Genomic DNA, 44,925 nt, shown 5'->3' with positions numbered 1-44,925 from the left:
GCACAGGGGCGACGCGTGAAGCGAGCTAACAATTCGCGGATGCCAGCGCAAAGGCGAAAAACACCAAGCCGCGACGCGCCTGAAGCACGCAAACAAATCGCGAATGCAAGCGCAAACACCAAAACACCAAAACACCAAAACACCACACCGCGACGCGCGAAGCGCGATAACAAAACGCGGACGCCAGCGCAAAGGCGCAAAACCCCCCGACCTGGCAACGCCCGCGCCGCGAGGGCACATTCCCGAGGGTTTCCCCCCATACCCCGCGCCGCAGGCAAATTTGTATGATGACCCTATGACATGGCAAATCCACTGATATGTTCGAAAAAATCCCGAGCCGGGCACTCAGCGACACCGTCGCCCAACAACTGCTCGCGCAAATCGACAAAGGCACCTTCGCCCGCGGCGGCAAGCTGCCGACAGAAGCCGTGCTATCGCAAGAATTCGGCGTAAGCCGCACAGTCATCAGGGAAGCCATCTCGCGCCTGAAGAACGAAGGCGTGGTCGAGCCCCGCCAGGGCAGCGGCGTGTACGTGTCAGCCCACGGCGCGATCCGCCCGCTGCGAATCGACTACGCAGAAGCAATGGAAGGCGGCTCAGTACTGCACATCCTCGCAGTGCGCCGCGCGATCGAAGCCGAAGTCGCAGCGGAGGCTGCCATGCGCCGCACGGACGCCGACATGCTGGCAATCGACGCCGTCCTCAAAAAGATCGACGAAGCCGTCGCCGAAGGCCGCGACGGTGTCGCTGAAGACGTCGCGTTTCATCGCACCATCGCCACCGTGACGGGCAACCCGTATTTCCTGAAGACCCTAACGTTCCTCAACCAGTATCTCGAAGCAGGCACCGTCATCACGCGCCGCAACGAAGCGCTGCGCGAAGACTTCTCGCGTCAGGTGCGCGACGAACACGCGGCAATCGTGGCCGCGATTCGCGCAGGCGATCCAATGGCCGCCCGCAACGCCGCGCAAACGCATATGTACAACGCCGCCCGCCGCCTTGCCGAGGCCGGCATCTGCTGATCCACACACACGTGCGCTCGCGACACGCGCGAGCCGTTGTCCGAAGCATTGTTCGTAGAGGAAGGGTATGTCCAGAAATGTCGGAGTGATCGGTCTTGGCGCGATGGGAATGGGCGTCGCGCGCTCGCTGCTGCGCGGCGGCTTCAATGTGCATGCGTGCGACGTGCGCCGCGAAGTGCTCGACCAGTTCGTCGCCGATGGCGGCAAGGCCTGCGCAAGTCCCGCTGAACTGGGCGCGCAATGCGACGTCGTCGTTACGCTCGTCGTCAATGCGGCGCAAACCGAAACCGTGCTGTTCGGCGAACAAGGCGCCGTTCGCGCGATGAAGCCGGGCGGCGTCGTGATCGCCTGCGCCACCGTTGCGCCGGACTTCGCCATCGACCTCGGCCGCCGCGTCGAAGCGGCCGGCTTGCACCTGCTCGACGCGCCCGTATCGGGCGGCGCGGCGCGCGCGGCATCGGGCGAAATGACGATGATGACCTCCGGCCCCGCCGCCGCCTACGCCGCCTGCGACGACGTGCTCGCCGCGATGGCGGGCAAGGTTTATCGCCTCGGCGACCAGCATGGCGCGGGATCGAAGGTGAAGATCATCAACCAGCTGCTCGCAGGCGTGCACATCGCCGCCGCCGCCGAAGCCATGGCGCTCGGCCTGCGCGAAGGCGTCGACCCCGACGCGCTCTACGACGTCATCACACACAGCGCGGGCAACTCGTGGATGTTCGAGAACCGCGTGCCGCACATTCTCAATGGCGACTACACGCCGCTGTCCGCCGTCGATATCTTCGTCAAGGACCTCGGTCTCGTGCTCGATACCGCGCGCCGCTCGAAGTTTCCGCTGCCGTTGTCGGCGGCGGCGCATCAGATGTTCATGATGGCGTCGACGGCGGGGCATGGCGGCGAAGACGATTCCGCCGTCATCAAGATTTTCCCCGGCATCGACGTGCCGCCGAAGCGCTAAGCGGAGCCGAAAGAGATGACCACCTCTACCCGCAAGCCTCTGCTCGGCTGTATCGCCGACGACTTCACCGGCGCGACCGACCTCGCGAACATGCTGGTGCGCGGCGGCATGCGCACCGTCCAGACCATCGGCGTACCCGCTGCCGATACCCGCATCGAAGCCGATGCGCTGGTCGTCGCGCTGAAGTCACGCACCATCGACGCCGCCGATGCCGTCGCGCAGTCGCTCGCCGCGCTCGAATGGCTGCGCGCGCAAGGCTGCCGCCAGTTCTTCTTCAAGTACTGCTCGACCTTCGATTCGACGGATCAAGGCAATATCGGCCCCGTCGCCGATGCGCTGCTCGATGCGCTGTCGGCCGCCGGCGGCGGCACGCCGTTCACGATCGCGTGCCCGGCGTTTCCGGAGAACGGCCGCACGATCTATCGCGGACATCTGTTCGTGGGCGACGTGCTGCTCAACGAATCGGGCATGGAGCATCATCCGCTTACGCCGATGACGGACGCGAACCTGGTGCGCGTGCTGCAACGGCAGACGCGCTCGACAGTCGGCCTCGTGCGCCATGACGTGGTGGCGCAAGGCCCGCAAGCCGTGCGCGCGTCGATCGATGCGCTGCGCCGCGACGGCGTGCGCATGGCGATCGCCGATGCTGTTTCGGACGCCGATCTCTACACGCTCGGCGAAGCCTGCGCGGAACTGCCGCTGATCACGGGCGGCTCGGGCGTCGCGCTCGGCTTGCCGGGCAATTTCCGCCGCGCCGGCCTGCTCGACGACGCCGCCGATGCGGGTGAACTGCCGCGCGTCGAAGGCGCGTCGGCCGTGCTGGCGGGCAGCGCATCGAAAGCGACCAACGCGCAGGTTGCCGCATGGCGCGAAACGCGCCCCGCGTTCCGCATCGATCCATTGGCGGCCGCGCGCGGCGAGCCCGTCGTCGATCAGGCGCTCGCCTTCGCGCGCGAGCATATGAATGCGGCGCAGCCTCAGCCCGTGCTGATCTACGCAACGGCATCGCCGGACGACGTGAAGGCCACGCAACGCGAACTCGGCGTCGCGCAGGCCGGCGAACTGGTCGAACGCACGCTGGCTGCGATCGCGCGCGGCTTGCGCGATCTCGGCGTGCGCAAGTTCGTCGTCGCGGGCGGCGAGACATCGGGCGCCGTGGTGCAGGCGCTCGACGTCGAAATGCTGCGCATCGGCAAGCAGATCGATCCCGGCGTGCCGGCGACCGCGACCATCGGTGCGCAACCGCTCGCGCTCGCGCTCAAGTCGGGCAACTTCGGCGCCGTCGATTTCTTCGCGAAGGCGCTGCGTCAACTCGACGGAGGCGCGCAATGACGCTCGCCATCCACGTGAACAGCGAGGCGAAAGTCCGCGAAGAAGTCTGCGTGACGGGCGCGAGCCTGTACGAGCGCGGCTACACCGTCGGCAGCGCGGGCAACATCAGCGCGCGCCTCGACGACGGCTGGCTGATCACGCCGACAGACGCGTGTCTCGGCCGTCTCGACCCCGCGCAGATCGCGAAGGTCGATCTCGAAGGCAACGCGGTTTCAGGCGGCAAGCCGTCGAAAACGCTCGCCCTGCATCGCGGCGTCTACGAGCGCAACCGCGAGGCGCGCGGCATCGTGCACACGCATTCGACGCATCTCGTCGCGCTGACGCTCGCGGGCGTCTGGAACGATGCCGACGTGCTGCCGCCCATCACGCCGTACTACGTGATGAAGGTCGGCCACATTCCGCTGATCCGCTACCGGCGTCCCGGCGATCCGCAAGTCGCGCAACAGATCGCGGCGCTCGCCGAAAGCGTGCGCGGCGTGCTGCTCGAACGGCTCGGGCCGGTGGTGTGGGAGCGGTCCGTCTCTCAGGCTTCGTACGTGCTCGAAGAACTCGAAGAGACAGCGCGCCTGTGGCTGATGACGAACCCGCGTCCCGCCCCACTCGACGAAGCCGCGCTCGAAGAGTTGCGCACGGTGTTCGGCGCGCGCTGGTGAATCGCTCGCACGCGTAAAGGCTCAACGGTCCGCGAACGCCGCAGACCATCCGCATGACCAACCAGGCATAAAGCCGGAGGACCGACCGCCATGAAGCGGTCGGCCAACAACCGGCGCCATCCGAAGGAGACAGTGCATGACTAGCTATCAGGCGGCATCCGCTCGCCCCGCCTCAACCGCCGACGCAGCCGGCCAACCCGGCGCGGCCGAAATCGAACGCACCTACGGCAAGGTGTTCTGGCGCATCGTGCCGTTCCTGATGCTGTGTTACGTGGTCGCGTATCTGGACCGCGTCAACGTCGGCTTCGCGAAGCTGCAGATGTCGCAGGACCTCGCGTTCAGCGAAACCGTATTCGGGCTGGGCGCGGGTGTGTTCTTCGTCGGTTACTTCCTGTTCGAATTGCCGAGCAATATCCTGATGCACAAGCTCGGCGCGCGGATCTGGATCGCACGGATCATGATCACCTGGGGCGTGATGTCCGCGCTCTTCGTCTTCGTGAAGACGCCCGCGCAGTTCTACGCGCTGCGCTTTCTGCTCGGCCTTGCCGAAGCCGGTTTCTATCCCGGCGTGATCCTGTACCTGACCTACTGGTTCCCGTCGCATCGTCGCGCGAAGATCATCGCAGTGTTCATGTCGGCGATTCCCGTGTCGGGCATTTTCGGCAATCCGCTGTCGGGCTGGATCATGCAGAGCTTCGATTCGCATCACGGATTCGCGGGCTGGCAATGGATGTTCGTGATCGAAGCGGTGCCCGCCATCGCTATCGGCATCGCGACGATTCTGTATCTCGACAACGGCATCGCCAGCGCGAAATGGCTCACGCCGCGCGAGAAGAAACTGCTCGCCGATGAAATCGCCGCGCAGCCGCAAGAAAAAGCGAAGTCGCATTCGGTGCGTGCTGTGTTTCGCGATCCGCGCACGTGGTGGATGTCGCTGATCTATTTCGCTTTCGTCACGGGTCAATATGGGTTGACGTTCTGGATGCCGACGCTCGTTAAATCGACGGGTGTGACGGGTGCGTTCCAGATCGGCCTGTTGAGCGCGATTCCGTTTCTGGTCGCGATCGTCGTGATGAACGTGATGGGCCACAGCGCGGACAAGCGCCGCGAGCGCCGCTGGCATCTGATCGGCCCTGCGCTCGCGGGTGCTGTCGGCTTCACGGTCGCGGCTTCGTTTGCTGACAACACGGTCGTATCGATCGCGTCCCTGTCGATCGCGGCAGCGGGCGTGCTGACTTGCGCGCCGCTGTTCTGGTCGCTGCCGACGGCGTTCATGTCGGGCGCGACGGCGGCGGCGGGTATTGCGATCATCAATTCGATCGGCAATCTGGCGGGCTTCGCGAGTCCGTACATGATCGGCTATCTTAAGGACCTCACGCACAGCACGCAGTCCGGCATGTACGTGCTCGCCGCGATGCTCGTGATTGGCGCGCTCGCCACCTGGCTGACGCCCGCGCGGCTCGTGAACCGCTAAACGCGCTTTAAAAGGAGTTGCTTCGATGCCTCGCTTCGCCGCCAATCTGACGATGATGTACAACGAACACGCGTTTCTCGATCGCTTCGCCGCTGCGGCGCGCGACGGTTTCGAGGCCGTGGAGTTCCTGTTCCCCTATGACTTTCCCGCTGCCGATCTGAAGGCGCGCCTCGACGAGCATGGCCTCACGCAGGCGTTGTTCAATGCGCCGCCCGGCGACTGGGCGGCGGGCGAGCGCGGCATCGCGTCGTTGCCGGGCCGCGAGGACGAGTTTCGCCGCAGCGTCGACACGGCGCTCGAATACGTGCGCGTGCTCGGCAACGACAAGCTGCATGTGATGGCGGGTTTGATCAAGCCGGAGCAATCGCGCGCCGCGCATCGCGAGGTGTATCTGAAGAACCTCGCGTATGCAGCGAAGGCCGCGCAGGCGGACGGCATCATCGTCGTCATCGAGCCGATCAACACGCGCGATATCCCCGGCTTCTTTCTGAACCGGCAGGACGATGCGCAGGCGATCTGCGCGGAAGTCGGCGCGGCCAACCTGAAAGTGCAGTTCGATCTTTACCACTGCCAGATCGTCGAAGGCGATCTCGCCGTGAAGCTCAAGCGCGATATGAAGGGCATTGGTCATATCCAGATTGCGGGCGTACCCGAGCGGCACGAGCCGGATATCGGCGAAGTGAACTATCCGTATCTGTTCTCGCTGATCGACGAACTGGGTTACGACGGCTGGATCGGCTGCGAATACCGGCCGCGTGCGGGCACGTCCGATGGACTTGGATGGATCAGGCCATACGTGAAGGCACGCGGCTGAGGTTGTACCTGAGCGCGTTCGACAGACACACTGAGGATTAACAGGAACATGAAAGTACTGATCACGGGCGGCGCGGGATTTCTCGGCCAGCGTCTCGCGCGCGAGCTGCTCGCGCGCGGCGAACTGAAGGGCACGGACGGGCAGCGTCAGCCGATTACCGAACTGGTGTTGCTCGACGTCGTCGCGGCGCAAGGTCCGAACGACGAACGCGTGCGCGTCGAAGTCGGCGACATTGCCGAGCGCAGCGTGCTCGAACGTCTGATCGACGACAAGACGGCGGCGATCTTCCATCTCGCGGCGATCGTCAGCGGCCAGGCGGAAGCCGATTTCGAGCTTGGCATGCGTATCAATCTGGACGCGTCGCGGCTGTTGCTCGACGTGTGCCGCGCGCGCGGGCATCGGCCGCGCGTTCTGTTCACGAGTTCGGTGGCCGTCTACGGCGGCGACTTGCCCGATGTCGTGCTCGACGAAACCGCGCTCAATCCACAGTCGTCGTATGGCGCGCAGAAAGCGGGCGCCGAGTTGCTGCTCAACGACTACGCGCGGCGCGGCTTCGTCGATGGCCGCGTGCTGCGGCTGCCGACCATCAGCGTGCGGCCGGGCAAGCCGAATGCGGCGGCGTCGTCGTTCGCGAGCGGCATCATTCGCGAGCCGCTCACTGGCGAGCCGGCCGTGTGCCCCGTGAGCGGCTCGACACGCTTGTGGCTGCTGTCGCCGCGCAAGGCGATCGAGTGTCTGATCGCGGGTAGCGAGATCGACAGCGCGGCGTTGGGCAAGAGCCGCACCGTGAACCTGCCGGGCGTGTCGGTGACGGTCGACGAAATGGTCGCCGCGCTGCGCGAAGTGGCGGGCGAGGCGGTCGCGGCGCGCATCGAATGGAAGGCGGACGAGCGTGTCGAGAAGATCGTCGGCAGCTGGCCTGCGCGATGGGACGTGTCGCGCGCGACGCAGCTTGGGCTGCACGGCGACGCGTCGTTCAAGGACATCGTCCGCGCGTTCATCGACGACGAACTCGGCGGGAAGATTCCGCAGCACTGAGTGCATCGAGTTGAGCGGGAGCGTGCGTTCGCTCCCGTTACCTGCGCGCATCGGCTTCTATAATCGGACGATCCACTCACACCGAGGGAATCTGATGCGGCGCAGCGCGATTCTCCTGATGTTTTTTCTGACCGCGTGCAGCGCGACTGTCAAGCCGACGCTCACGAACGGCCGCGACGGTGCGGTGATTGCGTGTGACGGCCTGCTCTATAGCTGGAAGATCTGCGACAAGGCGGCAAGGAAAACATGTCCGGGCGGCTACGATGTGGTGGATCGCCAGGAAAGCAGAAACCACACCGATTACGGCAGCTATCCGACGCGCAAGCTCGTCGTGAGCTGCAAACAGTATTAGCGCGGGTCACGCATTGCGCTATTCGACACCGTGGCAGACACGCGAGACTCCCCGCGCGGCGCTGCCAATTTCTTCTTCTCTACGAGCGGCTTCTTCGATCTGAACCGGTCGCGATAGTCGGCCGGGTTGATCTGCAGACGGCGATGGAAGGTCCGGCGAAATCCGTCGGTGTCGTCGAAGCCGCAGCGTTGCGCGATGTCGCGCAGCGACAGGTCGGTGGCTTCGAGAAAGCGCCTCGCTGCATCGATACGCGCATTGGCGAGAAACGTCATCGGCGTGATGCCGCATTCCTTGGCGAACAGTCGCGACAGGTTGCGCGCGCTCATGTGCACGCGTTCGGCGAGCGACGCCACCGTATGGTCGACATGCAGGTTGTCGAGCATGAACTGCTGCAGCGCGACCATCTGCGAACCCGGCGACGCCTGCGTCTCCAGCAGCGGGCTGAATTGCGACTGCCCGCCCGCGCGCCGCAGATAGACGATCAGATACTTCGCGACATCGAGCGCCATCTGGCGGCCGAAGTCGTCTTCGATCATGGCGAGCGACAAATCGATGCCCGCCGTCACGCCCGCCGTCGTGTAGATATTGCCGTCCTGCACGAAGATGTGATCCGGTTCGATCTTCGCCTTAGGAAACGTCGCGGCAAGGCGAGGCACGTCCATCCAGTGTGTCGTCACCACCTTGTTGTCGAGCAGGCCCGCCGCGCCGAGCGCAAACAGCCCGTTGCAGATCGCCGACACGCGGCGGCAATGCCTGTGCTGTGTCCTGAGCCAGCCGCTCAACGCCGGGTCGTCGAACGTGTCGAAGATGCCGAGGCCGCCGGGCACGATGATCGTGTCGAACTCGGGGCATACGTCGAAGATCGTGCGGTCGGGCATGGTGTTCAAGCCACTCGACGATTGCACCGCGCCGCGCGTCGTGCCGACCGTCAGCATTTCGTATTCGCACTCGCCCTTGCTCAGTATCTTCACTTCGGCGAACGCATCCCTCGGCCCGGCGATATCGAGCAGCTGGAAACCGGGAAAGACAAGCATGCCGACCTTGATGCGTTTCATCGCGAGTGTCCGAATACGCTGGAAGACGGGCGCCCGCTTACGCGAGCGCCGCGAACGGTTAGTCTATACGGCAATGTCCGATGCGTCCGGGCGGTCAAAAAGCTTGCGTTGCTGCGCCCGCTTCGCGCGCATTGCGGCGCGCGGGCGACTCCGCGAGCCCGAGGCGTTCGGCGAGCACGCCGAACAGCGCGCCTAGCGTCGCCCAGATCACGGCCTGCATGCCGATCGCGGCGATGCGGAATTTCCACAAGAGCGTGGCAGGGAAAGCGGCCGGGACTTCGTCGATGGCGGGCAAGGCCGCGAGCACGGCGGTCAGCATCACGACGAACGCGAGCAGCCCCGCCAGCGCGCCGTTCCATGCGCCCAAGCGCCGCGCGGCGACGCTGCGCACGTTCAGCGACAACACCATGATCGCGACCGAGATTGCGATGGCCAGGAAAAACAGTCCCGTGCGATAGCCGATCGTCTCCGGATCGCCGACGGACGGCGGGTTGGCGGGATACTTGAGATTCGGCACGACCACGAGCGCGACGAACGCGCCCAGCGCAAGCCACGCGGCGAGCGGCCGTGCGCCGAGCTTGCCGACGCGTCCCCACGCCCACGCAAAGGTCAGCGCGAAGAGCCCGCCAAACGCCGCGCCATACGCGACGACGCCCGTCAGCAAACCGAGACCGGCTTGCGTGTCGCGGCTCACCAGTTCGGGTTCGTGCGCGTCGCCTTCCATGGCGTGCGTATGTTCCTCGAAGGCGATCGCGCGATCGACCTGCGGCTCGCCCGCCACGCGCGCGAATCCAAACGCGATCAACCCCGCGACGACACCCGCGAGCATGCCGCGCATCAACAGCTTGCCGACCATGATGGTCTCCTTGTCAGTGGCAGGGAAAGCCGAGCAGATGGCGCCCGTCGTGCACGAACTCATGCACGTACATACCGGGCACCAGCGACGTCGCGCCTTCCTCCGCGCCGACAAAGTACAGCACCAGCAACATCAGCAGGCCGCCGAACACGATCCACGGCAATAGCTCGCGCAATGGAATGGGCGTGAGCGCGTCTACGGGTTGGAGCACAGCATCGTTCATGAATGACCTCTTGAGTGTGATTGAATGTTCAGAATGTTCCGCTCACGATTGAGCCGCCGCGCGCCGCGCCGTGACGACTCGCGCGAGTTCGTCGCGTGACAGCACGCCGCTCGCTTCGACCACGTTCAACAACGCTTCGAGAAAGCGTTCGTAGTAGTCCCAGCGCGGCTGGTTCTCGCAGTCGATCGTTTCCCACTTCGCGATCGACGCAATCAGGCTCTGTCGAAAGTCTTCCCATTCGAAGCAGCCCGCCTTCGATAGCGACAGCGCGAGCCCGAACACGTCGCGTTCCCAGCGGTTGGTGAAGAACAGCTTGCCGTCCAGACGCGGGGGCGAGTCCGGCGTGCCGAGCATCGATGCCGCGGCGTATTCCTCGAAGCGCGTGAACATGGCGATGTCCTCAGGCCGCAGGCGCGGCGACGAGCGCGACGCCCATCATCGATTCCGGCGTGACGAGCGCGGCGAGTTCCTCCTCGTTCAGATGCTCCGTGTTCGCGGGACGCTCAGGCACGACGAACCAGCGGATTTGCGCGCTGCTGTCCCACACCTTCACTTCCTTATCCGCGGGCACGGTCACGCCAAATTCCTGCAACACCGCGCGCGGTTCGCGCACGCCGCGCGCGCGAAACACCGGGTCCTTGTACCAGTACGGCGGCAGGCCGAGCACGGGCCACGGGTAACACGAGCACAGCGTGCAGATGATCAGGTTGTGCACGTCGGCGTCGTTGGCGACGGCGGCCATGTGCTCGCCTTCCGCACCCGCCATGCCAAGCGGCAGCGAAAGCTCGGCAATCGCTTTGGGCGTGTCTTCGATGAGCCTTTGCTTGTACGCCGGATCGACCCACGCGTGCGCGACGATCTTCGCACCGTTGAACGGGCCTGCCATCGTCTCGAAGTGTGCGAGCACGGCATCGACGGAATCGCTGCCGATCACGCCTTTCTCGATCAACAACGCTTCGAGTGCGCGGACCTTGGCCGCACTCGATGCTTCGCGGTCTTCCGGATATTCGAACTGTTGGGTCATGCTGGTCTCGCTGTCGGTTTAGTTGGCCGGCTGCACGTAGGCTTCGTACAGGTCGGCGTAGAGGGTCGTGTTCGCTTCGCTCTTGCCTTCGCCCCAGATGTCGGCGGTATCGAAGGCGATCCGGTAGACGGGCATCGGCTCGCCGATGCCGTCCACGCCCGTCGAGACGAAGTACGAGAACGCGCCCGGATAGACGAGATCGACGGTGCCCGTCTTGTTGCGCAGATAGCCGGGCAGACGCGTGTGATCGACGGCGTCGGGGTCGGCGATACGCACCGTGTCGCCTTTTGCAAAGCGTGCTTCCCGTTCGAGCGTGTGATAGCCCGAATCGCCGTTTTGCAGATATGCATCGACCTGCGCGGCGAGGGCTGTGTCCGGTTTGTGCGGCAAGGTGGCATCCGGGCTCGCGCGATAGTGCGCCGTCTTCTGCGCGAGTTCTTCCGCCGTGATGTAGCCCTGATCGACGAAGAACTGCGAAATGCCGCCTAGCCACTTCTCGTAGTAGCGGTACTTGAAGTAATCGAATGGCTGCATGTCTTCGGCGCCCGTGCGCAGCGACGCCCATGTCCAGTCGTTCTTGAACGTGGTCGGCAGCTGATCGATCGGGTAGGGATGCAGCGCGTTCGCCAGATGCGCGCTCTCGGCCATCATCACGGTATGAATGCCGAAGATGCGCTTTTCCCACGGCTCGACGAATACGCGCGTCTCGGTGCTGACAGGGCCGAGGTTTTCAATGCCGCCAAGGTGATGCTGTAATTTCACGGTTCGCTCCGCAGAGTGGTGAAGAGAGACTTAGCCAAGCCGGTGCTCGCGCCTGAATGCGAGCGCTTCGCCCACGACTTCCGACACGAAGCCGAACGCCGCGCCCGTCACGAGCGCGGCAGCGGCGACGAGCGCGGGGTTGCCGATGCCCGCCGTCGTGATCGCCTTGCCGGTGGCGACGGTGGTGCCGACTGTCGATGCAAAGCCCCACACGATCGCGGGCAACACGTCGAGCAGCTTGAGCTTCGACGCCTGCACCATCGCCGCGCTGCCGATGCCGACCAGCACGGCGGCCGCGAATGCGCCGCCGCTCGTCGCCGCGATGCACAGCAGCGTCAGCGAGGCGATCACGAGTCCCGTGAGGTTCGACGCGACGCTCTTGACGAAGCCGCCTCGGCCGCCGCCCAGCACGAAGAACGATGCCCAGGCGATGAACGTCACCCAGACGGGGACGGGAAGCAGGGTTCCCGTGAGCCATGTGTCGGCGACAGCAAGAACGCCGATGCTCAATGTGTACGCCTCAGGCTTTTTCATTTGCGTGCTCCTTCAAGGAAGTTGAGTGAAAAGGGTTAGTGCATGCAACTCAATAGACCGTCGCGCATGCGCACGGCGTCGATGTTTCTGCCGATCATCACGAAGCGGTTCTCGCGGTGTTCGTCGCGCGACCATGGCTTGCCGAACTTCGCGTCGAGCAGCATGTGAACGCTGTGAAAATGCAGCCGCCTCGCCTCGTCGTGCAGGTTGAGCACGCCTTTCATGCGCAGCAGTTGCTGGCCGTCGGTCTGCACGAGCTGATTGATCCAGCGGTTGAAGCGCGTTGCGTCGAGCGCGCCTGGCACGACGAATGCGCACGACGCAATGGTGTCGTCGTGTTCGTGGTCATGGGCTTCCTCGTCGAGCAGATCGGGTTCGACGGCGAGCAGGTTGTCGAGCGAAAAGCTGCGCACGCCCAGCAGCGAATCGACGGTGACGGCCGAGTGATTCGCGAAGTCGAGCTGCGCGGTGGGATTGAGCTGGCGGATGCGTTCGACGAGCGCATCGACTGCTTGCGGCGAGGCGAGGTCGGTCTTGTTGACGATGATCCGGTCGGCGAATACCACCTGTTCTCTTGCGATGTCGTCGTCGAGTTGCGCATCGGCATGCAATGCGTCGATAACGGCGACCACCGATTCCAGTTCGACGCGCTCGCGCACGTCGGGATCGGCGAGAAAGGTCTGCAAGACAGGCGCGGGATCGGCAAGGCCCGAGGTCTCGACGATCAGCCGTTCCAGCTGGTCGCCGAAGCGCGCGAGCAGATCGCGCACGCTCGCGACGAGGTCTGCGCGCACCGTGCAGCACACGCAGCCGTTGTTGATTTCGATGACTGCCTGTTCGTCGGCGACGATCAACTGGCCGTCGATACCCACTTCGCCGAACTCGTTCACGACGATGCCGATCTGCATGGGCCGTGTCGCGTCGAGGATGTGATTGACGAGTGTCGTCTTGCCGGCGCCGAGAAAGCCGGTCACTACCGTCGTAGGGATTTTCTTGAGTCGCATCGCGGTCGTCCTTGGCGCTTGCCTTGCGGCGGTGCGCAGGTTGGGAACGCACGATTCTTAGCGACTTCCAGGCCGAATTGTCGCGGCTGTCTTCGGGGCGACCATAGTTGGCAGGAATATGCGGCCAGGGTTACCGGATTTGCCGGAACGGTGCGGGACGGACAGAAGACGGGTGGGAGAGAAAAGGCGCGGCGCTATCGACAATGGGGCGCGCGTGATCGCAAACGGTGCGGGAGATGCATCGAAGCGTGCGGTGCGAGGTGCGAGGCTTGAAAAAGGGAAATGCAATGGTGTGTGCGACGCCACACATACGCGCATCGCCGAAATCTTATCCTCGGATATAAGCGTCTACCGATGGATCGCGAGTTGTTGCTGTTCTATCTCAGGGCCAGTTGCAGTTCCGGCTCGCGCAGGCGGGAGACTGCGATGGGTGTCCATGCATGTGCCGCTACGGAGTTAACATGATTCCTCCGATATTGCAGAGCGTTCAGCAGGCGTGCAACGATTTCTACAACAACACGGGGATACAGACGAGTCCAAAGGCCATAGAGTTTATGGCTGGCGTAATTAGCCTCGTCACTGAAGATCCGCATCCCACCTGGAACATACCGGGAGGAAACGTCGAGAAGCTGACGCAAGCCTACCAGGCAGCCGTACCGATCTTTCTGTATCAGATTCTCAAGCAGATGGAATACGAAAGAAATATTACGGCGTTCGACGTGGTGCATTGGCTAGCCTTCAATCTCGATCAGTTCATTTGCGTGATCAAGAAATAGCGGACCCGGCAAAGCTTTTATATGTCTTCTCCTCCGCCATCGCCCGATCCTCCGCCGAGTCCGTGGACGGTTCTCAGTGAATTCTCGAAAGGCATTGTGACGCTTTCGAGTGCCATTTTCGCACTGACAGCGGCCTTCTCGGGCAATCTGCTCGGCAAGCCCAGTAGTTCGAACTACATTGTCCTGTTGCTGTTGTCGTGGGCGGCGCTTGCTTTTTCTATCTGGAGTGCTTCGACTTGTCAGGGTCTTCTGATTAATTTTCTAAGAGATCCCACTGACGATAAAAGCAGAAAGCGCGCAATCTGGAGAGCAAACGGGTCGCACTTCACGATGCTGCTCGGTCTCCTGTTGTTTGCCGCTTTCGCAATGTTATGTTTGAACGTCAAACCAGTCGAACCGCTCGATGCACGCGCAGCCGCCGACAAGACCGTGGGCGCCGCGACCGATATGTACAAACGTCCGGCGTCCGATTTCGCAGTTCGTACAGTGGAGTGGGTGGAACGCGCAAAAACCTATAACGTGACATTGGACCAGGCATCGGCGTCACGCCGTGTTGTCTTCGAGATCGATGCAACGAATGGGCACGTGATTCAAAGCTCGGTTCAGGACCTCACAAAACCCGTCGCGGTTCATCGTGATCCATTCGATATCCAGCTTCAACTCGCGAGACAGGGCTACAAGCCTGGACCGATCGACGGCGTGATCGGAAAGCGAACCATCGCGGCGATAGCCCGTTTTCAGGCCGATCACGGGCTTGCAGCAAGCGGGATGGTAGATGAAGCGACATCGGCCGCCTTGTTTCCGACGCACGTTTCTTCGCAAGCAGGGGCTCCCTGACCGACCTTTCGGCGATGAATCCCGTTCAGTACCGTCGCGGTTTCTCACTCGTCAACATAGGTAGAATGCCCGTGTCCCACAAGGCTACCCCTTCGCTATGGAAATCAAGTGGATCGAGGACTTCATTGCCCTCGCTCAGTACCAGAGCTTTTCACGTGCCGCAGAATTCCGGAACGTCACTCAATCTGGATTCAGCAGGCGCATTCAGTCTCTCGAACAATGGGTTGGCGCGGAACTGATCGACCGCAGCAGCTTTCCTCCCGTCCTGACGCCTGCGGGGCAACTGTTCCGCGAAGTCGCCGACGACGTCCTGAACAAGCTCTTCGATACCCGCGCGATCATCCGTACCGAGCAACGCATCGCCGGCAAGAGCCTGCAGATTGCAGCCGGGCACACGATCGCGTTGAGCTTCCTGCCTGCGTGGCTCAAGCATCTTTCGACTCACCTTGGCGAAGTGCGCGCACGTGTGGTGCCCACCAATGTGCACGACTCGATCCTGATGCTCGTGAACGGCAATTGCGAGTTGATGTTCGCGTACCACCATCCCGAACTACCGCTGCATCTCGATCCTGTGAAGTATGAGCACGTCACGGTCGGTATCGATACGCTCATGCCTGCCAGCCGGCCGAACCCGCGTCTGGCTCCGTTGTTCCGCCTGCCGGGAACGACGAAGCAGCCCTTGCCGCACATTTCGTACACGGAAACGAGCTACTTCGGACGTTGTCTTGCCTTGCTGCTCAGCCGGGCTTCCGATACGCCCGTCTTGCGGCTTCACTATGAGTCGGACATGGCCGAAGTGCTCAAGAAGCTCGTCATGGAGGGCGAAGGACTCGCGTGGTTGCCGAAGAGCGCCATCGCCGCCGAACTCGACGAGGGCGAACTGGTTCCCGCTGGGCCGTCTGCGTGGAATCTGGAGATCGAGCTTCGCGTCTACCGCGACGCATCCAACCGCAATGAGTTTCTGGATACGCTCTGGCAACATCTTCGTGCGGTTTCACCCGTGACGCGCTAGGGTTTTCCCGCCTTATGCGGATTTCGCATGCCCGCATGCAGCACTTGCATTCACGTGTTTTTGACCATCTCTACCATCCGTTCTGATTCTGACGCGACGTAAGGCCGACGTCGCTCCAGACCTCTTCCAGTGCACTGCAGTCGCCTTGCGATTGCAGTGCGCCACTCAAGGACGGATGGACATGAAAAATCGCCTTACTCTGAATATTGCCGCGGGGATGGTGCTCGGGGTCGTTGCTGGCTACGTGTGTCACACGAGCTTGTCCGACCCGGCGACGGTCAAGGCCGTGGCCGGTTATTTCTCGATCGTCACGGACATCTTTCTGCGGCTCATCAAGATGATCATCGCGCCGCTGGTCTTCGCGACCCTCGTGTCCGGGCTGGCGGGGATGGACAGCGGGCAGGATGTCGGCCGTATCGGCCTGCGCTCGGTGGGCTGGTTCATCTGTGCATCGTTGCTGTCGCTGGGTCTGGGTCTCGTGCTGGCCAATCTGCTGCAGCCGGGCGCCGGCCTCCATCTGGTCGAGAATGCCGGTGAGGTGAGTACCGGGCTCAATACGTCGGCGTTGAACGTCAAGGACGTCATCACGCACGCGTTTCCGACCAGCCTGATGGATGCGATGGCGCGCAACGACATCCTGCAGATTCTGGTGTTCTCGGTCCTGCTCGGACTCGCACTCAGTGCGTTGAAGAAAGACGAACGCGTGATGGTCGTCATCAAGGCCATCGACGGGATGGTGCCCGTCATGCTGCGCCTGACCAACTATGTGATGCGCGCCGCGCCATTGGGCGTGTTCGGTGCCATTGCTTCGGCGGTGACGCTGCGGGGCGTGGATGTGCTCTACACGTACGGCAAGCTGATTGGCTCGTTCTATCTGGGCCTGGCGCTGTTGTGGGCGATTCTGACGGGCGTTGGCTATGTGTTCCTCGGCCGTCGCGTCGGCACCTTGCTCAAGGCTGTGCGCGAGCCGGCGATGATCGCCTTCTCGACGGCCAGCAGCGAGGCAGCCTATCCGCGTCTTACGGAGCAGTTGGAGAAGTTCGGCGTCGACAAGAAGGTCGTCGGTTTCACGCTGCCGCTGGGCTATGCATTCAATCTGGATGGCTCGATGATGTATCAGGCGTTTGCCGCGATCTTCATCGCGCAGGCCTTCGGCGTCGATATGCCTGTTTCGCAGCAGATCTTCATGTTGCTGGTGCTGATGCTGAGCAGCAAGGGCATGGCCAGTGTGCCGCGCGGTTCGGTGGTCGTCGTCGCCGCGGTGGCGCCGATGTTCCATCTGCCTGCTGCAGGCGTGGCGATGGTGCTCGCCATCGACCAGATCCTCGATATGGGACGCACCATGACGAACGTCATCGGCAATAGCGTAGCGACCGCCGTCATTGCAAAGTGGGAGGGCCGCCGGCAAAGCGAGCCTGTGGATGCGCCGCTGTTCGATCAGGCGGAGGTCGGAGCGAAATGACGTCCGGCAATGTCGACAACAGACGCAAGTACGGTATCGTCGGCGGCCTTGGGCCGCTGGGGAGCGCGGACGTGTTCTTCAAGCTCGTCAAGGCAATGCCGCCGTCGACGGACGCCGAGCACGCCGATCTGATTTTCCAGCAGCATCCGTTCAGGAGCTCGGGCGTGGGAAGCGCCGCCACGACCGAGCGCAAGCTGTACATCTTCAACATGATCCGCGATTTTGAAAAGCGGGGCGTGACGACAGTCGTGCTTCCCTGCTTTCTCAGTCACACCTTCATCGACGAACTGAAATCGAACACGACCCTGCAGATCGTCGATATGGTGGAAGCGGTGCGTCATCACATCCGCAAGCGTTTTCGCGGAGCGCGTCGCATAGGCATCCTCGCCTCGGACTACACGCGGGAGAAGCGTCTGTTCGAGCGTTACTTCACGCCGCCGGAGTTCGAGGTTGTCCATCCGCGCATGGATGACGGCATCGACCTCGTCACCGAAGCGGTGTACGGCCAGGAAGGCATCAAGACCGGCCATCTGCGCGGCCGGCCGGTCGAACTGCTGCACAACGCTTGCGCGGATCTTATCGAGCAAGGGGTCGATGTCATCGTTCCGGGCATGACCGAAATCGCGCTCGTCGCGGATGAAATCCGTCTGCTGAATGTGCCGCTGATCGATCCCAACCTCGTGTACGCGCAGCACGTCGTGTCGGGCCAATACGACCCGCCCTCGGGTGTGTTCAAGGTTGGGGTCGTGGGCGGCGTCGGCCCCGCTGCGACGATTGATTTCCTCGACAAGATCGTGCGCAACACACCGGCCCAACGGGACCAGGATCACATCAGGCTGCTGGTCGAACAGAACCCGCAGATTCCCGATCGTACCGAGAATCTGATTGGCGACGGCGCGGACCCGACGGTGTCGCTGTATGCAACGTGCAAGCGGCTGGAGGAGGGCGATGCCGACATCATCGCCATTCCGTGCAACACCGCCCACGCGTTTGTGGAACGCATCCAGCCGTACCTCGGCATTCCCATCGTGAACATGCTGACGGAAACGGTCCGCTATCTGCGCGAGTCGTATCCGGCGCAACGCGAGATCGGCGTGCTTGCGACCTCGGGCACGATTGCGAGCGGTGTTTATGAAAAAGCGCTTGAATCGCAGGGGCTTCGCCAGATTGCGCCGGGACCCGAACTCCAGGCGCGCGTGATGGAAGCGATCTACGGCAAGGACGGCGTGAAAGCAGGGTTCACGACGGGGCAATGTCAGGAAGACATCGCTGAAGCTGTCGAAGGCCTGATTGCAGAAGGTGTCGAAGTCATCGTGCTTGGCTGCACCGAACTCCCGCTGCTGCTGCCACACAGCGAGTTCACGGGCAGAAGCGGCGCGCGCGCGAGGCTGATCGATCCAACCGACGTGCTGGCCCGGCAGTGCATCGCGCATGCAACGGCGGCCAGCGAGTCACCCGCTCGCACGAGCACAACGTAACGCCAATTCTGTCGACGCGACGAACCCGTTGCCTGAACGCATCGGGTGCCGTCGAGCCATCACTGACACGCTAACGGAGCGACACGATGTCCCCATCCAATGAACGGATCGAGCACGATCTTCTTGGCGATCTGCCCGTGCCGAACGACGCCTACTACGGTGTGCACACGCTTCGCGCACTTGCCAATTTCCCGATCACGGGCATCCCGATCTCGACGTATCCGAATCTCGTCAACGCGCTGGCGTGCGTGAAAGAGGCGGCGGCTATGGCCAACTACGACCTCGGCCTGCTTGCGGAACACAAGATGAAGGCGATCGTTCACGCGTGCCGTGAGATCCGCAACGGCATCGCGCATGACCAGTTCGTTGTCGACGTCATTCAGGGCGGTGCGGGCACGTCGACCAACATGAACGCGAACGAAGTGATCGCCAATCTGGCGCTCGAACAGCTTGGCCACGCGCGCGGCGACTACGCGCTGCTGCATCCCAACGAAGACGTCAATCTCGGTCAAAGCACGAATGACGTGTACCCGACCGCGTTGAAGATCGCGACGTACATGGGGATCGTTCAGCTGGTGCATGCGATGGGGATATTGCGTCACTCGTTCGAACGCAAGGCAGAGGAATTCCGCGACGACCTCAAGATGGGGCGAACGCAATTGCAGGACGCGGTTCCCATGACACTCGGTCAGGAGTTCAGCACGTTCGCGGTCATGCTCGGAGAAGACGAAGAGCGGCTCATGGAAGCGTTGAAGCTGATCTGCGAGATCAATCTTGGCGCAACGGCCATCGGCACCGGCATCAACACGTCGCCCGAATACGCTGCGCTTGCGTGCCGGCATCTTGCCAGCATCACGGGCATACCCGTCATCACGTCACCCAATCTCGTCGAGGCGACGCAAGACGTGGGCTCGTTCGTCCAGTTGTCGGGCGTGCTCAAGCGCGTGGCGATCAAGCTCTCCAAGACGTGTAACGACCTTCGGCTTCTTTCGAGCGGTCCGCGCGCGGGCTTTGGCGAGATCAATCTGCCGCCCGTCCAGGCGGGTTCCAGCATCATGCCTGGCAAGGTCAACCCGGTCATTCCGGAAGTCGTCAACCAGATCGCCTTTGAAGTCATCGGCAACGACGTGACTGTGAGCTTTGCGGCAGAAGCCGGTCAGCTGCAATTGAATGCGTTCGAGCCGCTGATTGCGCATAGCCTCTTCAAGAGCGTTGCACACCTGCGTGCGGGATGCCTCACGCTTGCTTCGAAGTGTGTGGACGGGATCACGGCGAATCGTGACCGGCTTCATGCGCTCGTCGAGAACTCGATCGGCATCGTGACGGCGCTCAATCCGTATATCGGTTATACCAACGCGACGCAGGTGGCGCGCGAGGCGCTCGCGTCGGGCAGAAGCGTCGCCGAGATCGTCGTGGAGAAGGGGCTGCTGAGCCGGGCGCAACTCGACGAAATCCTGCAACCGTCGATGCTGACCCAACCCAGACAGGCCGTTGTGTTTTCGCCATCGCTGAACGAGGGGAACGGTGCTTGATGGCGCCTCGTCGCCCGCGATGGAAGTCTGCGCGGTTAGATCGTCGACTCTGGATGAGCGAAACGCTACACTCTGAGTATTCGACGACTACCGTAAGCTGCAGGGACGGGCCGAACTTCACGGGCCCGACGCACTACGGGCGCAGTCTTTGCCCTCCGGCACGTGATATTCCGCTGCCGGACAGTCTTGAACGTAGTAGATAGCATTCCGGGCAACGCCTGGCGCATCCTGTTTCGACCTTTCCATCCGCAATACACGCGTAGTGCATGGAGGCTTCGAGATGAACAGAAAAAATGCCGCGGCCATCTGGATTCTGATCGCGATGCTGTTGGGCATCGGGATCGGCTACATGATCTACACGAGTTTTCCGGACAAGAAGGCTGCCACCGAGATCGCGGGCTACATCTCGCTGGTGTCGGACGTGTTCCTGCGTCTGATCAAGATGGTGATCGGCCCGCTCGTCTTCTCGACGCTTGTCGTCGGCATTGCGCACATGGGCGACGCGGCCTCGGTCGGTCGCGTGTTCGCGAAAGCGCTAGGCTGGTTCGTCACCGCTTCGCTGGTCTCGCTGCTGCTCGGCCTGTTGATGTCCAATCTGCTCAGGCCCGGTGAGAATCTTGGGCTGCCGCTGCCCGACATTGGCGCGTCGGCGAACCTGGCCACCGCCAAGTTCACGCTGAAGGACTTCGTCGGTCACATGGTTCCCAGGTCCTTCGCCGAGTCGATGGCCAACAACGAAATCCTGCAGATCGTCGTGTTCTCGATGTTCTTCGGCATTGCGCTCGCCGCGCTGGGTGAGAAAGGCAAGGTGCTGGTGGCCGCGATCGACCAGCTCTCGCACGTCATGCTCAAGATCACCGGTTACGTGATGAAGCTCGCGCCGCTGGCGGTCCTGGCGGCGATGGCCTCTACCGTGGCCGTCAACGGGCTGACTATCCTGTTGAAGTTCGCGGTCTTCATGGGCGACTTCTACCTCAGCCTTTTCCTGTTGTGGGCGGTGCTCACGGCGGCTGGCTTCGTGTTCCTCGGGCCGCGCGTGTTCAAGCTGCTGGCGCTGATCAAGGAAGCATTCATGCTTTCCTTCGCGACCGCGAGTTCCGAGGCCGCGTATCCGAAGATCCTCGACGCGCTCGACCGTTTCGGCGTGAATCGCAAGATTTCCAGCTTTGTGATGCCGATGGGTTATTCGTTCAACCTCGACGGCTCGATGATGTATTGCACGTTCGCGACGCTGTTCATCGCCCAGGCGTACAACATGCACCTCTCGCTGGGTACGCAGCTGACCATGCTGCTGATCCTGATGCTGACGTCCAAAGGGATGGCCGGCGTGCCGCGCGCTTCGCTGGTGGTGATTGCCGCCACGCTCAACCAGTTCGGCATCCCGGAAGCCGGGTTGCTGCTGATTCTGGGCGTGGATACGTTCCTCGACATGGGCCGTTCGGCGACGAACGCGGTGGGCAACTCGATTGCGAGCGCGGTGGTCGGCAAGTGGGAAGGGGCGCTGCTGTCAGAAGCCGACGCCGCGGCCAACGCGGCGCGCATCGACGCCGAACTCGGCGCGACGCTGGCCCATCCGGCGGAAAGCTGACGGGGACTGTGCCATGAAGACGCAGCGATTCTGGTCGATGCTGGCCATCGCGGGGCTGCTGGTGGCGGGGGCCGCAGTGCGGGCACAGGACGACCCGCAGTCATCCCGCCCGGTTCCCGATACCGCCGCGCCCGTCGCGCTGACGGGCACGCTGGCCAAGGTGCGGGAGTCGGGTGCGATCGCGCTGGGCTACCGCGAGTCGTCGGTGCCGTTTTCGTATCTGAACGCGCGCAACGAGCCGATCGGCTATTCGATCGAGCTGTGCAAGTCGCTCGTGTCGGCCATCGGGGACGCGGTCAACCGCACCCTGACCATCCAGTGGGTGCCTGTTACAGCCGAGAACCGCATTGACGCTGTGGCCGGCGGCCGTGTCGATCTGGAATGCGGCTCTACGACCAGCAACGTGGAGCGCCAGAAACGGGTGGCTTTCTCGCCGATCATTTTCGTGGCCGGCACCAAGGTGATGGTCAAGAAAGGCTCGCCGATCGGCTCGTTCCGCGACCTCGCTGGCAGGAAGGTAGCGGTGACGGCCGGCACCACCAACGAGAAGGCGTTACGCGATCTTGACCAGAAGTTCAGGCTCGGGATGCAATTGCAGGTGGTGCCGGACCACGCGCAGGGCTTCGCGCAGGTGGCCGAAGGAAAGGCCGATGCCTTCGCCACCGACGACGTTCTGCTGTATGGCCTGATCGCGGAGCATGCCGGCGCGGGCGGCGAGTACCGCGTGGTCGGCGACTATCTGTCTTATGACCCGTACGGCATCATGTTTCGCAAGGACGACCCGCAGCTCGCGCAAGTGGTGAGGGATACCTTCCAGGAGCTCGCGGCGGATGGGGAAATCGATCGCCAGTACAAGCGCTGGTTCTTGCGCCGCCTGCCGTCGGGCACCAGCCTCGACCTGCCGATGAGCAGGCAACTCCACACCATCATCGAGTCGATGGCGGGCGGCGAGGCGCAGTGAGCGGTGCGCTTGCGGCCACCTGGTGGTGCCACCCGCGATACCCGTAGTAACCACGTCTGTCGTAGTAACCAGGGCCATAGTAAGCGCGGCCGTAATAGCCCCGATATCCGCTGTGCCAATAAGGATAACGATAGTATCCGGCCCAGGGGCGCGGTCCATAGATCACCGGCGGCGTAGACGACGGGCGGCGGCGCAACGAGGCATGAACGAATAGCGCTGAGTCCGTTTTCTATGGGTTCACTACGCGGTAGCTCATACGTGAGGCCGAAAGGCCCTGATCTTTAGAGTGGGCGGGTCGGAAGTCGTTCAGGGACGACGGAAGAGGGCATCGCAACGGAAGCCGGGTCGTCTAACCGTTGAACAGTTCGCTTCGCGCCGCGTCCATGATCATCGCAACAGCAGGATGGCTGATACGGCGCTCGATCGAGATGGCATAGAACTCTTCGACGATGGTGTTGATCTGCCCGACCATCGTCAGTTTGTGCTCTGCCTGTAACTGGCTCTCCAGCGCGGTTGGCGCGAACAGCAGGCCGCGGCCCTCGCGGCCGAACGCCATGGTCATCGCGCCGTCGTCGAATTCGCCGACGATGCGCGGCGAAATGGCATGCGACGCCAGCCAGTGATCCAGCTTGCGGCGTACTGCGGATTCCGTGCCGGGCAGCAACACCGGCAACTGACCGAGCGACAACGGGAAACGTTTCCTGGCGGTCTGGACCAACGCAGGCGCGCCGAAGCAACTCAGCGTCGAACGGCCGAGCCGGTGGTTGAATGCCTTGATGTTGACATCGGCGGGAATGGGCGCATCCGCGATGATCAGGTCGAGGCGGTGCACGGCGAGTTGCGCGAGCAGCGCATGCAGCTTGCCTTCGTGACAGATCATGCGCAGCGAAACGGGCGCGCTGAGCGCGGGTTCCAGCAGCCGGTACGCGATTGCTTTCGGAACTGAATCCGCGATCCCGACACGAAACCGCGTTTGCGCACCGGATTCGTTCTCGCGCCGCACCGCGCTCTCCAGTTCCGAGCCCAGCGAAAATATTTCGTCCGCGTAGTCGAGCACCAGCCGGCCTGCATCCGTCAGTTCGATGTTGCGCCCGCTCTTCCTGAACAGTTTTTTATCCAGCGCTTCTTCGAGCAGTTTGATCTGGCCGCTGAGCGTTTGCGGCGAGATGTGCAACTGCTCGCCCGCGCGGACGATCCCGCCCGCGTGCGCCGCGACCCAAAAATAATGCAGATGCTTGAAGTTCACGTGCCCTCCGTCAATGACTCAAAGCTACGGTTTTTACGAAGTATTGGCAACAAAAATACGAATTTTATGTTCTATCGGATTCGGTTAGATTGAAGCCTCGCACCTGGACGCCGGCGAGCGGCTAACGACACTGACAGAGGTGACTTATGGCATCGGTTGCGCAATTTCTTCGTTCAAAAGATTCCCGGACAGTGTGGTCCACCCACGCGTCCGCATCCGTCTACGACGCGATCGCGATCATGGCGCACCGCCGGGTGGGCGCACTGATCGTCGCAAACGAAGGACGCCTGGCCGGTATCGTGACCGAGCGCGATTACGCTCGGAAAATCGTCTTGATGGACCGCTCGTCAAGGAATACGCCGGTGCGCGACATCATGTCGACCGAGGTGCGCCATGTCGGCCCGCAGCACACGACCGACGAATGCATGGCGATCATGACCGCGCACCGGATACGTTATCTGCCTGTGATCACGGCCGGGCAGGTGATCGGCATGGTGTCGATCGGCGACCTGATCAAGAACCTGATTGCCGAGCAGGAACACACGATCCGGCAACTGGAGCACTACATCCACGGCAACGGTTTTCACGTGGGCCATCACGGCTTGCAGGCTCAAGGGCCGCGAGTTTGACGAGTCAATAAATATTACTGTTCGTAATGTTTTTCGCGCGACTATGAAGAGCGCGATCCGGGCAGCCCCCGGACTTACCAAAAAGGGGTTTTTTTATGTTCATGCAATTCGTCAATCACCTTCGACGCGCTGCCGGTACGGTAACGCGCGGGACGGCAGCGCTGGGTCTGGCGGGACTGCTGGCGCTCGGCGCCGTGGCGTCGAACGATGCAGAAGCGAAGCGGGTGGGCGGCGGTCAAAGCATCGGGCGCCAGTCGCAGTCGGCGTCGCCGTCCGGGCCGGCGCAACAGCGCCAGCAAGCCCAGCCCGCGCAACAGGCGACCCAGGCGCCTGCTGCCGCGGCGCGTAACCGCTGGATGGGCCCGCTCGCCGGCCTCGCCGCCGGCCTTGGCATTGCGGCGCTGCTGTCGTCGTTCGGGATGGCTGAAGGACTGGCGCAAATGCTGTCGAATGCGCTGCTCATCGGGCTGGTGGTTTTGGCCGGCGTGATGCTGTTCCGCTTCATTGCCAACCGGCGTCGTCCGGATCTGGCTTATGGACATGGCGCCGCGAACCGGCAGCAAACGAACGGCGCGCCATTTCTCAACCAGATGGGGCAAGCGCGGCCTGAAGCGACGCCCATGGGCTGGCCGCGCGCAGCGATGGGTTCGGCGGGCGCTGCAGGCGCTATGCAGGCACCGGGACTTGCGCTCGGGCCCGACCAGGCGGCCTTTCTGGTATCGGCAAAGACTCTGTTCATGCGTCTTCAAGGCGCATGGGACAGGAACGAGCAGGGGGACCTGTTCGAGTTGACGACGCCGGAAATGTTCAGGCAACTGAAGATGGATCTGGAAGCCCGGGGGCGCGAGCCGAGCGTGACGGAAGTCACGCAACTCGATGCCGAGGTGCTGGGCACGCAAAGCAACGCGGAGGAAACACTGGTCAGCGTTCGCTTTTACGGTCAGATGCGGGAGGACGACGCGCAGACGGCCCAGCCGTTCCAGGAGATCTGGAACATCGTCAGGAACGCACAGGGCGACCAGGCGTGGCGAGTGGCGGGCATCGAGCAGATGAACCACTAACCATGCGTAGTTGAACGGGCAGTCGGCTTGCTGCATGTCGGCGAGCCGACGTCGTTTTATTGTCAGCGGGGCAGCGACCGTTGGAGAGGGTAAGCAAAGCGCGCTGCGCGAACAGACTCAACGCATGAATTCGCCACCTTGATGCTCACCAAGGACGCGCCGGATCAGATCGAACTTGGCCGCGCTGAGATCGACACGCTGCTGCAGCGCCAGCTCATATCACTGGAAAACCTCGCTTCAGGACGCCCACGTCCTCATGTCACGCGCGATGGCGATTCCATGCTCAAGGCGGTTTCCCGGATCCGCCAGACAATCAAGCTTCCCGTGCTGCAAACCGTTACACATGACTGTGCGACGGGGCAGCGCTGACGACGTCCATCGTGCCGAGCTCTTGCATGATGCCGCAATCCTGGACGGCATTTTCGGCAGGACAACGCCCACGCAGGGCCAACAACTGACTTTTCAGAACGCCAAGTTCTTCGATACGGCGGACGACGTGTTCGATATGTTCGTCGATAAGGTCATTCACAGCCGTACAGTCCGCTTCTGGCGAGTCCCCAGCCTCTAGAAGTTTGCGGATCTCCTCGTGACTCATATCGAGCGCCCGACAGTTGCGGATGAATCGTAGCCGCTGAACGTGCGAGTCGTCATAGCTGCGGTAATTAGCATCTGTCCGCGCGGGGAGCGGAAGAAGACGCTCCTTCTCGTAAAACCGCACCGTATCGGTCGTGCAGCCCGCTAGCCGGGCGAGTTCGCTGATTTTCATCGAGATTCCTTTCAAACGCTTGACCTTGGAGTGGCTCCAAGGTGTTTACTGCACCATAAATCAAGCAAGGAATCCACCATGTCCGCTTCCAGTCTGTCTCGCTCCAAATCGCACGATGCGCCGGGACTTGCGCACGATCACCCGCGAGATCACGGCCACGCGCATGACGATCATGACCACGACCATGCCGACGACCGCAATCACGCCCATGGCGACGGTTGCTGCACGCCGGCCGCGGCGAGGTTCGAGATGATGGAGGCATCGACGGTGGTCGCGGACGGGGTTCGCACGCCAATCCGCATCCTGCAGATGGATTGTCCGACGGAGGAAGCACTGATCCGCAAGAAGCTGGCAGGCATGAAGTCGGTCACGAGCATGGAATTCAACCTGATGCAGCGGGTGTTGACGGTGGTCCATGCTCCAGATGCGCTCGATGCTGTGCTCGCCGCAGTCCGCTCATTGGGTTTCACGCCCGAGGTGACCGAGTCCGGCGCGAAGGCGCAGCCCGTCCCGGAAGTCCCCCAGAAGCCGTGGTGGCCGCTCGCGTTGTCCGCCATTGCGGCGATTGCGTCCGAAGCGGCCAGCTGGCTCGGACAGCCGCAATGGGTGACGGCCGCACTCGCCATCCTGGCGGTTGTCGCGTGTGGATTGACGACGTACCGCAAGGGCTGGGTCGCCATCCGTAACGGTAACCTGAACATCAACGCGCTGATGAGCATCGCGGTGACGGGCGCATTGATTCTGCGCCAGTGGCCAGAAGCCGCGATGGTGATGGTCCTGTTCACGATCGCCGAACTGATCGAGGCGAAATCTCTCGACCGTGCGCGCAACGCGATCCAGGGCCTGATGCGACTCGCCCCGGATAAGGCGACGGTACAACAGGCCGACGGGTCGTGGGTCGAAGTGGATGCGCAAGCCGTAGCTGTCGGCGCGACGGTGCGCGTGCGACCGGGTGAACGAATCGGACTCGACGGGGAAATCGTGTCCGGTCGCTCAACCATCAACCAGGCGCCGATCACGGGAGAAAGCCTGCCCGTCGAAAAAGCGGAAGGCGATCCGGTATTCGCCGGAACGATCAACGACTCGGGTTCGTTTGAGTATCGCGTCACGGCAACTGCAAGTAACACGACCCTTGCGCGGATCATTCATGCGGTGGAGGAGGCACAGGGTGCCAAGGCGCCCACGCAACGCTTCGTTGACCAGTTTGCGCGAGTCTACACACCTGTTGTTTTCGCGATCGCGCTCGCCATTGCCGTGGTGCCACCGCTCGTGATGGGCGGCGGCTGGCAGGAGTGGATCTATAAGGCGCTCGTGCTGCTCGTCATTGCCTGCCCGTGTGCGCTTGTCATTTCGACACCCGTTTCGATCGTCAGTGGTCTTGCCGCCGCTGCACGGCATGGGATTCTGATCAAGGGCGGCACCTACCTCGAACAGGGCCGGAAGCTCACGTGGCTGGCTCTCGACAAGACGGGCACCATCACGCACGGAAAGCCCGTCCAGACCGATTTCGAACTACGTGCCGAAGTCGATTCCCAACGTTGCCGCACGCTGGCCGTCAGCCTTGCAGGGCGCTCGGACCATCCGGTATCGCAGGCAATTGCCCGGACGCCCGACGCTCGAAGCCTGGTGCAACTGGCGGTCGAGGACTTCGCGGCGATTCCGGGGCGCGGCGTGCGCGGGGTCATCGACGGTGTGCAGTATTCGCTCGGCAACCACCGGCTGATCGAGGAACTGGGCCGCTGTTCGCCCGACCTGGAAGCCCGTCTCGACGTGCTGGAGCGGCAGGGCAAGACCGTCGTGATGCTGGTCGATGCCAATCGGGTCCTTGCGCTCTTTGCCGTCGCGGATACGGTCAAGGACAGCAGCAGGGCGGCGATCGCGGCGCTGCACGGATTGGGCGTTCGCACTGCGATGTTGACGGGTGACAATCCGCACACGGCGGACGCGATCGCGAAGCAGGTCGGTATCGATCGTGCCGAAGGCGACCAGTTGCCAGAAGACAAGCTGCGGGTGATCGAAGCGCTATCGGCGGATGGTGCGGTCGTGGGAATGGTCGGCGATGGCATTAACGACGCACCTGCGCTGGCACGTGCGGACATCGGTTTTGCGATGGGTGCCATGGGTACCGATACGGCAATCGAAACCGCAGACGTGGCGCTGATGGACGACGACCTGCGGAAGATTCCGGTGTTCATCCGTCTGTCGCGCGCGACCCGCACGATTCTCGTTCAGAACATCACGGTTGCCCTGGGGATCAAGGCAATCTTTCTCGGCTTGACTCTGGCTGGTCTGGGCACGATGTGGATGGCGGTCTTTGCCGACGTGGGCGCGAGTCTTCTCGTCGTAGGCAATGGGCTGCGGCTGCTGCGCAAATGAAGATCGTCGTGATCGCGTAACTATCCTGAAGAGGCAAACGATATGGGATTCTGGGAAAGGATGCTTGGCGGACATCATGGCAGTCAGGGCCAGGGCCACGGGAGTGGGCATGGCAGCGGACACGGTCACGGCAGCAGCCATGGTCATGGGTACGGCGGCCCTGTCGATCAAGGTTGGGGGCGCGGTCCTGCTCCGATGACATCGGCAAACGGTGTGGCATGCCCGCAATGCAAGGCGGTCAACGCGCAAGGCTCGCGCTTCTGCGGCTAGTGCGCGACGTCGTTGGTGCCCGTGTCATGCACGAAATGCAGCAGCGCCATTCCTGCAGGCGCGAAATTCTGCAGTCAATGCGGGAATTCCGTTGGGTAACGCGAACGTGCGGACATGCTCTTATCCGATATGGATTTTCGAGCATGTCCCCGGTCCGCACCTTTTGTGAACGACCAGTAAAGGATGGCGTGAGAAACCTGTTCCAGGCATCGAGGCCGCCTGGCTTGCAGTTGACGCTTTACTTGTCGGAAGCCGCCCTCACGCACCTGAACCCCGCATACACATGCTGATACCGCGGCTGAAACCAGTTGCGGAACGTCGGCCGGATCATGCATTGCGCGGTGCGTGCCGAACCGCCCTTCAGCACGTAGTGCTGTCCGTCGTAGAAATTGGCCGAGTAGCCGAGATAGAACGGAAACGCCTCGAAGCCCGGCAGCGCGTCGAATAACGACGACGTCCATTCCCACCCATTGCCGAACTGGCCTTCGACGCCAAACGCGCTGACGTTGTCGGGCGATGCATCGACGGCTTGCGGGTCCCAGCTGCGGAAATCGCAGTTGCCCGAAGCCGTGTTCGATGCGCCCAGCGCGGCGCGCTGCCATTGTGCTTCCGTGGGCAGTGCCTTGCCGGCCCATCGCGCGTAGGCGCTCGCTTCGGCATGGCTCACGTAGACGGGCCAGTCGGGCGGCAGCGCGATATCTTCGAACATCGTGCGCAAGGTCCACTGGCCATCAGCATGCTGCGACCACGTGACGGGATGCGCGACGCCCTCGGCTTCCTTCCACGCCCAGTCCTTATCGTTCCAGTAAGCGCGATGGCGATAGCCGCCTGCGTCGATGAACTCGCGGAATTGCGCGTTGGTCACCATGTAACGGTCGATCTCGAACGCGTCGACCTGCACGCGCTGCTCGCCGAACTCGTTATCCCAGCCGAAGCGGCCATCTTCCTTCTTCATGCCGAGCACGGCTTCGCCCGCTGGCACGCGCACCATCGGCGGCGCCTGGACGTTGCGCTCATATTGCGCGGTCGAGGTGGCGCCCGGCGGCGCGGCTTTCATCTCCAGCGGCAACTGATGCAGCATGTACGCGAGCGTTTCCGCGTGCATCAGACGGTGTTCGATGGCGACATGCATCAGTTGCTCGGGCGAGCCCGTCGCCATGCCGCCGCGGCCGAACTCGCAGGTCGCCAGACGGCTGTCGATCTGCGCGCGCGCCTTGTTCGCGTAGTCGCGCACGACGTCGATCGAAGGCCAATCGGAAGGTTGATCGGTTGGAAAGCCGCCGTCGACGGGATCGATGCCGAACGCGAACAACCTGTCGAGTTCCGGCGCGAACGCGGGCAGCGGGCACAGGCGTTCGTCGAAGAGATTACGGTCGAAGGCTTCGAGATGGCCGATGTAGAACACGATCCGGTGGCGTTCGCGGATCGGCCGGTCATAGAGGTATTCGGGTTCGACAACCGAGAACAGGGCGTCGGTCACGCGGCGCGCGTCGATGAGACGTTCGGCCAGCGGGTGGTGCGGTGCGGGATCGCGGTTCATTCGCCGGGTCTCCTCGTGGGGACAGCAAGCATCTTTGCACGAGACGAGTGCGGGGTACCGAAGACCCGACTCTCGCCGAGAAGGATAATCTTGGACTGTACCGCAGGCGCAGGAGACGTGCCAGGCGGATGCGCGCCGGCGTCGTGCGAGACGAAGCCGCGCGGCGGGCCTGGCGGATCAGGCGTTAGACGAGGCGCCGACCTGGCGCAAGCCTTCCGGATCGACGATGTGGATCAGGCGGCCTTGTGCGTCGATCAGTCCGCGCTTTTGAAATCTTGACAGGGTGCGGCTCACCGTTTCGAGCGTCATGCCGAGGTAGCTGCCCATATCCTCGCGCGTCATCCGCAGATTGAATTCCGCCGATGAATAACCGCGATGGGCGTTGCGCTCGGAGATATCGAGCAGGAAGGCAGCGACACGCTCGTCGGCGCTCAGCGAACCGAGCACCATCATCTGCGCGGCCTCGCGCACGATCTGCTCGCCCATCAGTTTGTGCAGCCGCTCCTGCATCGAGCCGATCTCGCGGCACAGATGCTTGAGCGCCGCGTAAGGAATGATGCACACGGAGCTGTCTTCGAGCGCGACGGCGCTGCATGCGTGCTGGTCGCTACTGATGCCGTCGAGGCCGAGCGCTTCACCTGCGATCCTCAAGCCCGTAACCTGTTCGCGGCCGTCGCGATGCGCCATCACCGTCTTCAGCGATCCCGAGCGCACGGCGTAGAGGCTGTCGAACGAATCGCCCGCGCGATAGAGCGCCTCGCCGCGACGCACCGGGCGCGCCGAGCAGATCAGCGCTTCGAGCTGCGGCATTTCATTGGCGGACACGCCTTGCGGCATGCACAGATGCCGCATCGCGCACGATGAACAGCGAGCCGTGCTGCGCACGGCGCGCTGCGCGGGGGAGGCGGGGCCGCGGCGGACAGTGCGGGCAGGGGCGACAGCGGCGGTAACTGCGATGGGATTGAGCATGGGACCAACCGGCGTTAAAAGGTTGACAAGCAGGGTGACAACCGATTGTCCCACTCGATGCGCGCGCAACCAGGCGGCAAAATGACGCGCCGCAAGCAATCGCGTTGTTGAGCGGCGTCAGGCTTCGCTGTCGCGCGCAACGCTCAGGCCTTGGGTTCTTCCTCAGCTTCGCCGCCGCCCGCAGCGGACGGAATCAGCAGCACGGGCAATGTCGATTGACGCACGCAACGCTCGGCCACGCTGCCCAGAATCAGCCGCTGCACGCCGCGCCGGCCATGGGTGCCCATGATGATCAGGTCTGCGTTGAAATCGGCGGCGGCGCGCAGCACGAGCGTCGGCACGTCGTCGAGCGACGAAGCCTCGCCCACCGCGATATCGCCCGATACCCCTTGCGCGCGCATCGCCGCCGACAGTTCCGCCGTCAGTTCCTTGCCCTGCTCGACGAGACGGTTGCGCAGGATGGACGGATCGTAGCCGGGCGCGTCGAAGTACATCGGCGTGTTTTCGACCGCATAGAACGCGCGCAGCGTCGCGCCCAGTTTGCTCGCCAGATTCAGGGCGCTGTCGAACGCGCGGCGTGACGTGTTGCTGCCGTCGACGGCAACGAGGATGCGTGTGTACATGAAGCCTCCGTGTCGTGGAGAGCGTCGCGCCGCCGTGTTCGGCCGGCGCGAGCCGCCTGTGAAAGCCGTATGAATGGGTCCAGATTGCGGTAGCAGCATAAATCATCGACGAAAAAGGGGCGTTTTGGTCAGCGCGAACCCAGATGTCAATCAAGGATTTGTCAAATTTTGCCGTCCGACGCGAGGTCCGTCATACTGGCGGCGTGCGCGCCACCACACGTCTTCTGCCTGGCGTGAGGCGTTATTTCAGGCGGTAGCGCGCGTTATTTGCCTTACAATTCCAGTCTATTCTGACAAGCCGTTTCTCGACGATGAACGAGCGCAAATCGACCGGTCTGCCGGACAAGATCTACGGCGACATCCTGAACCGCATTCTCGAAGGCGAATACAAGGAAGGCGAACGCCTGCCCACCGAGCATGCGCTTGCGGAACGCTTCGAGACGTCGCGGCCGACGGTGCGCGAGGCGCTCGCGCGGCTGCGCGCCGACGGCATCATCGTGACGCGGCACGGGTCGGGCACGACGGTGGCGCGCCGTCCGGACCCCGACGTGCGCCGTTTCGCGCCGCTGGAGACGCTCTCCGACATTCGACGCTGCTACGACTTTCGCATCGTGACGGAGTCGGGCGCCGCGGAACTGGCCGCGCAAATGGCCGAAGCCGACGACATCGCCGCGATCCAGCACGCATGGGATGAACTGGAGCGCGTGATCGAAACGCAGGGCATCGGCGCGAAGGACGACTTCGCGTTTCACCTCGCGGTTGCGCGGGCGTCGAAGAACCAGTTTTTCATCACGATGATGTCGTTCATCGAAGAGCAGATTGTTTTCAGCATGAATCTGTCGCGGAATCTGTCGCTGGTGAAGACGCTCGAACGCCAGCGGCTCGTGCAGGCCGAGCACCTGGCTGTGCTCGACGCGATCCGCAGCAAGGACGCGGCCGCAGCCGGTCAGGCGATGCGCCTGCATCTCGAGCATGCACGCGACCGGATGTTCGGCTCCTGACGCTTTCGCCTTGCTTGCCGGGCCGTCGCGCTGTGCTAGCGGCCCGGTTCCCTCTTCCCCTGATCTGAAAATGCGGCGCGCACTGCGCCGCACCGCAAAGAAGTGAATCCTTCCCGTCCCCTGGTTTTTCGCGACGCACTGCTGGCCATGCTTGGCATCGGTCTCGTCAACATGCTGGTCGCGCTCGATCAGACGGTGGTCAGCACGGCATTGCCGTCGATCGTCGTCGAACTGCACGGTTTCGAGTATTACGCGTGGATTGCGAGCGCCTATTTGCTTGCATCCGTGGTCACGGTGCCCGTGTTCGGGCGTCTCGGCGACTATTTCGGCCGCAAGTATTTCGTGATCACGGCCGTGATCGTCTTCACGGTGGCGTCGGCGCTCTGCGGACTCGCTTCCAGCATGCCGTTTCTGGTGTTCGCGCGGGGCCTGCAGGGCGTGGGCGGCGGGATGATGGTCGGCACGGCATTCGCGTCGATCCCCGACCTCTTTCCCGACCCGCGCACCCGCGTGCGCTGGCAGGTAGTGCTGGCGGCCGCGTACGGAATCGGCACGGCGGCGGGGCCGTCGCTGGGCGGCTGGCTCAGCGAGCAATTCGGCTGGCGCTCTACATTCCTCGTCAATCTGCCCGTCGGCGCGCTCGCGTTGTATTTCATCTGGGCGCATTTGCCGTACTACCGCCGCGAGCGCACGGGCGACGTGCGGATCGACTGGGCGGGCGCCGCGCTCGTCGCGCTGGTGCTGGGCGGGCTTCAGACCTTCATTGAGGCCGTGCCGAAGGACGGCCTGACCACGGGCAACCTGATACTCGCGGCGCTGGTCGTAGTGGGCGCGGCAGCGCTGCTGGCCTGCGAACGCCGCGCGACGCACCCGATCGTGCCGCTCGACCTCTTCAGGGACCCGCAGCTCGTGACACTTTTCACGCTGTCGGTACTGTCGGGTTTCGTGATGTTCTCGCTGATCTTCTTCGCGCCGCTGCTGCTGCAAGGCGGCTTCGGGCTGTCGCCGCAGCAGGCCGGCCTGCTCGCGACGCCGATTGCGGCCTGCATCGCCCTCGGCAGCATGATCAACACGCGCATCGTGATTCACATGAAGCGCCCGACGGCGATCCTGACGATCGGCTTCAGCCTGCTCGTGGCTGCGTCGGTGGGGATCGCGCTCGCCACGCCCGCGACGCCGCATCTCTATCTCGAACTGTCGATGGCGGCCGTCGGCATCGGTCTCGGTTTCATTCTCAACAATCTGAACGTGTTCGGCCAGGAGATTGCCGGCCGCGAGCGCTTCGGCATCACGACGGCGCTGCTGCAATCGACGCGCATGGTGGGCGGCATGCTCGGCACCAGCATCGTCGCGACGATCGTGAACCGGCGCTATGCATCGGGCGTGGAAGAGTCGCTGCGCGTGCTCGGCGAGACCGTCGCGTCGGCGTGGCGGCCGAAGCTCGCCGATCCGCGCATTCTCGTCGACGAAAACCTGCGCGACTCGCTGCTGATCGAGCTGAAACGCGCCGGCCTCGAAGGACCGGCGCTGTTCGACGCCGCCCGTCACGTGCTGGTGCAGTCGATCCACATCGGCGTCGTGCTGACGGGCTGCGCCGCGCTGGCCGCGGCGTTGCTCGTGCGCCGGATCGCGCACATCACGTTCCGGCGCAGCTAGTCTCCGCTGAGGCTCGAACTCAAACTCAAGCCGCCACGGGCATCGGCTTGCAGACGGCGGCGCGAATCGCGTCGACGGTGATGTCGAGCGCGATCGTGCGTTCGACGCCGATCCGCACGGGCGGCCCCAAGCGCGTCACCTCGATGCCCGTACGCCGCAGCAGCCGTTCGATCGCCGTCGTCGTGACGGTCACATAGCGCGTAATACTCATCCGGTCCGCGAAAGTGACCAGTTCGTGGATCGCGTGCATCGTCAGATCTGCAAAGCCAAACGTTTGCTCGCCATCCGTTTCGATAGCAAAGCGGCTCAGTTCCCATATATGCCGTCCGACTGGCGCGTCGTGACCGTCGAGCAACTGCGGGAAAGTGTCTTTCAGCATGTTCGGGCCCTCCGTCGGCATCAGCCGCCAGCAGCCGCGCACCGCGCGGTCGGCGTCCTGGATGAGCATGTAGTACGGCCCGAGCGCGTCGTAGCCGTCGATCTCCATGCCGGCGATGGTCGGAACGTCCCATCCCATGCGGTCCCGGAAGACGCGGGCGCGCAGCCGGTACATCTCGTTGATGTGGTTGTTGTCGAACTCTTGCCGTGTGCCAATCCGAATCGCCGTATGCATGGTGTGCTCCTTACGTTGGTCGCGGTACGCAGGAAACCGTATGCATTTCGGATAAAAAAAACACCTATTCACCTGGATAGGTGTTCAGTCCGTCTGATGATTACAAAATTGAGATGAGGGCCAAACACAGGGAAAAACCATCATGGAACTTCAGAATCACTGGCAAGCGGGCGTTCACGCAAACGTTCAACCGACCGTGCAGAGCCGCGGCGCGGATACTTCGACAGGTGTGGACCGCGTGCTGATCATCGCGTACCGCAAGAAAAAGAAAGAGAGCCAACGTCAATTCTGGGCGCGTTTCGGCGTAACCCAGTCGCGCGGCAGCCGCTTCGAATCGGGCGCTGAAATTCCGGCACCCGTCTCGATCCTGCTGGGCCTCTACTTCACGAAGACGGTCACGGACGGCGATCTGGGCAGGGCGGAAAAGGTGCTCCACAACCCGGAAGCGCGTGAGCTCATCAACCTGGATCAATAAGGCCGAGTTGCGTTGCAATCACGGCCGCCGCGCGCCGTGAGTTCACACCGAATTTCGTGCGAATGTTCTTAAGGTGGAAATTCACCACTGCTTCCGAGCAATTAAGAATGTGCGAAATTTCCCAAGTGGACTTACCGCGTGCGGTCCATTTCAGGCATTCCTGTTCCCGCGGCGTGAGCTTCGGCACTAACGCCTGCGTGTGAGCATTCAGATGAGGCTGGCTCGTGTCGATGACGAGATCGCGCAACAGCACGAGGTTGGGCAGGACGACGTCGAGATGACGCCAGAAGTCGTCGGTCGGATTACGGTCGTTGACGAAGCAGATCAGGCCCGATTCCTGTCTCGGCCCGTGGATAGGCAGGCTTACACCGGCGCGCAAGCCGTGCGCGCGCGCCTCCTCATACATGGCTTGCGCCGGATTCGATTCGAACAGATCCGGCGACCAGATCAGCGGTGACGACTTCGTCATGCAATGCGCGACCGTCGGGTCGATGTGCGCGAACCCCTGGTCGTTGTAGAACTGCCGCCAGGACGGTGAGTACGTGCTGCGGATGAACGCGTCTTCCAGCCGCATGCCCGGCCGCGGAAGAATGCCGACCAGCACGCGGTCGAAGCCCCAGCCCTCTGCCAGCCGGGCGACCTCGCGGAACCAGCTGACATCGTTCTCCGCTTCCAGCAACGGCGACATCTGTTCAATAAAATGTTGCGGCAAAGTGCTATCTCTCGAGGTTCGCAGCGGAGGGGGCTATGGCCATGCCGATGCTGCGGTTACTCATGGTCTTGTTTCGCATTAATCTATCACTATATTCGCCAGCTAATACGAATTAACGTTAGAGAATTTCTCACCTGTTTCATTTATGGTTCAGAAATCAGGTGTCGCGCCGGGTGACATTTAATCTAGTTGACGCAATTCTCCAGCAAATGCCGCAAATCCGCTCCTGCCGTGCCTCACGGCCATCTGAATAAACTTTTATTCCGTAGGGTTTTACACGGCTTTGAATCGGTACTAAATACGGTTCTTATCTTGAAAAGCGGAAGAGATTACAAAACGTTTGATTCAAACCAGTCCGATACTCCGCCTGTTGTCATACGAGCATTTTTGAAAGCCCAATCTGCGCTGCAGCACGCCGCGCCTGTATTCATATGAAGAAATCAGATCCATGCACGCAGCATTACGTAGACTAGCGATCAAAGTTGTTTGACAACATTGGCGTGGCGATGCTAACTTGCCCCGGTGATCGTCGCTCGCGAGCCGCCCATGGGCGTTTCGCCGATCGTACGTCGATACGCTCGCAGGGCGCGTGAATCGCGGCACATCCGTTGCTGTGCAATAGGCGATCGTGCGCGACGATCCTTCGCGCGACGACTGCCTGAGCCGGCCACTGAAAAGCGTGGATCGGGAAAAGGTGATATCAGAAGTGGGCGGTTTCCTTGCGCTCGTACCGCTCGAAACCTTGCGCGACGACATTTCGCTGAGGCGCGTGCTGCACGGCGTGCTCACCTTGTCGAAGCTCGCGGACAGAGGGCGGCAGCTGCCGCCGTTGCGTTCGACGCCGCCTGAACATCATGCGAAGATCGAAGTCGCGACGCTGGCTTTGCTCGACGTCGAGCGCCGTCTCGCGGAATCGTCCGCCCATTCTTGACGTCGCACTATTTGGATTTCCGGCCGCGCGACGCGACATGCGTTCCTGCCGCGCAGCCACCCACAGGAGCAGGACATGCAAATTACCGGAGACATGCTGATCGGCGGGTCCGAGGTGCGCGGCACCAAAGGCACGCTGCGCGCGTTCGACCCGGCGCGCAACATGGAAATCGAACCCGAGTTCGGTGCGGGCGGCGCAGTCGAGGTGGATCGCGCGTGCACGCTGGCCGCGCTCGCGTTCGACTCGTACCGTCAGACGTCGCTCGAAATTCGCGCGCATTTTCTCGAGACGATCGCCGAAAACATCCTCGGGCTTGGCGACACGTTGATCGAGCGCGCGCAGGCCGAATCCGCGTTGCCCAAGGCGCGGCTCGAAGGCGAACGGGCGCGTACCGTCGGGCAGCTCAAGCTGTTCGCATCGCTGGTGCGCGAAGGCCGCTGGCTCACCGCTACGCTCGATTCCGCTCAGCCGGATCGCAAGCCGCTGCCACGTCCCGACTTGCGTTTGCAGAAGATTCCCGTCGGTCCTGTCGGCGTGTTCGGAGCAAGTAATTTTCCACTCGCCTTTTCCGTAGCGGGCGGCGATACGGCATCCGCGCTTGCGGCGGGTTGTCCGGTTGTCGTGAAGGCGCACCCGGCGCACCTCGGAACGTCTGAACTGGTTGGCCGCGCCCTTCAGAAAGCAGTCGCCGATTGCGGCCTGCACGAAGGCGTGTTCTCGCTGGTGGTCGGCGCGGGTAATGAAATCGGCGAAGCGCTGGTCCAGCATCCGGCAATCAAGTCGGTCGGCTTCACGGGTTCGCGCGCCGGCGGCCTTGCGCTCGTGAATCTCGCGCAGAAACGCCGCGAGCCGATTCCCGTGTTTGCCGAAATGAGCAGCATCAACCCGTTCTTCGTGCTGCCCGGCGCGCTTGCAAAGCGCGCAGAGCAGATTGCCGCAGGCTTTATCGAATCGGTCACGCTCGGCGTCGGACAGTTCTGCACGAATCCTGGTCTCGTGCTGCTTCTGGACGGACCGAACAAGCAGATCTTTATCGACGCTGCTGCAAAGGCGCTCGCGCAAAAGAGCGCGCAGACGATGCTCACGCCGGGCATCGCCAGCGCGTATCAGGGCGGCATTACGCATCGCACCGAGCAACGCGGCGTGCAGAGCATTGCGCGCGGCACGTCCTCGGATGCGACCTGCGCCGCGCTGCCCGCGCTGTTCCAGACTTCGGCGATGCAGTTCCTGACATCCGCGGAACTCGAAGACGAGATCTTTGGGCCGACTTCGCTGATCGTCACGTGCGCCGACATCGAAGAAATGGTGAAGGTGGCCGAATATCTCGAAGGCCAGCTCACGGCAACGCTGCAGATCGAGCCCGAAGACCATGACATCGCGCGGCGCCTGTTGCCCACGCTGGAGCGCAAGGCCGGGCGCATTCTGGCGAACGGCTTCCCTACGGGCGTCGAAGTGTCATACGCGATGGTGCATGGCGGCCCGTTCCCGGCCACGTCCGATCCGCGCGCGACCTCGGTCGGCGCGATGGCGATCGAGCGCTTCCTGCGTCCTGTCTGCTACCAGGACCTGCCCGCTGACTTGCTGCCGCAATCGCTGCAGGACGACAATCCGCTGAAGCTCTGGCGTCTGCGCGACGGCAAGCCGGCGCAGGCTTGAGTTGAACCGCGACAGAGTTTCAAGCGGCATCGTTACCAATAACCAGTAACCACCACGAACGCCGGGCGTCGATCGAATGATTCGACGCCCGGCGTTGCTCTGACAGCGCCATGACCGAAATCAGCCACCCGAACCAGCGCCGCTATCCCGATCCCTCCATTCGCAGTTTCGACCCTCGCTTCGATGCATTACGCCTCGCCTCGGCTTCCGTCGAATGTCTTTATCAGGGCGCGCGCTGGTCCGAGGGACCCGTGTGGTTCGGCGATGGCCGCTACGTGTTGTGGAGCGACATTCCTAACGACCGCATCCTGCGCTGGGACGAGGAGACGGGCGCTGTGACGCCGTTTCGCCGGCCATCGAACAACGCGAACGGCAATACGCGCGACCGCGAAGGGCGGCTCGTCACCTGCGAGCATCTGACGCGACGCGTCACACGCACCGAATACGACGGGTCGATCACCGTAATCGCCGACCGGTATCAGGGCAAGCGCTTCAATTCGCCGAACGACGTCGTCGTGAAGTCGGACGGCTCGGTCTGGTTTACCGATCCATCGTTCGGCATCGACAGCTTCTATGAAGGCGAGAAGCAGGAACCGGAGCTGCCGCAAAATGTGTATCGCGTGGATGGGCAGACGGGCGAAGTGACGATGGTCTGCGACGAAGTGATCGGCCCGAACGGCCTCGCGTTTTCGCCGGATGAGTCCGTGCTGTATATCGTCGAGTCGCGTTCCACGCCGCGCACGATCCGCGCGTTCGATGTGGTCGGCGAAGGGCGGACGCTTGCCAACAACCGCGTGCTGATCGACGCGCAGCAAGGCACGCCGGACGGTTTTCGAATCGATATTCACGGCAACCTGTGGTGCGGCTGGGGCATGGGCACCGACGAACTCGACGGCGTGCGCGTGTTTTCGCCACAAGGCGAAGCGCTCGGGCATATTGCGTTGCCGGAGCGCTGCGCGAACGTGTGCTTTGGCGGCAGGCATCGCAACCGCCTGTTCATGGCCGCGAGTCACGGTCTGTATTCGCTGTATGTGAATACGCAAGGCTTGCGCGGCGGCTGAAGTTGCCTAACAAGTCGCCTCTTGGCGTTCTCCCTATGCCGACCGGACGAATCGGAAAAACTCGCTGAAATCCTTACCATAAAAGGACTTGAAGAATTTGAAAGGTCATCGCGCGATGAACGTGTCAGGCTAAAATTTGCTTGACATCATGCGTGCCCGTTCGTTATGTTTCACCCACTAGCAGCCCGTAACACGTCAGCGCCGCGCATCCCGTCGGCGGACGTTCCATATAAAGAGGCGAGGAGACGAAATGGCTTTTTCTGGCAAGGTGTCAGCGAAGTTGCCACTGAAGGTGGCCGCACTGTGCGTAGCCGTCGGCGCAGCAGTGGGAGGGTTCACGCAATCGGCGCGAGCGGCGGACGCCGTCACGATCAACATCGTCGACGTCGCGGGCGATCTCCAGCTGACGCAAAAGGGCTTTGAAGCCTTCAAGGCCAAGTACCCCAATCTCGTTTCCAACATCACCTATACGAACGCGCCCGCGCCGCAGTTGCCCGGCAAGATCAAGGCGATGCAGGCGGCCGGCCGCTCCGACATCGATCTCGTCCTGACGGGCACCGACGCGCTTGCCGCCGGTATCGAGCAGAACCTGTGGGTCAAGCTGCTGCCGGAGAACAATGCGGCATTTCCCGGCGTGCTCGACAAGTACGCGCCCGGTCCGCGCAAGATGCAGGATCTCGCGCAGGGCTTCGGTCTCGAAGTCGCCTATATGCCGGCGGGCCCGCTGATCGAATACAACCCGGCCAAAGTCAGCGACCCGCCGAAGACGCCGGATCAACTCCTGCAATGGTGCAAGGCGCATCCGAACAAGCTGATCTACGCGCGTCCGGCCAATTCCGGTCCGGGCCGCACGTTCCTGATGGGTCTGCCGTACGTGCTGGGCGACAAAGATCCGAAAGACCCCGTCAACGGCTGGGATAAGACCTGGGCGTTTCTCAAGCAGTTGAACGACTGCATTCCTTACTACCCGGGCGGCACGTCGGCGGTGATGAAAGAACTGGGCGAAGGCACGCGCGACATGACTGTCACGGTGACGGGCTGGGACATCAACCCGCGCGCGCTCGGCATCGTGCCGGCCGAATTCAAGGTGCAGGCGTTCGACAACATGACATGGGTCAACGACGCGCACTTCATGGTGATTCCCAAAGGCGTGCCGAAAGAGAAGCTCGACGTGCTCTACAAGCTCATGAACTTCATGCTGGAGCCCGCGCAGCAAGCCTTGACGTATGACGACGGCTATTTCTATCCTGGTCCGGCCATCAAGGGCTTGACGGAAGCGCAAGCGCCCGAGCACAGCCAGGACGTGCTGAAGAAGTTCGGCCGTCCGGAGTACGCGAAACTGCTGGCCGACCGTCCGCACGTTCAGCCGCTGAGCGCGGCAGCGATGGTCGCAGCGTTCCAGAAGTGGGACCGCGAAGTGGGCGCACAAAAGACCAAGTAAGTTCAAACCAACGCGTACCCATCACCGCGCAAAGCGGAGCAGCGAATGCCGCGCAGGGCGTGCATGACGCCTTGCGCGGCATCGCCGATCGTGATGACGCGTCCATGGGGAGTCGTGCCGTTGGGCGCGCTTCTGGCGTGTCACGCAACATCGTAGGGAAGCGATCATGAAGCATCACTTTGAACAGTTGCGCCTCGAGTCCGTCAGCCGGAGTTTCGTGAATGCCGAAGGGCAAGCGGTTTCGGCGCTGCAGGGTCTCGATCTGAATATCCGTCGCGGTGAATTCATCGCGTTGCTCGGGCCTTCGGGCTGCGGCAAGTCGACGGCGCTCAACTGTATCGCGGGCTTGCAGCCGCTGTCGGGCGGCGGCATCTGGCTCGACGACAAACGCATCGACGTGCTGCCGCCCGAGAAGCGCGGCTTCGGCATGGTGTTTCAGAACTACGCGCTGTTTCCGCATATGTCGGTGCTGGACAACGTCGGCTTCGGCCTGAAGATGCGCGGCATCGCGAAGGCGGAAACGGTGAAGCGCGCGCGAGAAGCACTGCAACTCGTGCAGCTGGTCGGGCATGAGAAGAAGTTGCCGGGGCAGTTGTCGGGCGGTCAGCAGCAGCGTGTCGCGATTGCGCGGGCCATTGTGATCGAGCCGCCGCTCATTCTGATGGACGAGCCGTTGTCGAATCTCGACACGAAACTGCGCATCGAAATGCGCGCGGAGATCCGCCGCATTCATAGCCAGCTGGATCGCGCGACCATCTACGTGACGCACGACCAGGACGAAGCGCTGTCGATGGCCGACCGCATCGTCGTGATGAAAGAGGGCGTTGTGCAGCAGGTCGGCACGCCGAAGGAAGTCTACGGGCGGCCGAAGAATCTGCATGTCGCGCGTTTCATGGGCTATCGCAATGTGTTGCCGTTCACACTAGAAGGCACGCAGGGCGAAGGCGTCGCCGTCGAAGCGAACGGTGTGCGGCTGATCGGCACGGCGATGGACGGCTTCAACAGCAAGCGTGTTGCCGTCGCGATGCGTCCCGAGGACATGGAGCGCGCCGCCCCCGGCTCCGAAAATGCGTTCGACGCGCAGGTCACGACGGTCGAATACGGCGGGCGCGATTCGCTGATTCGTGTGAACAGCGCGTTCGGCGAATTGTGGGCGCGCGTCGCGGGCGAATTCGCTGAAGGCGAGCGCGTCACGCTGCGTGTGCCTCCGTCGCGCACGCTGGTGTACGACGGAGAGCCGTCATGAGCACGCTGACGCCCGCCGCCGCCGCGACACCCGTCGCGCAGCGCGATGGCAAGGCGTGGCTCGTGTCGCCCGCCTTGCTGTTTATCCTCGCGCTGTTCGTCTACCCGTTCGTCTACGGCCTCGCGCTGTCCTTCAGTCCGATGGAAGGCGGCGGCATGTGGGCGAACTACGCGAAGTTCTTCAGCGACACGTCGATGTGGCCGACCATCATCGTCACGCTGAAGCTCGCGGTGCCTGCCACGTTGATCAACGTCGGCATATCGGTGCCTGTCGCGTTCGCGCTGCGCCGCCCGTCGCCGTATCAGAAGTTCGTGACGACGCTGCTGGTGATTCCCATCACGCTCGGCACCGTGCTGATCGCGGACGGCATGCTCACTTACTTCGGCCCGAACGGCTGGTTTCCGCAAGCGCTGCAAGGGCTGCACCTCTATACCGACGAAGTGCGCCTCACGCACAACTTCTGGGGCGTGCTGATCTCGCTGGTCGTGTCGGGTTTTCCGTTCGCGTTTCTTTTGACGCTGTCGTATGTGACGGGTATCGATCCGACGCTCGCGAGCGCCGCTGCGACGCTTGGCGCCAACCCATGGCAGCAGTTCCGGCAGATCTATCTGCCGCTGCTCGTGCCGGGGCTGACGATGGCGGCGTGCCTGTCGTTCGTGCAGGCGTTTTCGGTGTTTCCATCGGCTGTGCTGCTCGGCGCGCCTGCGGGGCCGACGCGCGTGATGTCGATTGCCGCCGCAGAGGCCGCGTTCGAGAGCTACGACTATTCGCTTGCGTCCGCAATTGCGATCGTGATGGGTTTCGTGCAGCTGGTGATCGTCGCCGCGATGCTCGGCGCGCGCCGCTTCTTCTACAGTGGACCGGCGACGGGAGGTAAGGGCTGATGGCAACCGATCGTCAAGTCGCGCATCCGTGGCCCGCTGCGCCGCAAGGGCAGACGGTGAAATCGATGAAACCGCATGTCAGTTTGCGTGACCGCGTATACAAGGCGCTCGTCTGGGGCGCGATGATTTTCTTCCTGCTGAACATCGTGCTGCTGATCGCCACCGTGGCGGTCAATTCAATCGCGACACGCTGGTTCGGCACGCTGCTGCCGCAGGGCTTCACGCTGCACTGGTATGCGCAGGCGTGGAGCGACTTCCAGCTTGCGGCAGTGCTGTGGGTAACGGTCGAAGTGGTCGGCGCGGTGGTGCTGCTGTCCATTCTGCTCGGCGTGCCCGCCGCCTATGCGCTCGCGCGCGTGCAGTTTCGCGGCAAGCGTTTCGCGATGCTCGTGTTTCTCCTGCCGTTGATGGTGCCGCCTGTCACATACGGCATTCCGATGGCGACCGTGATGTACAAGATCGGGCTGGCGGGGACGCTGTCCGGCGTGATACTCGCGAACCTGGTGCCCGCGCTGCCGTTCGTCATTCTCGTGATGACGCCGTTCATCGAGCAGATCGATCCGAATCTGGAGTCGGCGGCACGGATCTTCGGCGCGAACACGTTCCGCTACTTCCGCTATATCCTGCTGCCCTTGCTGGTGCCCGGCATGCTTGCCGCTGGTTTGCTGGTGCTGGTGCGTACCATCGGCATGTTCGAGCTGACGTTCTTTACGGCGGGGCCGGCGACGCAAACGCTGGTCGTCGCGTTGTACTACGCTGTATTTTCAACAGGCGTGCGCGCGCCGCAGTCGATCGACGCGATGGCGATGATCTACATGGCGATCACGCTGATCTGGGTATTGATTGCGCTGCAGTTCGTCAGCCCGACGCAGATCGTGTCGCGGGTGAAGGAGCAGCGCCCGTAGGAGTCGAAGTGTCGAACGATCACACGAAAAAACGCAAGTCCCCCGACGAACTGCGCAGCCACCGCTGGTATGGCGTGAACGATCTGCGCTCGTTCGGCCATCGCTCGCGCACGGCGC

46 protein-coding genes are annotated in these 44,925 nt (G+C 62.7%); 31 read left to right on the top strand and 15 right to left on the bottom strand.

All coding sequences use genetic code 11. From position 1 onward, the window contains the following. Window positions 1-317 precede the first annotated feature (317 nt). From KFO72_RS28190 to KFO72_RS28155, 8 genes are all read left to right on the top strand, one after another. Complete coding sequence (locus KFO72_RS28190) at window positions 318-1,022, top strand: FadR/GntR family transcriptional regulator (RefSeq protein ID WP_035999952.1); 705 nt, start codon at window positions 318-320, stop codon at window positions 1,020-1,022. A 67-nt stretch (window positions 1,023-1,089) separates the two neighbouring features. Beyond that, on the top strand, window positions 1,090-1,980 hold the full coding sequence (gene ltnD, locus KFO72_RS28185) for an L-threonate dehydrogenase (RefSeq protein ID WP_107203509.1): 891 nt from the start codon (window positions 1,090-1,092) through the stop codon (window positions 1,978-1,980). A gap of 15 nt (window positions 1,981-1,995) precedes the next feature. After that, window positions 1,996-3,312: a 3-oxo-tetronate kinase gene (otnK, locus tag KFO72_RS28180; RefSeq protein WP_225033498.1), complete on the top strand. Its 1,317-nt coding sequence runs from the start codon at window positions 1,996-1,998 to the stop codon at window positions 3,310-3,312. Then, on the top strand, window positions 3,309-3,965 hold the full coding sequence (locus KFO72_RS28175; protein ID WP_225033497.1) for an aldolase: 657 nt from the start codon (window positions 3,309-3,311) through the stop codon (window positions 3,963-3,965). Before otnK ends, KFO72_RS28175 begins: the two co-directional genes overlap by 4 nt. Before the next feature lie 136 nt (window positions 3,966-4,101). Next, window positions 4,102-5,439, top strand: a complete 1,338-nt coding sequence (locus KFO72_RS28170) for an MFS transporter (protein WP_054932959.1) — start codon at window positions 4,102-4,104, stop codon at window positions 5,437-5,439. Window positions 5,440-5,464: 25 nt separating this feature from the next. Further along, complete coding sequence (gene otnI, locus KFO72_RS28165) at window positions 5,465-6,253, top strand: 2-oxo-tetronate isomerase (protein ID WP_225033496.1); 789 nt, start codon at window positions 5,465-5,467, stop codon at window positions 6,251-6,253. Between the two features lie 48 nt (window positions 6,254-6,301). Further along, a complete protein-coding gene (gene denD / locus KFO72_RS28160; protein WP_107203507.1) occupies window positions 6,302-7,291 on the top strand; it encodes a D-erythronate dehydrogenase in 990 nt (329 codons plus the stop codon). Window positions 7,292-7,409: 118 nt separating this feature from the next. Further along, window positions 7,410-7,643, top strand: coding sequence for a hypothetical protein (locus KFO72_RS28155; RefSeq protein ID WP_224099899.1), 234 nt, complete (start codon window positions 7,410-7,412; stop codon window positions 7,641-7,643). On the opposite strand, the gene KFO72_RS28150 is transcribed toward KFO72_RS28155, so the two are convergent. From KFO72_RS28150 to KFO72_RS28115, 8 genes are all read right to left on the bottom strand, one after another. After that, complete coding sequence (locus KFO72_RS28150; protein WP_054932955.1) at window positions 7,640-8,698, bottom strand: GlxA family transcriptional regulator; 1,059 nt, start codon at window positions 8,696-8,698, stop codon at window positions 7,640-7,642. The genes KFO72_RS28155 and KFO72_RS28150 overlap by 4 nt on opposite strands. A gap of 94 nt (window positions 8,699-8,792) precedes the next feature. Further along, complete coding sequence (locus KFO72_RS28145; RefSeq protein WP_224099900.1) at window positions 8,793-9,554, bottom strand: CbtA family protein; 762 nt, start codon at window positions 9,552-9,554, stop codon at window positions 8,793-8,795. A gap of 13 nt (window positions 9,555-9,567) precedes the next feature. Then, window positions 9,568-9,777: a CbtB domain-containing protein gene (locus tag KFO72_RS28140; protein WP_054932953.1), complete on the bottom strand. Its 210-nt coding sequence runs from the start codon at window positions 9,775-9,777 to the stop codon at window positions 9,568-9,570. Between the two features lie 42 nt (window positions 9,778-9,819). Further along, window positions 9,820-10,167, bottom strand: a complete 348-nt coding sequence (locus KFO72_RS28135) for a nitrile hydratase accessory protein (protein WP_060604146.1) — start codon at window positions 10,165-10,167, stop codon at window positions 9,820-9,822. Window positions 10,168-10,177: 10 nt separating this feature from the next. Further along, window positions 10,178-10,801 (bottom strand): nitrile hydratase subunit alpha, encoded by a 624-nt coding sequence (gene nthA / locus KFO72_RS28130; RefSeq protein ID WP_054932951.1) that lies wholly within the window; start codon window positions 10,799-10,801, stop codon window positions 10,178-10,180. 18 nt (window positions 10,802-10,819) lie between these two features. Beyond that, entirely contained in the window at window positions 10,820-11,563 is a 744-nt protein-coding gene (gene nthB, locus KFO72_RS28125) for a nitrile hydratase subunit beta (protein ID WP_054932950.1), read from the bottom strand. A gap of 30 nt (window positions 11,564-11,593) precedes the next feature. Further along, on the bottom strand, window positions 11,594-12,097 hold the full coding sequence (locus tag KFO72_RS28120; RefSeq protein WP_054932949.1) for a DUF1097 domain-containing protein: 504 nt from the start codon (window positions 12,095-12,097) through the stop codon (window positions 11,594-11,596). Window positions 12,098-12,132: 35 nt separating this feature from the next. Then, on the bottom strand, window positions 12,133-13,101 hold the full coding sequence (locus KFO72_RS28115; RefSeq protein ID WP_225033495.1) for a CobW family GTP-binding protein: 969 nt from the start codon (window positions 13,099-13,101) through the stop codon (window positions 12,133-12,135). A 461-nt stretch (window positions 13,102-13,562) separates the two neighbouring features. Between KFO72_RS28115 and KFO72_RS28110 the strand changes: the two genes are divergently transcribed. The 8 genes from KFO72_RS28110 (at window position 13,563) to KFO72_RS28075 (ending at window position 22,747) form a co-directional block, all read left to right on the top strand. After that, entirely contained in the window at window positions 13,563-13,877 is a 315-nt protein-coding gene (locus KFO72_RS28110; RefSeq protein WP_225033494.1) for a hypothetical protein, read from the top strand. Window positions 13,878-13,898: 21 nt separating this feature from the next. Continuing rightward, window positions 13,899-14,714 (top strand): peptidoglycan-binding domain-containing protein, encoded by an 816-nt coding sequence (locus KFO72_RS28105; RefSeq protein ID WP_225033493.1) that lies wholly within the window; start codon window positions 13,899-13,901, stop codon window positions 14,712-14,714. Between the two features lie 97 nt (window positions 14,715-14,811). Further along, on the top strand, window positions 14,812-15,726 hold the full coding sequence (locus KFO72_RS28100) for a LysR substrate-binding domain-containing protein (RefSeq protein ID WP_054932945.1): 915 nt from the start codon (window positions 14,812-14,814) through the stop codon (window positions 15,724-15,726). A 181-nt stretch (window positions 15,727-15,907) separates the two neighbouring features. After that, window positions 15,908-17,188, top strand: a complete 1,281-nt coding sequence (locus KFO72_RS28095; RefSeq protein WP_054932970.1) for a dicarboxylate/amino acid:cation symporter — start codon at window positions 15,908-15,910, stop codon at window positions 17,186-17,188. After that, complete coding sequence (locus KFO72_RS28090; protein ID WP_060604126.1) at window positions 17,185-18,666, top strand: amino acid racemase; 1,482 nt, start codon at window positions 17,185-17,187, stop codon at window positions 18,664-18,666. Before KFO72_RS28095 ends, KFO72_RS28090 begins: the two co-directional genes overlap by 4 nt. An 86-nt stretch (window positions 18,667-18,752) precedes the next feature. Beyond that, window positions 18,753-20,198, top strand: coding sequence for an aspartate ammonia-lyase (gene aspA, locus KFO72_RS28085; RefSeq protein WP_225033492.1), 1,446 nt, complete (start codon window positions 18,753-18,755; stop codon window positions 20,196-20,198). 280 nt (window positions 20,199-20,478) lie between these two features. Then, a complete protein-coding gene (locus KFO72_RS28080; protein WP_054932942.1) occupies window positions 20,479-21,786 on the top strand; it encodes a dicarboxylate/amino acid:cation symporter in 1,308 nt (435 codons plus the stop codon). A gap of 13 nt (window positions 21,787-21,799) precedes the next feature. Beyond that, window positions 21,800-22,747, top strand: coding sequence for an amino acid ABC transporter substrate-binding protein (locus tag KFO72_RS28075; RefSeq protein WP_062916096.1), 948 nt, complete (start codon window positions 21,800-21,802; stop codon window positions 22,745-22,747). 349 nt (window positions 22,748-23,096) lie between these two features. Here the strand turns inward: KFO72_RS28075 and nhaR are convergent, their stop codons facing one another. Next, window positions 23,097-23,993, bottom strand: a complete 897-nt coding sequence (gene nhaR / locus KFO72_RS28070; RefSeq protein WP_054932940.1) for a transcriptional activator NhaR — start codon at window positions 23,991-23,993, stop codon at window positions 23,097-23,099. 146 nt (window positions 23,994-24,139) lie between these two features. Here nhaR and KFO72_RS28065 point away from each other — a divergent pair, with 146 nt between their 5' ends. The 3 genes from KFO72_RS28065 (at window position 24,140) to KFO72_RS28055 (ending at window position 26,052) form a co-directional block, all read left to right on the top strand. After that, window positions 24,140-24,622 carry a CBS domain-containing protein gene (locus KFO72_RS28065; protein ID WP_054932939.1) on the top strand — a complete coding sequence of 161 codons (483 nt, stop codon included), beginning with the start codon at window positions 24,140-24,142 and terminating at the stop codon, window positions 24,620-24,622. A 95-nt stretch (window positions 24,623-24,717) separates the two neighbouring features. Further along, window positions 24,718-25,683, top strand: coding sequence for a Tim44 domain-containing protein (locus KFO72_RS28060; RefSeq protein WP_225033491.1), 966 nt, complete (start codon window positions 24,718-24,720; stop codon window positions 25,681-25,683). A gap of 138 nt (window positions 25,684-25,821) precedes the next feature. Continuing rightward, window positions 25,822-26,052 (top strand): hypothetical protein, encoded by a 231-nt coding sequence (locus KFO72_RS28055; RefSeq protein ID WP_225033500.1) that lies wholly within the window; start codon window positions 25,822-25,824, stop codon window positions 26,050-26,052. Here the strand turns inward: KFO72_RS28055 and cadR are convergent. Beyond that, complete coding sequence (gene cadR / locus KFO72_RS28050; RefSeq protein ID WP_060604110.1) at window positions 26,021-26,449, bottom strand: Cd(II)/Pb(II)-responsive transcriptional regulator; 429 nt, start codon at window positions 26,447-26,449, stop codon at window positions 26,021-26,023. The genes KFO72_RS28055 and cadR overlap by 32 nt on opposite strands. Before the next feature lie 78 nt (window positions 26,450-26,527). Here cadR and KFO72_RS28045 point away from each other — a divergent pair, with 78 nt between their 5' ends. Both KFO72_RS28045 and KFO72_RS42605 read left to right on the top strand, forming a co-directional pair. Continuing rightward, window positions 26,528-28,825: a heavy metal translocating P-type ATPase gene (locus tag KFO72_RS28045; RefSeq protein ID WP_225033490.1), complete on the top strand. Its 2,298-nt coding sequence runs from the start codon at window positions 26,528-26,530 to the stop codon at window positions 28,823-28,825. A 285-nt stretch (window positions 28,826-29,110) separates the two neighbouring features. Next, the gene (locus tag KFO72_RS42605; protein WP_412101803.1) at window positions 29,111-29,194 is read left to right on the top strand and encodes a zinc-ribbon domain-containing protein; all 84 of its coding nucleotides are present in this window, start codon (window positions 29,111-29,113) and stop codon (window positions 29,192-29,194) included. Window positions 29,195-29,333: 139 nt separating this feature from the next. On the opposite strand, the gene KFO72_RS28035 is transcribed toward KFO72_RS42605, so the two are convergent. The 3 genes from KFO72_RS28035 to KFO72_RS28025 form a co-directional block, all read right to left on the bottom strand. Continuing rightward, the gene (locus tag KFO72_RS28035) at window positions 29,334-30,635 is read right to left on the bottom strand and encodes an SUMF1/EgtB/PvdO family nonheme iron enzyme (protein WP_225033489.1); all 1,302 of its coding nucleotides are present in this window, start codon (window positions 30,633-30,635) and stop codon (window positions 29,334-29,336) included. A gap of 177 nt (window positions 30,636-30,812) precedes the next feature. After that, window positions 30,813-31,604, bottom strand: coding sequence for a fumarate/nitrate reduction transcriptional regulator Fnr (fnr, locus tag KFO72_RS28030; RefSeq protein ID WP_225033488.1), 792 nt, complete (start codon window positions 31,602-31,604; stop codon window positions 30,813-30,815). A 143-nt stretch (window positions 31,605-31,747) separates the two neighbouring features. After that, a complete protein-coding gene (locus KFO72_RS28025; RefSeq protein ID WP_054932889.1) occupies window positions 31,748-32,227 on the bottom strand; it encodes a universal stress protein in 480 nt (159 codons plus the stop codon). A 311-nt stretch (window positions 32,228-32,538) separates the two neighbouring features. Between KFO72_RS28025 and KFO72_RS28020 the strand changes: the two genes are divergently transcribed. Both KFO72_RS28020 and KFO72_RS28015 read left to right on the top strand, forming a co-directional pair. Further along, a complete protein-coding gene (locus tag KFO72_RS28020) occupies window positions 32,539-33,228 on the top strand; it encodes a FadR/GntR family transcriptional regulator (protein WP_036000061.1) in 690 nt (229 codons plus the stop codon). A gap of 147 nt (window positions 33,229-33,375) precedes the next feature. Beyond that, window positions 33,376-34,884, top strand: coding sequence for an MFS transporter (locus tag KFO72_RS28015; RefSeq protein WP_062916113.1), 1,509 nt, complete (start codon window positions 33,376-33,378; stop codon window positions 34,882-34,884). Between the two features lie 25 nt (window positions 34,885-34,909). On the opposite strand, the gene KFO72_RS28010 is transcribed toward KFO72_RS28015, so the two are convergent. Then, window positions 34,910-35,497 (bottom strand): acyl-homoserine-lactone synthase, encoded by a 588-nt coding sequence (locus KFO72_RS28010; protein WP_036000067.1) that lies wholly within the window; start codon window positions 35,495-35,497, stop codon window positions 34,910-34,912. Between the two features lie 142 nt (window positions 35,498-35,639). Between KFO72_RS28010 and KFO72_RS28005 the strand changes: the two genes are divergently transcribed. Then, a complete protein-coding gene (locus KFO72_RS28005) occupies window positions 35,640-35,972 on the top strand; it encodes a helix-turn-helix transcriptional regulator (RefSeq protein WP_007586630.1) in 333 nt (110 codons plus the stop codon). Here the strand turns inward: KFO72_RS28005 and KFO72_RS28000 are convergent. Continuing rightward, window positions 35,956-36,660: a helix-turn-helix transcriptional regulator gene (locus tag KFO72_RS28000; RefSeq protein WP_054932887.1), complete on the bottom strand. Its 705-nt coding sequence runs from the start codon at window positions 36,658-36,660 to the stop codon at window positions 35,956-35,958. The two genes, KFO72_RS28005 and KFO72_RS28000, sit on opposite strands and share 17 nt — an antisense overlap. A gap of 652 nt (window positions 36,661-37,312) precedes the next feature. On the opposite strand from KFO72_RS28000, the gene KFO72_RS27995 reads away from it, so the two are divergent. The 7 genes from KFO72_RS27995 (at window position 37,313) to KFO72_RS27965 (ending at window position 44,808) form a co-directional block, all read left to right on the top strand. After that, a complete protein-coding gene (locus KFO72_RS27995) occupies window positions 37,313-37,615 on the top strand; it encodes a hypothetical protein (RefSeq protein ID WP_224099910.1) in 303 nt (100 codons plus the stop codon). A gap of 75 nt (window positions 37,616-37,690) precedes the next feature. Beyond that, entirely contained in the window at window positions 37,691-39,271 is a 1,581-nt protein-coding gene (locus tag KFO72_RS27990) for an aldehyde dehydrogenase (NADP(+)) (RefSeq protein WP_225033487.1), read from the top strand. A gap of 110 nt (window positions 39,272-39,381) precedes the next feature. Next, window positions 39,382-40,332, top strand: coding sequence for an SMP-30/gluconolactonase/LRE family protein (locus tag KFO72_RS27985; RefSeq protein WP_224099912.1), 951 nt, complete (start codon window positions 39,382-39,384; stop codon window positions 40,330-40,332). Between the two features lie 250 nt (window positions 40,333-40,582). Next, a complete protein-coding gene (locus KFO72_RS27980) occupies window positions 40,583-41,773 on the top strand; it encodes an extracellular solute-binding protein (RefSeq protein WP_054932884.1) in 1,191 nt (396 codons plus the stop codon). A gap of 166 nt (window positions 41,774-41,939) precedes the next feature. Next, the gene (locus tag KFO72_RS27975) at window positions 41,940-43,019 is read left to right on the top strand and encodes an ABC transporter ATP-binding protein (RefSeq protein WP_060606962.1); all 1,080 of its coding nucleotides are present in this window, start codon (window positions 41,940-41,942) and stop codon (window positions 43,017-43,019) included. Beyond that, on the top strand, window positions 43,016-43,903 hold the full coding sequence (locus tag KFO72_RS27970; RefSeq protein ID WP_036000081.1) for an ABC transporter permease: 888 nt from the start codon (window positions 43,016-43,018) through the stop codon (window positions 43,901-43,903). The genes KFO72_RS27975 and KFO72_RS27970 overlap by 4 nt, the downstream gene beginning before the upstream one ends. Beyond that, window positions 43,903-44,808 carry an ABC transporter permease gene (locus tag KFO72_RS27965; protein ID WP_054932882.1) on the top strand — a complete coding sequence of 302 codons (906 nt, stop codon included), beginning with the start codon at window positions 43,903-43,905 and terminating at the stop codon, window positions 44,806-44,808. Before KFO72_RS27970 ends, KFO72_RS27965 begins: the two co-directional genes overlap by 1 nt. Window positions 44,809-44,925: the final 117 nt, after the last annotated feature.

The organism is Paraburkholderia sp. XV, from assembly GCF_020177535.1.
GTDB classification, from domain to species: domain Bacteria; phylum Pseudomonadota; class Gammaproteobacteria; order Burkholderiales; family Burkholderiaceae; genus Paraburkholderia; species Paraburkholderia caribensis.
The sequence above is the reverse complement of the archived record's forward strand: the minus strand, read 5'-3'. Positions and strand labels throughout refer to the sequence as shown.

Excerpts from the sequence above, each read along its gene's own strand:
- KFO72_RS28190 (WP_035999952.1), top strand. The coding sequence starts at position 318 with ATGTTCGAAAAAATCCCGAGCCGGGCACTCAGCGACACCGTCGCCCAA.
- ltnD (WP_107203509.1), top strand. The coding sequence starts at position 1,090 with ATGTCCAGAAATGTCGGAGTGATCGGTCTTGGCGCGATGGGAATGGGC.
- otnK (WP_225033498.1), top strand. The coding sequence starts at position 1,996 with ATGACCACCTCTACCCGCAAGCCTCTGCTCGGCTGTATCGCCGACGAC.
- KFO72_RS28175 (WP_225033497.1), top strand. The coding sequence starts at position 3,309 with ATGACGCTCGCCATCCACGTGAACAGCGAGGCGAAAGTCCGCGAAGAA.
- KFO72_RS28170 (WP_054932959.1), top strand. The coding sequence starts at position 4,102 with ATGACTAGCTATCAGGCGGCATCCGCTCGCCCCGCCTCAACCGCCGAC.
- otnI (WP_225033496.1), top strand. The coding sequence starts at position 5,465 with ATGCCTCGCTTCGCCGCCAATCTGACGATGATGTACAACGAACACGCG.
- denD (WP_107203507.1), top strand. The coding sequence starts at position 6,302 with ATGAAAGTACTGATCACGGGCGGCGCGGGATTTCTCGGCCAGCGTCTC.
- KFO72_RS28155 (WP_224099899.1), top strand. The coding sequence starts at position 7,410 with ATGTTTTTTCTGACCGCGTGCAGCGCGACTGTCAAGCCGACGCTCACG.
- KFO72_RS28150 (WP_054932955.1), bottom strand. The coding sequence starts at position 8,698 with ATGAAACGCATCAAGGTCGGCATGCTTGTCTTTCCCGGTTTCCAGCTG.
- KFO72_RS28145 (WP_224099900.1), bottom strand. The coding sequence starts at position 9,554 with ATGGTCGGCAAGCTGTTGATGCGCGGCATGCTCGCGGGTGTCGTCGCG.
- KFO72_RS28140 (WP_054932953.1), bottom strand. The coding sequence starts at position 9,777 with ATGAACGATGCTGTGCTCCAACCCGTAGACGCGCTCACGCCCATTCCA.
- KFO72_RS28135 (WP_060604146.1), bottom strand. The coding sequence starts at position 10,167 with ATGTTCACGCGCTTCGAGGAATACGCCGCGGCATCGATGCTCGGCACG.
- nthA (WP_054932951.1), bottom strand. The coding sequence starts at position 10,801 with ATGACCCAACAGTTCGAATATCCGGAAGACCGCGAAGCATCGAGTGCG.
- KFO72_RS28120 (WP_054932949.1), bottom strand. The coding sequence starts at position 12,097 with ATGAAAAAGCCTGAGGCGTACACATTGAGCATCGGCGTTCTTGCTGTC.
- KFO72_RS28115 (WP_225033495.1), bottom strand. The coding sequence starts at position 13,101 with ATGCGACTCAAGAAAATCCCTACGACGGTAGTGACCGGCTTTCTCGGC.
- KFO72_RS28110 (WP_225033494.1), top strand. The coding sequence starts at position 13,563 with ATGATTCCTCCGATATTGCAGAGCGTTCAGCAGGCGTGCAACGATTTC.
- KFO72_RS28105 (WP_225033493.1), top strand. The coding sequence starts at position 13,899 with ATGTCTTCTCCTCCGCCATCGCCCGATCCTCCGCCGAGTCCGTGGACG.
- KFO72_RS28100 (WP_054932945.1), top strand. The coding sequence starts at position 14,812 with ATGGAAATCAAGTGGATCGAGGACTTCATTGCCCTCGCTCAGTACCAG.
- KFO72_RS28095 (WP_054932970.1), top strand. The coding sequence starts at position 15,908 with ATGAAAAATCGCCTTACTCTGAATATTGCCGCGGGGATGGTGCTCGGG.
- KFO72_RS28090 (WP_060604126.1), top strand. The coding sequence starts at position 17,185 with ATGACGTCCGGCAATGTCGACAACAGACGCAAGTACGGTATCGTCGGC.
- aspA (WP_225033492.1), top strand. The coding sequence starts at position 18,753 with ATGTCCCCATCCAATGAACGGATCGAGCACGATCTTCTTGGCGATCTG.
- KFO72_RS28080 (WP_054932942.1), top strand. The coding sequence starts at position 20,479 with ATGAACAGAAAAAATGCCGCGGCCATCTGGATTCTGATCGCGATGCTG.
- KFO72_RS28075 (WP_062916096.1), top strand. The coding sequence starts at position 21,800 with ATGAAGACGCAGCGATTCTGGTCGATGCTGGCCATCGCGGGGCTGCTG.
- KFO72_RS28065 (WP_054932939.1), top strand. The coding sequence starts at position 24,140 with ATGGCATCGGTTGCGCAATTTCTTCGTTCAAAAGATTCCCGGACAGTG.
- KFO72_RS28060 (WP_225033491.1), top strand. The coding sequence starts at position 24,718 with ATGTTCATGCAATTCGTCAATCACCTTCGACGCGCTGCCGGTACGGTA.
- cadR (WP_060604110.1), bottom strand. The coding sequence starts at position 26,449 with ATGAAAATCAGCGAACTCGCCCGGCTAGCGGGCTGCACGACCGATACG.
- KFO72_RS28045 (WP_225033490.1), top strand. The coding sequence starts at position 26,528 with ATGTCCGCTTCCAGTCTGTCTCGCTCCAAATCGCACGATGCGCCGGGA.
- KFO72_RS28035 (WP_225033489.1), bottom strand. The coding sequence starts at position 30,635 with ATGAACCGCGATCCCGCACCGCACCACCCGCTGGCCGAACGTCTCATC.
- fnr (WP_225033488.1), bottom strand. The coding sequence starts at position 31,604 with ATGCTCAATCCCATCGCAGTTACCGCCGCTGTCGCCCCTGCCCGCACT.
- KFO72_RS28025 (WP_054932889.1), bottom strand. The coding sequence starts at position 32,227 with ATGTACACACGCATCCTCGTTGCCGTCGACGGCAGCAACACGTCACGC.
- KFO72_RS28020 (WP_036000061.1), top strand. The coding sequence starts at position 32,539 with ATGAACGAGCGCAAATCGACCGGTCTGCCGGACAAGATCTACGGCGAC.
- KFO72_RS28015 (WP_062916113.1), top strand. The coding sequence starts at position 33,376 with ATGCTTGGCATCGGTCTCGTCAACATGCTGGTCGCGCTCGATCAGACG.
- KFO72_RS28010 (WP_036000067.1), bottom strand. The coding sequence starts at position 35,497 with ATGCATACGGCGATTCGGATTGGCACACGGCAAGAGTTCGACAACAAC.
- KFO72_RS28005 (WP_007586630.1), top strand. The coding sequence starts at position 35,640 with ATGGAACTTCAGAATCACTGGCAAGCGGGCGTTCACGCAAACGTTCAA.
- KFO72_RS28000 (WP_054932887.1), bottom strand. The coding sequence starts at position 36,660 with ATGTCGCCGTTGCTGGAAGCGGAGAACGATGTCAGCTGGTTCCGCGAG.
- KFO72_RS27990 (WP_225033487.1), top strand. The coding sequence starts at position 37,691 with ATGCAAATTACCGGAGACATGCTGATCGGCGGGTCCGAGGTGCGCGGC.
- KFO72_RS27985 (WP_224099912.1), top strand. The coding sequence starts at position 39,382 with ATGACCGAAATCAGCCACCCGAACCAGCGCCGCTATCCCGATCCCTCC.
- KFO72_RS27980 (WP_054932884.1), top strand. The coding sequence starts at position 40,583 with ATGGCTTTTTCTGGCAAGGTGTCAGCGAAGTTGCCACTGAAGGTGGCC.
- KFO72_RS27975 (WP_060606962.1), top strand. The coding sequence starts at position 41,940 with ATGAAGCATCACTTTGAACAGTTGCGCCTCGAGTCCGTCAGCCGGAGT.
- KFO72_RS27970 (WP_036000081.1), top strand. The coding sequence starts at position 43,016 with ATGAGCACGCTGACGCCCGCCGCCGCCGCGACACCCGTCGCGCAGCGC.
- KFO72_RS27965 (WP_054932882.1), top strand. The coding sequence starts at position 43,903 with ATGGCAACCGATCGTCAAGTCGCGCATCCGTGGCCCGCTGCGCCGCAA.